Origin of the sequence: Prosthecochloris sp. (assembly GCA_015482705.2) — a bacterium.
Classification (GTDB): domain Bacteria; phylum Bacteroidota; class Chlorobiia; order Chlorobiales; family Chlorobiaceae; genus Prosthecochloris.
Genome location: JADMLA020000046.1, coordinates 1 through 45557 on the forward strand (window position 1 = coordinate 1; position 45557 = coordinate 45557).

Genomic DNA, 45557 nt, shown 5'->3' on the forward strand with positions numbered 1-45557 from the left:
AGTCAAGAAAGAAGAAGCGCCGCCGGAACAGACGCTCGCGACGCAGAAGGAGATCAGGAAGGCCATTCATCAGCCGCAGGGGGTCGAGGGCGGTATCGGTGACTCCCAGATATTTACGAATGTTGATACGATGCCGTCATTTATCCGTCAGAGGAAGCCGCGTTATCCTGCGTCAGCCCGTCGTGCAGGCATCGAGGGGAAGGTGTTTGTCAGTGTCCTGGTTTCAGAGAAGGGGAAACCGATAAAGGCGAAGATTATGAAACGTGAGCCGTCCGATCAAAAGGTTTTTGACAAGTCGGCGATCGAGGCTGTTATGAAATCAAAATATTCGCCTGGTATTCAGCACGGGAAGCCGGTCAAGGTGTGGCTAATGATTCCGATTCGTTTCATGTTGCGGTAAACAGTGAGGCAATTAAGGCTTATAGCGACGTATAGATAGATTTTATCTGCCGTTTTTGCAAAGCCATTGTCTTTTTATGACGGGGATGCAGTGAGAGTACCGATGGCAGGTTGTGGTGTAACGCATTACAGTTGGGAAAAAGGTTTCGATACCCATATAACAGACGGCTTTTCCCATACTCGGCCGGATAGCTTCGAGCACTGCTGGTATTCTCCGAAAAGTATCGGTCGGGGGATGATCCGCAGGATAATAATTCGGGATGGGTTTGAGCTTTGGGTTACTGATTTTCTGTTTGGACGGGATACCTGCTTTTCATTTCAAGGTTGTCCTTCTTTTCTTCTTTTTGGTTTTTATCTATCGGGGCACTATGAAGCGGTTGTAGGAAAGCCGGAGAGGGAATTGGAATTCTGCAGTGAACATCAGTATCTCCTCTATATGAAAAAGCTGGACGGATTCGGCGAGGTTAAGGCGGGAACTCAGTTGAGAAGTGTATCTATCGCCATCAGACCCGAGATGTTTTTTTCCTACTTCGAGGATGATATCGGTCATTTGCCATCGGTTTTTCAGAGGATTTTCGAAGAACAGGACGGCAGTATTTTTCGAAGGATAAGGGGGATTACGCCTTCTATGCATATTGCCTTGCGTCAGATTGTTGACTGTCCTTATCGTGGTATTGCACGAAAGCTTTTTTTGGAGAGCCGTTCCCTCGAGCTGATGGCATATCGGTTGAAGCACTTATCTGTTTCTGAAACAACGCATCAGATAAGAGAGCATGTTATGCATCCTGGGGATAGAGATCGAACGGAGTTTGCAAAAAACCTGCTGTTGAGTAATCTCGAAGCTCCCCCGCATCTCGATGAGCTCGCTGCAGTGACGGGTATGTCACATCCCAAACTCAATCGTTGTTTTCGGCAGATGTTCGGCAAAACGGTTTTCCAGTATCTGAAAGATGAGCGGCTGAGGCAGGCTCGGGTCATGATTGAAAATCAGGGATTGACCGTAACCGAAACCGCTTATTCTGTCGGGTATTCAAGCCTCAGTCATTTCGCCAAAGCATACAAGCATCATTTCGGCGTATCGCCCGGTGCCGATTGTCGCAGAAAAAAAGGTTGCTGAACCGATGTCTTTTCATGGATAGAAGGTGCAGCTCCCACATTGTTATTTACTCCGTGTTTTCAGCACGGGGAGAAGGCAGTTTTCCGCTGTTGTTAACCTTTTGGAAACCTTTCAATTCAAGCAAACTTTCGCCGATCGTCATACTCTGTTCGCCATCCGTTAGCGTAGAATTTATTCCGGTACTACTTTTTTTCAAAACTTTTAAACGGGAGTTACCAATGGTGAAAAAAACTCTTTTTGCACTGATGTGTTCAGCTTTGCTGTTTCCTTCAGACCGGAATATCGTCTTTGCTGAAACAGTTGGGGTGACAGGGTATGATGTGATGGTGATGGAGGATGAGCGACCAGATGGTGATGATCGGACATCGGTCTTGAAAATGACTCTGGTAAACAAGCGTGGAAGCAAACGGATTCGTGAGGTTTCTTCATACTCGAAGGACTATGGAAAAGATAAAAAATCGGTCATGGTTTTCGATCGACCGGCAGACGTCAAAGGGACTGCTTTTCTGTCCTGGGAATATGATGATCCATCGAGGGAGGATGACAAGTGGCTGTATATGCCGGCCATGAAGAAGGTTCGGCGTATCAGCGGAGCTTCGAAAAACGAATACTTTATGGGCAGTGATTTCACGTATGACGACATGGGAGATCGTCATGTGGACGAGGATACTCATACGTTGCAGGGTGAAGAGGCCGTCGGAGAACAGATGTGCTGGAAAATCGAATCGATCCCGGTCGACCCGGGTGATATGTATACCCGTAAGGTTTTATGGGTGAGCAAAGAGGAGAATATGATACTGAAGGCCGAATACTATGATAAAGATGGCCTCCTCAAGGTGTACAGGGTGGTTGATTTCGGTAAAGAGGGAGGCTTCTGGACAGTCAGGCATTCGGAGATGGAGAATATTGTCAGGAATCACAAGACAGTGATGGAGTTCAGTGCCATGCGGTATGACACTGGACTCGGTGACAAGCTGTTCAGGGTGTCATCCATTCAACGGGGCCGCATTCATTGAATTGGCAAAAGAAGTTGCTGCAGGCTCTTGTCGTGGCTGTGGGGTATTTACCGTTTACTGGTTCCGCATCGGCTGCGGATGAGAGCTCGTGGATGGAATGGGTGGAAGTCGACGGATGGGTCGAAGGTGCCCGGTCCGTGCGAAATCGTTCTCCTCACGATGCTTTGGTGTCGAGGGTTTGGGGACGTCTCAAGTTATCGTCCGAGGTTGACGATGTGTATGCACACCTTTCCGTCGATGCCCAGAAAAACTGGAGGGTTGAGGATGAAACAGGGATCGATCTGCACGAAATCTGGGCGGAATACACTGCTGAAGGATGGGATGTGCGTGTCGGCCGCCAGGTGATCATCTGGGGTAAAGCCGATGGCGTACAGATCACTGATATTGTTTCGCCACCGGATTACACCGAATTTATCACTCGGGATCTCGAGGAAATTCGACTCCCCGTAGATGCCGTCATGTTCAGGTTACTGGGTGACGAGGTCGATGTGGAGTTGATCTGGATTCCCGTTTTCAGGGCGGCTGTTCAGCCTTCTGCAGATAATCCCTGGGCCCTGGAACAGGATATTCCGGATGATGTGCGGGTAATGGTTTCTCCGGTAGATGAACCGGAAACGTCACTGGAAAACAGTGAAATTGCGCTGAAGGTCTCTGCATTCTGGTCTGGTCTCGATGTTGCGGTTTCGGTATTCCACACCTGGGACGACAATCCTGTCATGTACCGGACAATCACTGGCAGTGATGAGGGAGAGGTCGAGATTCATTTTTCGCCTGAGCATCGCCGTATGACGGTTTTCGGTTTGGAGTTTTCCCGCCCCTTGTCGGACTTCGTTTTCAGAGGAGAGGCTGCCTACTATCTGGGGCGTTTTTTCGAGCCACGGAGCATTACCGGGAATCCACTGGAGAAAAACGCATTGCAGTGGCTCGGTGGAGTCGACTGGACTCCGGGAAATGACTGGTCGGTGATTACACAGTTGACGGGTACGGCCGTTATGAATCATGAGTCTGAAATGGCGGCTGAAAAGCATGCCATGTCTGCGACGTTGCATGTTTCCAAAAAGCTGATGCGGCAGACTCTGACGCTTTCGAACATGCTTTATTACGATATCGGGGAGCAGGATTTTTTCGATCAAATCAAAGCGGAGTATGCGGTCAGAGATGATCTGCATCTTTTTACCGGAGTCGATGTGTTTGGCGGTGGCGGGAATTCTTTCGGACGGTACCGTGATAATTCGCAGATATGGGTCAAGGCGAAGTACAGTTTTTAAGGCATCTCGATTTTTTTATTCCGCGATTCAATCGCTTCGTTGAGCGGTTAGAAAGGGGTTTCTGTACTCCGTTCGTCATGCGCTTGAACGGCTCTCGACAATAAATAGAGGTTCCCTTAATACAAACCAATTATCTCATGTTGAACATAGAATCGATAAACAAACGTTTTCGTGTATTCGGAGAGTGGATTCTGAAGTACCGCTGGTTGAACATTATTTTGTTTCTTCTAATTCTCGGCGGTTCGTTTTCAGGGCTCAGGCAGCTTCAGACCGATGTGGACATGGATAACTGGTTTCTGGAGGATGACGAATTGCTTGTCACTAAAGAGCGATTCGAGGAAATCTTCGGTAGTGATCAGTATTGCGCTGTTCTGGTTCAAGCCGACGATGTTTTTGCTGTCGATGCGCTGTCAAAGATCCGGGAGATGAGCAACGAGCTTCTCGACCGGGTGCCATATGCCGACGATGTGATTTCATTGACCGATTTCGAGTTCAGTCGGGGTACGGAAGATGGGCTGGAAATCGGTGAGTTGATTCCTGAGGAGATCCCTGAAGATCCTCAGGAGCTCGATAAGATTCGCCAGCAAGCACTTGCAAAACCCCTCATGAAGAACCGTATTTTTTCGGATGATTCCCGCCTGGCATGGGTAATGCTGAGAATGAAACCGATTCCGGATGACTGGAAGGATCATTATGCTGAAAATCCCGAGGTGATTGTCGGCCGCATGGTCAACGAGATCGCAGGGCAGGAGAAGTATCGCTCGCTCAATCCGTTGACAAGCGGTCTCCCGGTAATCAATGTCGACAAGCAGAGTTTCCTGAGTGGAGAAATCGTGCGTTTGTTCGGATTGTGTCTGTTATTTACGGTATTGATTCTCGGTTTTTCCCTGCGAAGTTTCTGCGGGGTGGTGTTTCCTTTGTTAAGTGCCCTTTCAGGTATTGTGATCGTGCTTGGTTTACAGGGACATCTGGGGGTGGTTTTCGACCCTTCCATGATATTTATGCCGGTGTTTCTGGGACTTGCGGTTTCCGTGGGGTATGCCATCCATCTTTTCAATCACTTCAAACGATCGTTTTTCAGCACAGGCAACCGTCGAAATGCAGTGCTCTATGCGGTTGAGGAGACAGGCTGGCCATTGCTTTTCAGTGCCCTGACCACAATGGTTGCATTGATATCTTTTCTTTTCATTCCGTTACATCCCATCCGATTTGTCGGTATGACATCAGCGGCATTGGTCGGTGTGACCTACGTGCTGGCGATCGTTTTGCTTCCAACACTTCTAAGCTTCGGAAAAGACCGTCGGCCTGTGGTTGTCGAGAGTGGAAAGAATGATGGGGTTCTTGGGCGTCTCATGGTATGGCTGGGTGATCATGTGTTTGCACGGCCAGCACTGACAATGAGTGTTTTCGGGATTCTTGTCGTCATCTGTACTGCAGGGATCTCCCGCTTCGAGGTGTCGTTCGACGTTCGGCGTACTTTCGGGCTCAAGGTTCCCTATGTCAATAGGGTATACGAAGTCGGACAGAGTAAGGTCGGTTCATTGTACTCCTATGATGCGGCAATCGAGTTCGATAATCCGGGCGATGTGCTCGAGCCGGAAAATTTGAGGAAGATCGATGGCCTTGTTGAAGAGGTCAAGGCGTTTTCGCTGACAAAAAAAGTGACCTCCATCGTCGATATCATCAAAGATATGAATCAGTCGCTCAATGCGGGTCTGCCGGAATATCACCGTATTCCCGACAGTAGGGAGATGGTTGCGCAGCTTCTCTTGCTTTACGAAAATGCAGGAGGACTCGAGGTGGAGAAATGGGCGGATTATGATTACCAACGTGTGCGTTTGATGGTCGAACTGGGTGACTACAATTCAGGGGAAGCGATGAGAGAGCTTCAGGTGATACAGGATAGGGGCAAGGAGCTGTTTCCCAGCGCTAAAGTGCTGCTTGTTGGTGCTGTTTCGCAGTTTACGGTTATGCAGGATTATATGACCTGGGGTCAGATTACATCGTTTTTTCTTGCTATGGGGGCGATTGCCGTGCTGATGGCGCTGGTTTTCGGTAGCTTGAAAACCGGTTTGATTGCCATGATTCCCAATGTTTCTCCAGCTCTTGTCGTCGGCGGAATCATGGGTTATGCCAATATTCCGCTCGATATGATGACCGTAACGATCATGCCGATGCTGCTCGGACTCGCAGTTGACGATACCATTCATTTTATCAATCATGCGCAGCTCGAGTTTGTTCGGACAGGTAGCTACAGGGAAAGTTGCAAGAGGGTGTTCACTGCTGTCGGTTCAGCTCTATTCCTGACTTCTCTGGTGCTCATTCTCGGGTTTTCAGCGTATCTCGTGTCGGTTACACATGTGTTTTTCAACATGGGGTTACTGATAGGTAGCGGTATTTTGACGGCGCTGGTTGTCGATTATTTCGTTACACCTATCCTTTTGGCATGGTTCAAACCGTTCGGTAGTGAAACTGTTTCCTATAAACAGAAGGTTGCGGAATCATGCCGTGAAAAAGAGCCTGAAAGCGTACTGTAAAAAGAATAAAATATGTGAATTGTGGTTCTGGTTGTTATTTTATTTAGACTTTTTATAATTAACTGATGCGTGAATAATAATATCAGGATGGTTTATGAAATTACCGGTTTTAAACTCTCCATACAGCCAGATTAACAATCTGTTGTATAAAAGTTACCTGCCTCAAATAATAAACAGTGCGGTTGAAACTGGATTATTTGATGCGCTCTCGGGTAAGTCGCTTTCCTTGAGAGATCTTGCACAAGAACTGAATACCGACGAGCGTATTACAGGCGCTCTGCTCCGAATTTTAGTGGCCATTGATTTTATGAAAGAGCAGGATGGCTATTACAGTCTTACGGTTCTTTCTGAAGAATATCTGGTGAGTAATTCTCTTGTTAACCAGTTGGAGGCGGTGAGAATGTTTGCCGAAGGTACCAGTCCGTTCGACGGTTTGAAGCAGGCCTTGAAGGGAGAGACCAAAAGGTTCAATAGCGGGATGTGGGTATCGGAAAATGCTGTTCTGGCTATGGAGAAAAGTGCTAAAGCAGGGGAGATACAGGCGGCAGTTTCATTTATAAAGAGTATGCCGGATTTTTACGGTGCAATCAAAATGTGTGATTTTGCAGGGGGGACAGGTCACTACTCTTTTGCGTTCTTGCATGAAAACGGCAACCTTCATTCTCATGTCTACGACTTGCCGGAGGTGTGCTCTCTGGCAAAAGAACTGAAGTGTCGGGAAGAGAATTTCGATCGGATAACATATCATGATATCAACGGCTTGGGGGATTGCTCGCTGGGGAATGACTATGGTGTGTTTTTCATTTCCCGCTTTTTGTATGAGTGTAGAGAGGAAGCGGTTTTGCGGGCATTTTTGAAAAAAGTGAACGGTTCCATGAAAAAAGGTGGATTGTTTATTTCAAGTCACATTGCGTCTTGTTCAAAGAAAGAATGCGGCTTGACAATTGCCATGGTCGAGCTGATGACGCAAGCCAGGGGATATCCTGTGTATAAATTATCTGTAAATGCATTGAAAGATGCTCTCGGTGAAACGGGTTTTGGAGAAATCACCATACTACAGCCAGATGAAAGTGTTGCTTTTCCAATCCAGTTGTTGGCTGCCAAAAAAACAAAGGATGCCGAGTAGGTCATAGAGGAGTGATCTGATAGGGGGTCTTCAAGCATGTGTCTCTTTTATCAAGAGCAGGGATATGTTGTTTTGTGAATTTTATATTTATTTAAACTAAGTAAAATTTTGTCACTTTTGACGTGTTGATTATGATCGACATTGCTGGCGGTCACACTGATAAATAAAAAGTTGTACAAAGGCCTTGTTCGGTTCAGGTAGAAATTTATGCACGGGTGTCCAGGTGCTGTGAGTTGAATGAGGATGATATGCTGATGTGTGAGGCTTTGTCGATTTCTGTGGGAGCCTTGGAACGGAAGCGGTTGTACAGATCGGTGTTCGTGACAAGTATGGCGATTACAGCAATCGAGTCGAAGGATTTCAGGGTTGTTTCGGCAAGCGGGATACTTGGCAGAATCCTTGACGAGGTTTGTTTTCGCATGCAATAGTAAACGAAAACAATAAAAAGGAGTTAAAAAATGAGTACTGATTCTTTTTTGCGAGTGCAGATTGCCTGATTGTTCATGCTTCGTGTTGCAGGTATGCTTGCGCATATGTCGTTGCATAACGTTTTCAGCTTTCAGTTGGGGAGAGGGGTTGATCGGCGCAATGCAGCTTGAAGGGGCTACTCTTGCTTCCACTGCAGAAACTGCAATGCTTCCTGCACATGAAGGGATGAGTGGGGCGATGTTCTATGTTGCCCTAGTTTGGCTCGCCTTGTTGATGGGGCCGGTAATTCTGCCGTTGCTTTCGGGCCGAAAAGTATGGCGTGGAGGACGGTGATCGTTGGGGTGGTGATGGCTATGGGAGGCTTGTTGGGCAGTGCCTTTCATCTGACGGTCCACGAAGAAATTCCATTCGGGCTTGCAGGAATCGTTCTCTGTACGGTGCCGGGAATTACAGTTGGTGTCTTTGCCGAAAAATGGGTGAAAAGTGATACATGAGTTTATGTATTCCTCGAAAGGCAGGATTCTGTGTCTTCTGTCAGCCGGGGATTAAATGAAAATCGGATATGGACATGTTGCAGTCCTGGGCGATACAGGGACTGCAATTGTTGTGTTTTGACTGATTGTTTTGCCAGGATTGGTTTTTCTGAATGCAAGCAGGAGGGAGAGGATGATTCCTGTGGCTTTAATTTATTTAATTATAATTAGTCTAATTATATATTAATACATTATATTCTTGTCGAAAATTGGTCATGCGCATGATTGATAATTATTGACTTGTAGTAAATGATCTGGAGTAGGCAAGCGCTATGCTCTTCAATAGCAGTGATTCATCAATAGTAATGGATGAGAGGAGGTATGAAAAAAAAGTCAAATGATTCGATAGATATGCACCGTTATGTCTACAAGCTTTTCACAGGCCGGATGCAAGCTCAGGCGCTGTTGACCGGACTTGAATTACGTGTTTTCGATCATCTTTCGTTTCCTCAGCCTGGTGAAGTGATTGCCGCAACGTTGCGAAGTCATCCGTCAAATACAGCGGTATTGCTCGACAGTCTGACTTCGGTAGGGTTGCTGGAGAAGAAGAATGGACGGTACTGCAATACGCAGCGGGCAGACGAGTTGCTCAACAGTGAAAGCCCGAGTTATATCGGCAAGATACTGCTTTTGATGCATCGCATGTCAGCCGACGTGGTCTCCGATATGACCCGGCTTATTAAGGACGGGCCCTTTGTCGATCATTCCGGTTTCGGTAATGAAGAGATCTGGGTCGACTATGCTCGTACCGTTGGCAATTATCATAAGGGGGGCATGATGCAGGGTATTGCGGGAATCGTTTCCGGTATCGAGGGATTTTCATCCTTTGACAACATGCTCGATCTCGGGGGCGGCCCCGGTTTATACTGTATCGGGATCGTCTCTGAAAGTGAGTCCATGAAAGGAGTTGTGTTCGATCGGCCGGGAGTACTTCGCGTGGCTGAGGAGTTCATAGCCGAATATGGTTTGCGTGATAGAATTTCTGTTAAAAGCGGCGATTACCTGACCGATTCCATCGGTGAAGGATACGATCTGATCTGGGCGAGCTCAACTCTGAATTTCGCCCGTTCGGATCTGGATCGGCTGATGATGAAGATTCATGATGCTCTCGTGCCGGGCGGAGTATTCGTCAGTCTTGCCGAAGGGCTTACGGATGAAGGGACGAAGCCTGATTTCTATGTTCTGGAAAATTTGAGTTATGCGCTTACGGGTTTCAACCAGGTATTCCATAAGGGTGAAATTGCCGGTGCCATACACCGGGCAGGCTTTGCGTCGGTAGACAGCATGACTGTTGAGACGCCGATGATGCCGATGGAGATGGATATTGCAAGAAAGAAAACGTGATAAGAGAGGGCCGGCGCGCTATCTGGTATGCGTGTTGTGACCCGGACACGCTCGTGAATATGAAGTTTCTCGTTAATCAAGCAGTAACCTAGAGCATAAGGAAGCCGCTATAAATTGTCGCGAGTGCCTCGAGCACGAGGCGAACGGTGTCCCGATTGAATCGGGATAAACTTCGAAACCGGAGTCCCGACAGGTCGGGATGAGGATTTTGAGCACTGATCAACGAAGTAATCATGATGCGCAGCAAATTAATAGAGGTGCCCATAAAAGAAGTATTAAAGATGTTTGTAACTGTAGTAAAAAAAGGGCTTGCGTGTTGCCTGATCGCGCAGGTTGCGCTTACCGGGTTGGTTCGGGCGGAAAACGAAATGACGGACTCTGCAGCAGAGGCCGATTCTCTGACCAGTACGGTGGCTGAAACACCTGAAATTATACCGCAGCACCTTATGAAAGGCATCGAGGTGGTCGGCGACAAGGTGGGGCGTGATATTCAGGATCTACCGACAAGTGCCGCGGTTGTCGATGAGAGCAGAATGAAGGACGAGCCTATAGCGACCATCGACGATGTGCTCAACAGGGTTGCCAACGTGAACAGCGAAGGAATGGCGGCTATGGGCGGTTTGTTCAGTATTCGTGGTATCAATCAGGGCAGTATATTTGCATCATTCGATGCGACGAATCAGCTTGCTGCGGTGTATCTCAATCAGGTGGCGTTGGGCGGATTGATGAGCCAGTACATAAAGCCGTCTACCTGGGATGTCCGCTCTGTCGAGGTGCTCCGGGGACCGCAGTCCACCCTGCAGGGAAAGAATTCCCTGGCCGGTGCGGTCTTTTTCAACTACAACCGTCCCGATTTTACTTTTGACGGTGGATTCCGTGCCGAGTATGGTGAGCTCGATACCTGGAACCTCTCGCTCTATCAGAATGTCCCCATCGAAGAGGATGTGCTCGCGGCAAGGATCGCCCTCGAGACACGTAACAGCGATGGAGGCATCGTCAATCCGATAACCGGCGCGGACGACATCGCACCGATTGATGAAAAAACAGCCCGCCTGCAACTGCTCTATCAGCCGTCGGGCAACGAGGATATTTCCTTCAACCTGACAGGCATCTATTTCGATTCGGAAACAAACTCCCAGCCCAGGGCGACGGAATTCGGCATGTACGATCTTGAAGATAGATTGAATGAGGAGACCTGGCCAGGATATGTTCCACAGGAGTCATGGTTTACCGCGCTTGAATCCGATTTCCGTCTCGACGATAACTGGAGGATTGCGGCCGTCACAGGCTATTCCGATCTCAACATCGCCGATTATACATATGATGGCGATCAAATGGCGCTCGATCTGCTCTGGGTCAACGGCGATTTTGATGAAAGTCAATTCAGTCAGGATCTGCGGCTGCATTATGAGGGGGACAGGTTTCGGGGTCTCCTGGGCGGGTATTACTCGAAAGCAGATGTTCGAACAATCTATGGTGCCGACGGTTTGTTTACATCGATATTTGATCTTGGTGAGGAAGTGACCGTCGCGGCGCTCTATGCAAATGCCGACTACGACATTTTGGATAACCTCACGCTGAATGCAGGTTTGCGGTACAACACCGAAAACCGGAAAAACAACAGCAGTTTCTACTATTATGGCCCTCCGCCGTTCTCTACGGATCCGTTTGCCCCTTATGAGGAAAGGGAGGGTTCTGTGGACGTCGAAGCCGATTACGATCAGCTTCTTCCTTCGGCAAGTCTTACGTATAGTTTTACCGATGACGTCAGCGCGGGTTTGAAATACGCCAAGGGATACCGGTCGGGCGGCATTTCCGTGGCGTCGATTTTACAGAATGTCGAGGAATACGAAGAAGAGATCGCCAACACCTATGAGCTGTTTTTCCGTTCCGTTCTTCTGAATGACCGGCTGACGCTCAACGGCAATATCTTTTTCATCGACTGGCAGGATATGCAGGTGCCCTATCTTCCGGCGGGCGGTTTCCCCGGTTTCGACGAACTGATCTCCAATGCCGGTAAGACCGAGATCAAGGGATTCGAAGTTGAAGCGAGAGCCACAGTGACCGATGCCCTCGAAACCTTTCTCGCCCTCGGTCATACCAGTTCCGAATTCAAGGAATTCGAGCTTTACGGTGAAGACCTCGCCGGCAGGTCTCTGCCGAACTCTCCGGAGTGGACCGTTGCCGTCGGAGCGAACTACAATCACAGCAGCGGGTTTTTCGCCGGAGGCACGTTCAGGTGGGTTGACGAGAGCTATAGCGTGCTCAATGACGAGGAAGTCACCAGGCTTTCCAAAAGACACGTTCTCGATGCGAAGGCCGGATACCGTAAAGATAACTGGTCCGTTTATGTCTGGGGCACCAATCTGCTCGACGATTTTTATGAACTGAATATGACGAATATAGCAGGTTACATCGGTATGCCCGGACGGGCTGGGAGCGTCAGTACGCCTCGCCGTCTGGGTATAGGCGTGGAAGCTGCCTGGTAAGATCCGCCTGTGTGCGGCGGGGAGAACGGTTTTTTTATGAATTACAAACAGTGAAACGATGAAACTGGAGATAAAAAATCTTTCGAAAACCTATCCGAACGGTGTCAAGGCGATGCAAAACGTAAGTCTCGTGATCGGTAAGGGTATGTTCGGTCTTCTTGGCGAAAACGGCGCGGGTAAGTCCACCTTGATGCGAACGATCGCAACCCTGCAGGACGCCGACGAAGGTTCGGTCGTGTTCGACGGTATCGACGTCGCCCGCGATCCTGTGTCTTTGAGGAAAGTGCTGGGTTATCTGCCGCAGGAGTTCGGCGTCTATCCTTCCCTGACGGCCGAGGAGTTTCTGCTGCATCTTGCCGATCTGAAAGGCATCGCCAAGGCGTCTGAACGGAAAGCGCAGGTCGATGCGCTCTTGAAGAAAGTGAATCTGTGGGAGGACCGTAAAAAAAAGCTCGGTGGATATTCCGGGGGCATGAAACAGCGATTCGGCATAGCGCAGGCTCTTCTTGGCGAACCCCGCCTCATCATCGTCGACGAACCGACAGCCGGTCTCGATCCGCGTGAGCGTAACCGTTTCTACAATTTGCTGTCGGAACTCGGTGAAAACACGGTCGTGATTCTTTCGACCCATATCGTCGAAGACGTCAGCACGCTCTGCAGTGACATGGCGATCATGGGTAACGGCCGGGTGCTGCTCGAAGGCGCGCCGTCGGAAATGGAGCGTCATCTGAAAGACAGGTTGTGGATAAAAGAGATCGCCAAAAGAGATCTGGAGAAGTACGACAGGAAGTATACGGTTATCGCAAGTCATTTCCATCTCGGCAAGTTGCAGGTAACGGTCGATGCGGAAGGGTGTCCCGGAGACGGATTCGAGTCGAAAGCGCCGTCGTTGGAGGACGTGTACTTCCAGATTCTTTCGCGCAACGAAAAGCCTCAAAAAGCCGCTATGGCCGCAACAGCGTAACAGGAGTAGCAGACATGGTAAGTAAAATATTTCCTTTCGAGCTTCGTACTCGCTTCGCGAGTCCGCTGACCTGGCTCATTCTTCTGATGATGTGTTTTCAGGGTGTCTGGTACGCTCTTGCGGTGTACGATTTCTATGTGCACGATCAGGCCATGATCAACGGGGCCGGAATCTTCTACGTCTGTCTGTCGGGTGGCGGAATGATTCTCATGATCATCATCGCCATGATAACCGGCATGTCGCTCTATCGTGATATCGAAGAGCGGACGGCGCTGTTTCTCTATACGTTTCCGATAGGTGAGAAACGATTTTTCCTGGGCAGGTTTTTCGCGGCTTACGCAATTAACCTCCTGCTGGTTGCCGCTTATGTTGTGGGCATGATCATCATGCCGTATCTCGGTATCGGACCGGCCGACAAGTTCGGGCCGGTACCCTGGCTTCAGCTCTTGCACGGTTACGTGCTTTTCGGAGTGCTCAATATTTTCCTGCTGACGGCGGTCAGTTTCTTCTGCATCGTCCGGTTCCGTAACATGGCGGCCTCCTACATCGGAATTTTCTTGCTCGTGCTGGTCTTTCTTGTCGCCGAGGCGGTAAGCGGCAACTCGCCCTACATCACCGCGATCATGATTTTCGATCCTTTCGGTTTTGTCTATACCAAGGAAATTGTCGACGGTATGTCGGTGGCAGAGAAGAACAGTGGTTTTCTTCTCATTGATGAGCGACTGCTTCTCAACCGTCTGCTGTGGCTGGGTATAGGACTTCTTGCGCTTACGTACAGCTATTTCCGGTTCAGCTTCCGCAACTTTATCCAGGCTGCATTCGGCTCGGCCCGGAAAACGCTGCAGGAGAATGTCGTTGCCTCGCATGACGCATCGTTTACCCATGTTGCGGTGCCACATGTAAAAAGAGTCTTTTCCATCGGGGAGTATTTCCGGAAGCTGGGACGTTTCACGCTGGTCGAGTTTCTCAATGTCGTGCGTCCTGTGTCGTTCAAGGTTGTGCTCATGGTGATTGCCGTCATGTTTTTCCTTTACATGGTTCTATGGAATCCGGTCTATTATGTGGGTGCCCAGGTACCGTTGACGTCCGGTATGACTACGACCCGCATACATACCGGTTTTCTGATGATCATTCTGCTCATGATCTGGTCGGGCGAGCTTTTCTTCAAGGACAGGACAACAGGATTGTGGCAGGTTGCCGACGCTCTGCCAATGCCCTCATGGGTAACGCTTCTTTCGAGATTTGTCGCCATGTGTGGTGTCGCCTTGATTATTTCGCTGACGATGTTTGCTTCCGGGGTCGGCGCACAGGTCGGTCAGGGCTTTTTCGCAATCGACTGGCAAGTCTACGTCAACGATCTTCTGGGATTCAGGTTCGGCTGGCTGACGTATGTGCTGTACATCGGGCTGGTATTTTTTGTCGCTGGATTGACGGGTAACCGCTTTCTGACACACGTCGTATGCGTCGGATACTTCATCTTCATCGCGATTTCATTCGATACCGGCATTATCGAACAGATTCGTTACGGTTATGCGCTGGTGCCGGGATTTGACGATTTTTCGGAGTTGAATCGTTACGGAATCTTTTTGAAGGCTTCTTTCTGGTATTTCCTTCTCTGGCTTTCACTTGCCATATCATTTCTTCTGGCAGGTATTCGTTTCTGGAACCGGGGTTCGGAGAAAGGAGTGCTCAAAAGGGTGTTTTCGCTTCATGGTGAGCTCGGCTGGGGCGGGGTCGTGATCTCTCTCACAAGTCTTGCAGTGTTCTTTTTTCTCCAGTCGTTTCTCATTGCCGAGGTCAATACGACACGTAACTATGTTCCCAGCGGCCAGGAGGATACTGAAGCTGCAGAATATGAAAAACGGTTCGGTGAGGTGCAATTCTTCGCTTCTCCCCGTATAACGGCCGTGGATCTCTGGCTTGACCTCTATCCTTACGAGCAGGCGGCGAAATACAGGGCCGAGCTTACGCTCGACAACCCTTCTAACGAACCGGTCGAAAAGCTCTATGTCAATACCGATTATTTCACGAAAATCAGCTCGTTGAGGATGAACGGCAGGGAGCTCGAAAGGCTGGAAGCCGACAAGGTGCTCGGCATGGAGGTCTATGCTTTTCACGAGGTGATGGCGCCCGGTGACGTTCGTACGCTCGTTATCGATTCCGAAAGGTCCTACCCCGGATTAACCCAGGGAGAGCCGCGCCCGGATCTTGCTTACAACGGCCTGTTCATGGAGCGTCCTTTGCCGGTGATCGGGTACGATTCGGGCAAAGAGCTTCAGGAAAATAACGAGCGCAAGGCCAATGGGCTCGACATGCTCGATTCACGTATGGAATCCGTCGACGATCCGGTTTCGCTCATTGAACATTATCTGGCGACGGATGCTGATCGGGTGAACGGGACGATAACAGTCAGCACGCCGAAAAACCAAACGGCATTCGCTCCGGGTGCACTGGTGAAGCGATGGGAGGAGAACGGCCGCAACTATTTCCGTTACAAGCTTGAAAAACCCTCGCCGCTTCACTGGTACATCGGTTCGGCCGACTATGCCGAAGAGGCTCTGACGGTCGGTGATACGGAGGTCACGCTGCTCTACAAGGAGGGCCATGACTACAATCTCGATCTCTATCGCGAGGCTCTCGAAGAAGGAATGAGCTATCTGGAAAGCTATCTTGGCGCCTATCCTTATTCAGAGCTACGTGTAGCGGAGGTTCCGTTCTATCAGGATCCTTTTTACGCTTTTGCCAATACAATTGCCATCTCGGAGAAAGAGGGGTGGTACGGAGACCGAAACAACGCCGATGTCGTCAGTTTCATCCGTACTTCCGTCGCGAGGGAACTATTCCGCCAGTGGGTGCTGGAAAACGGTCTCTTGGCAGATGTTCAGGGGGCTGAAATGCTCTGGACAGCGCTCCCCGAAGCCCTGGCGCTCGGTTTTCTCGAACAGAGGGATGACGAGGAACACGTTGCTGTTATTCTCGATAAAAAGAGGCGCAAGTACGGTAAGGACAGGGGGGCGGAGCCGAACACGGAGCCGCCGCTTCTCTATGCCGATGGTATAGGCTATCTGGAAGAAAACAAAGGAGCTATCGCTCTTTATCACGTGTCGGAAACTATCGGGCACATGAGGATGCTCCACTTCGTTCGGGAGTGGTTTGCAATGCAGGAAGGCAAGCCGCTCGTATTCAAGGATTTTTACGAGTATCTGAAGAGCGAAGTTACACTCGACGAGAAAATGAAGATGATGTTTGAGACCGTTGAAAAATAAGATGGAGTATAGCTATGGAGACAAACGTACGGACAGGAAAAGAAAGCGTGAGTCTGAACGGGGTGCCCGAAACCCTGCTATGGCCGCTCTGGAACCGGGCTGCCGAACAGAAACGGAAGGATCGTCTGATCGACGATCCCATGTCCGCCGATCTGGTCGAGCGTATCGACTATGATTTCGAGGGGAGCTTCGGCAAGCCCAATGCAGGTCATGCGATTCGGGCTCGTGTTATCGATGATGCATTGAAGCTATGGCTCCAGAAGAAGCCTGCAGGAACGGTTGTTTCCCTTGGTGAAGGATTGGATACCCAGTTCTGGCGTGTCGATAACGGCAAGCTGTGCTGGATTTCCGTAGACCTTCCCGAGAGCATCGAGGTGCGCAAGCGGTTTCTGCCTGCGGAAGAGAGGATAGAGATGATAACCTGTTCGGCGCTCGATGATCTATGGATAAAAAAGATGCCACAAGGATCGGAAGTGTTCATCGTCATGGCGGGACTTCTGATGTACTTTGAAGAAGGTGAAGTCAGGGATCTGTTGTATCGCCTTGCCGAACACTTTGGGGAAAGTCAGATTATGTTCGACGTCATTCCTGTCTGGCTTTCCAGGAAAAGCCTCAAGGGGATGAAGGTGACCACAACATACACTGTTCCGCTCATGCCGTGGGCACTGAACTATGGAGACTATACATGGTTTAACGATATTCACCCTCATGTACGGATCAAGCGGCAAATGACTTATGCCGATCCTTTTCCCGAGCGAATGCGTCCCTATTCCTATCTTCTGGCTTTTCAGTGGTTGACAAACAGGCTTGCTTCCGGAATAGTGCAGCTTGAGATCTCTTCTCAGAAGCCCTGACCTTTAGTGACGTGTCATGGATCGATGGCAGGGGGTTTTTATGGGGAGGGTTTTTGCGGTAATAACGGCTAGAATAATGACGAAGTATTCTAGAGGTCGAATCACAGGAATCACAGTTTAATAACAATTGTTAGTGAATCCATGCGTGATGTTTCCAGGCAACTGATTATTATATAATTGTTTAACGCAGATTTTTTTTTTTCGGAAAAAACCTTAAAAATTCTATAATGAAATATTATGGTGGGTTTGTTTAACCATTAATCTTTACACATCATGGCTAGGATTCTTCATCAGTCGCCTGACGTCAAAGTCCAGTGTCAGCAATCCGAAGGAACACAGTCCGGGCAGATCAGTGCCGAAACCTTCGCTGACAATTTCGCAGAACTTTCGGGTCAGGGCTTCATCATCATCGTCGATGGTACGCGCTTGACTCCATCGAATGCACACATCGAAATTCGTGATGGCCGTTTGGTTGTGGAGTACCAGGGCAGGGTTGTACTTGATATCGCGCTGGATGCTACCGTCACGGGGGAAGTTTCTTTGGAAAACGGTTGGTATACCGTGGAAGAGGATGATGACCCTTCGGGTCTGCTTTTGCTTGGAGGTGTATTAGGCGCCGGTGGTATTGCGCTTGCCGTGGACGGTGATGATGATTCGGGGTCGTCGTCAAAGCCGGAGTCACCGGCCGATTACGCCGATAATGTCGGCCCGGTGCAGAGCGAGACGAGTACTGCGCCTGTGACCGACGACACGACGCCGGGTATCAACATCGGTCCGGGCCTGAGCGACAATCCGACGCTGTATGTGGATGGAGTGGAAGTCCCGGCGACGTACGATCCCGTCACGGGTACGCTGACGCCCGATACACCGCTGGGCGACGGTACGTACGATTTCACCTACACGCTGACCGACGAAGCGGGCAACGAGGGACCCGCAAGTGATCCGCTTACGATCGAAATCGATACGACTGCGCCAACGGTGACGATAACTGGAGACGGCGGTACGGGAACGATTACGTTCACATTCAGCGAAGAACCTGTGGGTTTTGAGCTGTCCGATATCACGATTACGAACGGAGCTGCAGCCGGCCCGTTAATACAGGTGGACGCGTTTACGTATACACTGGCGGTAACACCCATGGCGGGTGTGGCGACGCCTTTCACCAATATCGCGGTCGATGTGAATACGGGAACATTTACTGACGATGCGGGGAACACGAATCCAGCCGTAAAAAATGGAACGACACTGAATAATCTGTTCGTGGATCCGTCATACAATGCCAACGACATTACAGGCATGGACACCTCGCATGTAATCAGTGCATCCAATACATTCAGGGGAAACAGTACGTTCAACCAGGATATCGGCGGTTGGGATATGAGTAGTGTGACGACCATGAATGGTATGTTCTATGGTGCTGCAGCGTTCGACCAGGATATCGGCGGTTGGGATACGAGCAGTGTATCGGCTATGAGTTATATGTTTTTTGATGCAACAGCGTTCAATCAGGACATCGGCGGTTGGAATACGAGTGGTGTGACGAATTTATCGTCGATGTTCAGGAGTGCAACAGCATTCAATCAGGATATTGGCGGTTGGGATACGAGCAGTGTAACGACCATGAATGGTATGTTTTTTGACGCAACAGCGTTCAACCAGGACATCGGTGGTTGGAATACGAGTAGTGTGACGAACATGTCGTCCATGTTCACGCGTGCCGAAGCGTTCGACCAGGATATCGGCGGTTGGGATACGAGCAGCGTGACGAACATGTTCGGTATGTTCTACTATGCCGAATCGTTCAATCAGGACATCGGTAGCTGGGACACGGGCAGCGTGATCAATATGTCGTATATGTTCGGCAGTGCTGCAGTGTTCAACCAGGATATCGGTAGCTGGGACACGGGCAGCGTGACGAATATGTCATCCATGTTCAGCGGTGCCGCAGCGTTCAATCAGGATATCGGCGGTTGGGACACGAGCAGCGTGATCAATATATCGTCCATGTTCAGAAATGCCGCATCGTTCAACCAGGACATCGGTATCTGGGACACGGGCAGCGTGACGAATATGTCATCCATGTTCAGCGGTGCCGCAGCGTTCAATCAGGATATCGGCGGTTGGGACACGAGCAGCGTGACGAGCATGAGTAATATGTTTGGTAGTGCTGCATCGTTCAATCAGGATATCGGTGGTTGGGACACGAGCAGTGTGACGGATATGAGTCATATGTTCAGAAACGCTGTATCGTTCAACCAGGATATAGGCGGTTGGGATGTCAGTGCGCTGACTAATGCCACAGGCATGCTCGATAATAGCGGCATGTCGGCCTCCAATTACGATCTTCTGCTTGCCGGCTGGTCCGACGTCAATGGTTCAGCGGGGGAAACCGGCCTCCAAGCCGGGGTGACTCTTGACGCCTCAGGAGTTATGTATACCGATGCGACATCGCATCAGTACCTCACCGATATGGGCTGGAACGTCGGCGGTACTCTCGATGCAGGGGTGACGGTCGGTGACAACAGTCTGGACGATACGCTGTCGGGATCAGTCGTCCACGGTCTTGGCGGTAATGACTCTCTCACAGGCACTGGGTCTAATGATCTGCTGGTCGGCGGTGCGGGCGACGATACTCTTACCGGTAATGCAGGGGTCGATACGTTCCGCTACCACTTCACCAACGCAGGCAACGACACGATCACCGATTTCAGCAACGGAACGGGCGGAGACGTGCTGGATCTGCACTATCTGCTGGACGGAGCGAGTTCGGCTACGATCGGGAATTTCGTGACGATGTCCAATGGTGGTGGAGACACGCTCATGCTGAATATAGACGCCAATGGCGATGGATCAGGCACGGATGTTACGATTACGATGCAGGGATTGAGTTACAGTGCGGCATCGGGAGATCCGGACGCATTTCTGGCTGCAATGCTCGCCAACGGAAACATGGTCATCTGAAGAGGCGAGGTGAGTCGGGATACGGTGCATATCCCGGCTCATCATCGTGGTATCGTAAACCAAACAACAGTATTACCTATAGCGCAGCATATATAAGCAGTATTCATGGCTAAGCGTTTGTTTTCTTTATTTTTTCCATATGTATTCATTCTGCCGAGCGGTGGTGCGTCGATGAACGAAGCCATCGTGAGTTTGCCGCTTTTTTGTGCTCGAGCGGTTCATGCTGTCTATCACTGTTTTTGGTCTCCTTTACTGCTGCTGCTGCCTTTGCTGTTGTATGGTTGTGCTTTCACGAGTACTGGCAGGAGCCCGGAAAGAGACTTTGCTGTGCTTGATGCCGTTGTTCCGGATGAGAGCGCGGCATTGTTGTCAGATATCACCGAGCCGTGGACGCTGGATAGGCTGATCGGCGCATCGATCACGACGAACCCCCGGGTTCTGGGAAGCCTTGCAGGCTACCGGGCCGCTGAATCGAGAGCAGATGCGGCATGGGCGGAGTACTTGCCGGTGCCCTATGTTGATATGCGGTATGACGCTCGCGATGGTGATCGAGTTGGTGTTTTCGGGGTTCGCCAGCCTCTTTGGAGCGGTGGTAAGCTCTCCAGCGGATTACGGGCGGCACGCTCGATCGCATGGTCAAGCAAGTTGTCGATAAGCGAGACGCAGCTATCAACAGCTCTCGATGTGGTCAACCGCTATCAAGCCATCCTTTGCCACCGCGTACGAATCGAAGCGCATACCAAAGGAGTGTCGTTATTGGAGCGCTATGCGTCGATGATGGAACGCCGGAAGGCTTCGGGGATATCGTCATCGATGGAGGTTTCGTTGGTGGCGTCTCGTCTGCTGCAGGAGCGTAGCGACCTGTCGATGGCCAGAGCCGGTTTGCATACTGAACTGGACCATCTTTCGCTCCTTGTCGGTCAGCGACTCTCCGGGAAAGACCTTTCTTTTGCCGACGATCAGGGAATGGTGGCCCCACCGACTCTCGATACACTTCGTGACCATGCGATGCATCGCAACCCAATGTTGGCGCGTGCATCGGTAACGATCGATGTTGCCCGCCATCAGCGCTCGAAGGAGCTCGCCAACCTGTTACCAACGGTAGTGCTGAAGGCGGAACACCAGAGTGATTTCTCGGGAACGGATGTCGAGAATGCTGTCTATATGACGATGGAATACGAGTTCGGCGGTGGTTTTGCGGCTCTTGGCGCGATCCGTTCGGCGCGATCCGGCATTGAAAAAGCACGGCAGAATGAGGAGAGCGTGCGACGCGATCTTGAAGCTGTGCTCCATGAAGAGCACGAGTCTTGCCAAGTAGCACTGGCGCGCTATACATTGAGCCGAGACAAGACGCGTTATTCGCAAGCGGTACTCGATTCGTACACGCGATTGTTTGTCGCCGGCAAAGTCAGTTGGCTCGATCTGCTCAACTCGGCACGTGAACTGATTCAGAACGAAGTTGCAACCGGTGATCTTCTGGCATCGTACTGGGGCTCCCTGTATCGGCTACGCCTGTATTCGGCAGATCCGGAGCTGCTTGGCTGCCTGATCAATGATCGGGCGTCAGCTCCTGCTGATTTACCGGTAGAGGATGTCGATACAGATGAGAGCTGACAGGTTGTATTTTAGTTGTACAAAGACTTTTTATTATGTCCCATCATGCATCGTTTACTTCCCAAATGAATATCGACTGGCTTGCGGAGCGTTGCTGTGCCCTTGAAGGTAGAACGATGGGGGTGCCGTCGGTACGGTTGGAAGCGCTGCAGCATCATCTCGATGATCGTGCTTCTGCCAACTCGCCAGTCCCTCCAGGAGAGGCGCTCGACACCCTCTTGACCCTGCTGGGGATGGCCGACAGGGAGCATACTGACGAACCGGTGTCCAACATGCTGCCGATGGTCTGTGCGATACCGGGTATTGACAGCGGAATCATTTACGGACGGACCGAACGGGGAGGCTGGATGCTCGAGGGCCCGAACGGGGTACTGCAGGTATCGGTGATCCCTCCGGGTTCCAGTTTTGTCTCCTTACGCCACCAGCATGACGAGGCGTTCAAGGTGCCGAGCTTTTTCGACATATTCCGCCAGTCTGTTCGCGATAAGATTCCGGTGTTTGTCAAAGCAGGAGTTGCATCGGTGCTGATCAATGTATTCGCGTTGTTTGTCTCGTTCTACTCCCTGCAGGTTTATGACCGGGTGATTCCGACGGGCGGCATGCAGACGCTGACAGTGCTGACGGTAGGGGTGCTGATGATCATGACGCTGGACCTGATGGTCCGACTGTCGCGAAGCTTCATTATGGAGCGTTTTGTTCGCGGGATGGATCAGGAGTTGTCGCACCGGATTTTTCACCGGCTGTTACAGATTCGGATGGACCAGTTTCCCTCGAGCGTGGGTTCACTGGCGGCTCAAGTTAGGGGGTATGAAGCGATTCGCACCTTTGCCTCTACGGCGACGATGTATACGCTGATCGACCTGCCGTTCGGAGTTGTATTCCTGCTGGTTATCATGGCGATCGCCGGACCGCTGGTTGCGCTGGTTGCATTCTGTTTTTTCTGTCTGTCGATCCTTGTCGGCCTGTTGTTTCGCCGGCGGATCGAAGACCATACCAGAGAGAGTGCAGGGATATCGAACCGCAAGCTCGGGATGCTCGTCGACGCGCTCGACGGGGCCGAAACCATAAAGTCGAGCGGTGGCGTCTGGCAGGTCATCAGCACCTGGGACCAACTGAATCGCAAGGTTATCGACGATGAAGCACTGACTCGACGCTTCAGTGAAGCATCGATGCACTTGACTGCGTTTATGCAGCAGATAAGTTATATTCTGCTGGTTGCGACAGGTGCATGGCTTGCTTCGACATCGAGCCTGACGACAGGCGGCATTATCGCCTGTGCGATTTTGTCGGGCAGGGTGCTGGCACCGATAGGAATGCTGCCGGGACTTATCGTCCAGTGGGGGCATGCAAGAATCGCATATGAAAACATTGAACGGTTTTTCGCTCTGGAACAGGATAACCATGGCGTTGATCGCCCCTTGGCTCCTAACAATCTCGAGGGAGATTTTGTGCTTCAGAATGTTCGTTTCGCTTATGGAAAGGACAAGCCGGTGCTGTCCATCGATAGGCTTCACCTCAGAGCCGGTGAGAAAGTCGCCGTACTCGGTATGGTGGGATCGGGAAAAAGCACTCTACTAAAAATTCTTGCCGGCCTATACAAGCCCACATCGGGTACGGTGCTCATTGACGGTCTCGATCTACACCAGGTGTCGCGTCATGTACTGACAGCACATGCTGGCTATCTTCCCCAACAGGTTCATCTTTTTGGGGGTTCACTGCGCGACAACCTCCTGTTCGGGCTGAAACGCCTGACGGACTCGGCTGTGATGGAGGCCTGTCGGAAGACAGGCCTGAGTGACCTGATAACACAGCATCCCAAAGGGCTCGATCTGCTGATCTCTGAAGGTGGTGCGGGTGTTTCGGACGGTCAGCGGCAGCTGATCGGCTTGACACGGCTCATGCTCTCCTCTCCACGGATCTGGCTTTTGGATGAACCGACCTCTTCCATGGATGACCGATTCGAGCAGCGAGTCATGAACGCGCTTGCTGAACAGATCGGTGATGAAGATTCCATGGTGCTCATAACACATAAACCGGCACTGCTGCGCCTGGTTGACCGGATTGTGGTGCTGGGGCCAGGCGGCGTTGCCCTTGACGGAGCACGTGATAAGGTGCTCAACAGTCTGCGCACCCCCGGAGCCGCACAATCTCGCCCACCTGCCCCAACTAGATCATCATGAGTCGACAAGAACGCTTTGGCAGCCCGAATCAGACGGATTGGGCCAGTAAACTGGTGATAATTGCAACAGTGATAACCGTGGTTTTTTTTCTGTGGGCCTCCATCGCAAAGATGGAAGAGGTTACCCATGCTCGGGGCATGGTCATTGCCAAAACACGAAATCAGGTGATCCAGTCGGCCATTGACGGGATCATTCAGGAGGTGATTGTCGAGGAAGGCCAGTCGGTCAAAAAAGGCCAGGCACTCGCTCATATGGAACGAACAAAGGCCGAAGTGGCGCAGAATGACAGTTTTGGCAAGGTGGCTGCGCTTGAAGCTGCTCTGGTGCGGCTTCGGGCCGAAGTGCTCGGTACACCCATGAGGTTTCCTCCCACGCTTGGCGACTTCCCGGAATTTGTTGCCAACCAGGAGCACCTCTACTTTCGACGTAAGGAGGCGCTCGAAACCGATTTACGGACTCTGAATGAACTGCTTGTTCTGGCAAAAAAAGAACTTGCCATGACCAAGCCCCTTTTGCAGAGTGGAGATGTTGGCCGTATCGAGGTATTGCGCCTGGAGCGTCAGATAGTCGAGATCACCGGCCAGCTTCAAAAACGGCAAAACCAGTTTTTCGAGGATGCCCAGAAAGAGATGACTAAAATGGAGGAGGACCTGCGTGCTCAGCAACAGATTCTTGCCGAACGGTCCTTTACAGTGGAGCAACTCGATATCCGGTCACCTGTCGACGGGATGGTCAAGAAAATCAACCTCACCACACAAGGGGCGCGGGTACGGCCGGGTGAGGTCGTCATGGAGATTCTTCCCACTACAAGCCGGCTCATCGTCGAAGGAAAACTCCGGCCTGCCGATATCGGTTTTGTCCATGTCGGCATGCCAGCAAGTGTCAAGCTCGATGCTTATGACTACTCGATCTATGGCATGCTGAAAGGATCGGTAGTTTATATAAGCCCGGATGCCATTGCCGAGATGGCTCCGCAGGGAGAACTTCTCTATTATCGTGTACACATCGGTCTCGATGAGGACGAGGCGTTACTTCGCCGTGGCAAGGAGATAGAAATCCTGCCAGGCATGACGACCAATATCGATATTCGTACCGGTGAAAAAACAGTGTTGAGCTATCTGACCAAACCGATCATCAAGGTTTTTCATGAGTCTATGAGTGAACGGTGAGGGTGTTGAACCTTGAGATAGAGGCTACCATAACCTATCGCCTTTGACAAGTCGCGTGATATGGTTATGAGCGACTTTCTCCATCGTCATGAACCCAGCTTTGAACGTAAAGCGAATGAAGTCCCTGCAGGTTTGGACCAGTAAGGAGGTTGTGTTGTGAAATGTATAGAGCCGTTCTTATGAACGGTGTCGATTCCGGTGATTCCGTTTTCTTCGAACGTGCTGTTTCGGGTCTCCTGAGATAGTCCCCTCGTTGTTTTCCTTCTAAAGAACGTTGCCTTAGTGTACTGGTTGAAAGATTGTCTTTCGGCAGTTTACCATGAAAAAATCATGTGTTATGGGTTTTATTTATATTTAGACTTTGTATATTTAGTGCGTCTCTACGATTCGGGAGCGGGGTGGGGAAACAGAGCGAAATTATACCTGAATTGATCGGCATTTCCCGACAGGCCAGGATTTCGACAAATGCGGCTCTTTATCAGTTTTCTCTTCCTCCCGACAGATGGGGGGGAAATCATATCATAAGTGCAATATAAATGACAGAATCAGATATGAACCAAAAGATCACGATTAACAAAGGCACTGTTCAGGAAACCCTGTTACTGCCGTTGTGGGGCAGAGCCTATGAAACACAAAAGAGCAACCCGCGGTTGATCGACGAACGTGCGGTGGAGATTATTCAACGAATTGACTACGATTTTTCGGATATCGAAAAAACCCAGGCCATGTCTCAGCATGGCTGGGTCGCACGAAGTCTGCATACAGACAGAGTGGCTCGCGAGTTCATAAAAAAACATCCCGAAGCGACCATAGTCAATATCGGCTGCGGGATGGACACCACCTTCAGCCGTATCGAAAACGGAACGATCATGTTTTATGAACTGGACCTGCCGGATGTGATCGAGCTGAGAAAGAACTTCTATGAAGACAGCGACAGGCACAAAAGTATTGCTTCTTCATTCCTGGATACACAATGGTTTGAAAAAATAGAGGTTCGGGACGGTTTGCTGTTCCTGGCCGGGGGAGTGTTCATGTATTTCAATGAAGAACAGATCAAAACGTTTTTCAAAAAAGCGGCAGATCATTTCAACGAATGTGAGTTTTTCTTCGATGCACTCTCGCCTATGGGAATGAAGATCGCGAAAAAGCAGGTGTTGAAAAAAGGCGGCATGGGGATGTCCATGGAAGGCGGATGGGGACTGAAGCCTGTATCGTCGCTCGAAAAGTGGGATAAGAGGATCAGGGTAATACGTTCATTCCCCATGTCAAAGGGGATGAAAAAAGGGATTGCGCTGCAATTTAAAATCATGGGAGCCATGACGGATATGCTGGGTGTGTGCTCTATGGTGCATATGAGAATCGGATCTTCCCGTTAGTTGCGAGTCGATAGTGATTTTCATTATGGAGTATTGTAAAAATGCAATCTGTTCGCCGATCACCTATGATATTGTCGCCCGGGCGCCAGCCATCGGTCCCATACAAGCATACATAATAACAACCATTTGCGAGGGTTAAACAGATTTTGTGACTCTCATGTTCCCCTTGCATGCTGGTAAGATGAGCGTGAAAAAAATGCAATTGCCCCGCATGGCAGGGAATAGGGCAAGTTATTTTTAGTCCTTTTTTTTGGCAATCTATACTTGAACTAAATAAATAAGCCGGTAGTGATGAAACCCAAACCCTACACAATAATCAGGATATGTGCAGTGGCGTTTGCTTTCAACGCATTGAGAACGTTGCCTGCCATTGCCGAAACGACGCTCTTCCAATCAGCCGAAGTAGTCGTAACTGCCAATAAACTGGAGGAGGACATCAAGGATGTGCCGCAGAGCATAACAGTGATTGATGAGACCTTGATCGAAGAAAAGGGAATGAAGGGTGTTGGGGATATTATCACGAACACTCCCGGCATGAATCTGGAAACGTATGGCAGCCCTGCCAGAGTACAGGTCAATATTCGTGGTCTGAATACCTCCGTTTTTACCAACAACAATCCGGTTGTTATTTATGTTGACGGGCTTCCTTACAGTAATTCAAATGGTTTTGATATATCTCTTGTCAATATCGAGCGCATTGAAGTCCTACGGGGCCCGCAGGGGACGCTTTACGGCAAAGATGCCATTGGGGGCGTGATCAACGTCGTGACGAAGGAGCCCACGAACGAGTGGTCGGGCAAAGCCGGCGCCGAATATGGTAGCTTTAACCACAGGGAGTTCAAGTTCAATACGAACGGTGCGCTTAAGAATGATGTGCTTTATTTCGGTTTGAATGGGCAATACCGTGCGGATGATGGCTGGCAAACCAATAGTTTTCCCGGAAATGAAAAGGATGCCGACAAGCTTGAAGATGGACGTTGGAGTACCTATCTGCTTTTTAAGCCAACAGAAGAATTCAGTGCCAAATTCACCTATTCCAAAGACTATATCGATGCCTACGGACAGAATGGTTACGGGATCATCGGAGGTTCCTTTTCGGACTTCAACGCCGACGATGCTGAAGATGTGATCACAGAATTTGAAACCAGGGAGGAGCTGAAAGTCAATTCACAAGCCCTGCAACTGGCATACGATTTCGGGGATTTCACGGTCACTTCAGTGACGACTCGCAGGTATCAGGAGCTGGAAGGTATCTATGATGGTGAAGGGGGCAACGATCCGATTGCAGTCGATGCTTATCAGTTCGACAATTCTGAAAGCGAAGCCTGGACACAGGAGCTTACGCTTAAGAGTAATATCAGCGACGGATTGAGGTATGTTGCCGGGATATACCTGGACATGAGTGAATTCAAACGAGGCCCATACGGTCAGGATTTTCCTTTTTTAAGCGTATTTGGCTTTGCCGAGAGAGGAAATTCGGTGTCCGAGACCGATGAAGAAACAGCCGCTATTTTCGGGCAGATTATCTATCCGGTGACAGGCCGATTGGACGTGACCCTGGGTGGACGTTACCAGTGTATCAAAAAGGATATTGATCTGGAATTCTTCGAAGATTATGTTCTCGATAATACGATTGATGGAGGAAAAGAGTGGTCAGAGTTTTTGCCAAGGGTGGCTCTCAATTATACGCTCAACGACAACTGGAGCACCTATTTCAGCTATTCCAAGGGCTACATGCCGGGTGGTTTCAATTTCTATGCCGACGAGGGCGACCTCGATGACAATGCTTTCGAGCCTCAGATATCCACCAACTACGAGATTGGACTCAAGGCGCAGACCGGGAAGATGACACTCGGGGCAGCCTTTTTCTACATGGATATCAAAGACATCCATGTTTTCAAAGCGAATGAAAGCTTTCAATTCTTTGCTGACAATGCCGAGAAAGCCCATTCCATGGGAGTTGAACTCGAAGCGGCTTACCGGTTGACCGACGCGTTTCAGTTGGATGCATCAGTCGGTTTTGTTGAGGCGGAATACGATGACTATGATGCAGGCGGTGGAGTTAAGTATGATGGGGAGAGAATTCAACAAACTCCCGAATATACCCTGAATCTCGGAGCGGCCTACTACCATCCCAATGGCTTTTACGGTCGTGCTGATGTGAATATGACAGGTGAGACCGCGTTCTTTAGCAGTAACGAGGGCTTTGTTAGGCGTGATGCCTATACCACGGTTGACGCACGCATCGGTTACATGCAAGATCGCTGGGAAGTCTATGCGTATGGAAAAAACCTTTCCGATGAAAGATACATTACTGGATATCGGGCTGGTGGTCCTCTTGCCGTCGCGTCGTTCAACGATCCGAGAACATTCGGGATCGGTGCTCGTTATAGTTTCTAATAATCGTGCTCGGCTCAGTTTGACGGGTTTGCTTTGCGGGCGCCTTGCACCCGCAAAGCAAACCACAACCGTTGGGAGAGTAGTGGATGAGGGCAAGACGGAAAGTATGAGCATTGATTGGGTGCCTTTACCGGAGTGTTCATAGGCTACCGAGATGTTCTCGGAAGCAAGTTTGTTAACTCCTGAATTGAGCGATTGTCGAGCATACTACAGATGCAAGGCACAGGGAATGCCGCTGTATCCCGGCAAGTCGGGACGCTCAGTTTAGGTGCAAATATCTTTCAAACAACAGGGTAGTTGATATGCCCATAAATTAACTGGAGGAAAAGAAAGTGCGTTTTGGAAAAATAATTGTGTTTGCCTTTTGTATAGGCTCTGTCTATTCCTTTGTGCCGACTATGTCATGGTGCAGTGAGGAAGAGTCAGGTGACACGATGGAAATGCCGGAAATGATCGTGACCGCCAATAAAATCGAGGAGGATGTTCAGGACGTTCCCCAAAGTATCACGGTCATCGACGATGAAGTCCTTAAGGAAAAGGAGATCAAAGATGTTGCCGGCATCATCAGTGAGATCCCCAATATGAATTATACTTCTAGCTATGCCGGTCAAGTGAACTTCAGGGGCTTGAGCACCTCGTTGTTAACCAGCAACAACCCTGTGGTCATTTATATTGACGGGGTACCCTCTACCAATCAGTACGGTTATGACGCTTCGCTGGTCAATGCCGAACGGGTCGAGGTTCTGCGTGGCCCTCAGGGTACGCTTTACGGAAAGGATGCCATCGGCGGGGTTATCAAGGTGGTTACCAAAGAGCCGGAAAACGAATGGTATGGAAGTATCGGCGCCGGATACGGCAGCTACAACGACATGGAGGGCTCTCTTAATGTCAGTGGCTCCCTTATTGAGGACAAGCTCTATCTCGGGCTGAACGGTCGCTATCAGCAAGATGACGGCTGGATCACAAACGACTACACAGGTGACGATGAATTCAACAAGAGCAGCCTCTACAATCTGGGGAGCTACCTGCTGTATACGCCGACCGACAGGTTCACCGCCAAGCTCACCCTGTCAAACGATTACTCCGAAATATATGGGATCACAGGCTACGGTCTGCCTAGCGGAACAAGAGCCAGTGAGTTCGACCGGGACGATGCCGAGCACAGTTCTTTCGATGAAGACTTTGTTGAAGAGACCGAAGCGATGGCGCAGAGTCTTCATCTGAAGTATGAGTTCGATTCGGTGACCCTGACTTCAACGACCACCCATAGAGATGTTGAAACTGACGGTATCAACGATCGCGATGCCCAGGCAAATACCAGTTATGACGGGCTTATCGGCTTTAGCGCAACCGACTCTGAAACCTGGACCGAGGAACTGAGGTTATCGAGCAATAATACGGAGGGCGTACGTTGGGTTACCGGTGCATATTTTGATATCGAGGATATAAAGAAAGGCCCCGATGGAATACAGATGTCTTTCTCCGGAAATGACTACGAAATGAGTTATCGATCCAAAACTGAAAGTGAGACCCAGGCCTTGTTCGGGCAGATAATGATTCCCTTTCTCGACAGCTTTGAATTGACTCTCGGGGCACGTTATCAGCGGATCGACAAAGAAATGGACCTGGATACCTACTATGGACTGGTCGGGGCCGGCAGTGATCTCATCTACTCCATCCAGCCCGATGAGACCTGGGACGTCTTCTTGCCCAAGGTTGCGCTCTCATACAAACTGAATGACACCTGGATCACTTACGCTTCCGTGGCGAAGGGTTATATGCCCGGCGGTTTCAACTTTTATGCCTCCTCTGGTTCAGAGGAAGACATCAGCTTTGGACCGGAGCAGTCGATCAACTACGAAATTGGGGCCAAGGCGGAGTTTGCCCGTGCACGTCTTGCCGCCGCTGTCTTTTATATGGATATCGATGGTATCCAAATCAGTAAATACGACAATGAGATTGATATGTGGGTGACAGATAACGCCGGCGGCGCTTACTCTCTGGGCGCGGAGCTGGAGTTGACCTATTTTCTGACCGATTCCATCGAATTGACCGCAGCACTCGGCATCATCGAGGCAGAATACGACGACTACGATACCGGTACTGTTGATTACGACGGTGAATCGATCTCTGGAACTCCATCGCATACGGCGCGGATCGGTCTCGCCTACTACCACCCCAATGGGATTTACGCCCGTGGGGATGTCAGGAGTCAGGGTGAGGTTCCCTATTATGACAGTTCCAACAATGAGTTCGACGAGCTGGATAGCTACATCACCGCTGATGTCAAGGTCGGTTATCGCTTCAATGGGTATGATATTTACGCCTACTGTAACAACCTGACCGATGAAGAATATATCACATCATTCCAAACGGCCAGTATGAAGGCGGTCGTATCCTACGGCGATCCGCGAGCTTTCGGTATTGGGGCCTGTTATAACTTCTGATCTTACTAACCAGCACGACTGAACCAGGTTTACCACCACAACGAAACATGAAAGGTATTTACTCCAGGAAACAAGAACAAAATTATGATAACGAGAACTCCCATGACTGAAGGCTTAAAAGTAACCGGTCTGAACAAGACCTATTCAAACGGTGTGCGTGCATTAGATGGTGTTGATCTTGAGGTGCAGCCAGGGCTTTATGGCTTACTCGGCCCAAACGGCGCAGGCAAAAGTACCCTGATGAGAACCCTTGCCACATTACAGCAACCCGATAGCGGCAACATTACACTTGACGGCATCGATGTGTTGGCTGAAGCGGATCGGCTGCGCAGTCAACTTGGCTATCTGCCACAGCAGATTGGTGCCTACCCCGGTGTTTCCGGGCGAAGCCTGATGGAGCGATTTGCCTGGTTAAAAGGCTATACTGATCGGAAAAAGCGTGCAAATGAGGTGGCGTGTTTACTCGAACGCGTCAATCTAAGCGATGCTTCTCAAAGGGCAGTGGCAGAGTATTCCGGAGGTATGTTACGCCGTTTTGGTATTGCTCTGGCATTGATCGGTTCTCCACGCTTGTTGATCGTCGATGAGCCCACTGCAGGATTGGATCCAACGGAGCGAAATCGCTTTCATCGTGTGTTAGCGGATGTTGCACATGAAGCTGTTGTTCTGCTCTCAACCCATATTGTCGAGGATGTGGAAAACCTGTGTGGTCGACTTTCTATTTTGACAGATGGAAAAATCGTCGCTACAGGCTCACCGGAGGAGCTCATCGAGCCCTTGCAGGATCGTCTGTGGTCTAGTGTCATTGCCAGAGATCAGGAACCGCCCGGTGATGCACTGCGTATTTTGGCACACCCAAACGGTCTGCGCGTTATTATGCAAAGTGATCAGGCACCGCAAGGGGATTATGTGGCCCATCAGCCCAGCCTTGAAGATGCCTACCATATAGCGCTAAAAACATCTGGAAAGGAGATTGACGTATGAACCATGCTGTTTACTGGGCGGAATTTCGCCATGAAATTCGTGCGGGTTTACGAGGTCCTTTGCTCCCTATCGCTGCAGTCGTCTTTACGCTGTATGTCATAGTCGTACTGACCAATGGCAATATGCTGCGCGGTTTTGGTGCTACGCGTAATTCGGCGGCAATAATGTATCAATTTGCCACATTTTTGTCCGTATATCTGTTTTTTGTTTGGGCGTGGATTTATGCTCAGGTAGTGGTACGCGACCGCAATGTACGTCTGGATGAAAATGTGCTGAGTTCGCCTATCAGTTTACCTAAGCTACTGTTTGCACGCTATCTCGGTGCTTCCGTTGTGGCGTTCTTACTTGGTGCAGTTGTGCCGCTCAGCTTTTTTCTGATGCCAATACCTGCCTGGCTGGGACTGTTTCCTCCAACAGCTATCGGTGATGCACCAGTATTGCCGGTGCTATTAATTCTCCTGCTATTCCTGCTGCCAGCTGTTCTGGGTATAGGTGCCTTGTTTGTCAGTAGTGCGCTGTGGACGCGTTCGACGGCAGGCCCTTTTGTGGTTGCCGCATTCCTGATGCTGATCTGGATGGTTGGTCTTCTCGTCTTTCGCATAAGTGATATCAGCGATACCCTTGCATCTGTGCTTGATCCAACGATGTTTAATGAGGTTGACCGCCAGATCAGTGGTTTGACCCCGAATGAAAAGAACGATTTCCTCCTGGATGTGACATCGCTCTATCTGCTGAACCGCCTGTTGTGGTTTGTGTTGCCAGTGGGGCTGTTACTGTTTGTATTACGCCGCTTAAACCGTGATGACTTGCTCCTTGACAACAGTAAAAAAACGGTTCGTGATACTACTGCTAGACAGGCCTTGTCAGCCGTACAAACAACTGCACCTGTGACTATCAACGGCAAACCGTCGTGGCTGCGTGCACTGTTTAGCGAAGCACTCTGGCATTTACGGCTCTCTTTGCAAAACAGGGGTCAGCTATTGGCATTGGGAGTAATATTACTCATGGGAGTGTTTAGCTCAGTTATGAAGGTACTGTATAACGGTCAAGGACCCATGGTACCGTATGTAGAGCATTTACTATCGATCAGAGGCTTTTTCTATCTGTTTACCCTGCTTGCCGTGGCGGGGTTTGTCGGTGCCTCGATGCGCCGTGATCAGCGTAGTGGCTTTGAAGAGATGTTTGATGCTACACCCGCACCGCTTGGTACGCGTGTGCTGGCACGGATCTTGAACGCTTTTTTATTGACGATGGCTATCGGCTTGTTTCCAACACTCACGGTATGGATTGTCATGGCTATCGGCGGGATGTCTATTGCCTGGTGGGAGCCGCTGGCATTCCAAATGCTCGTGTTTACACCCGCTTTGCTGGAGATAGCAGCACTGGCTGTATTGAGCCACAGCCTGATCCGCAACCCGGGGGCCGCGTACGGGGTCTCAATGATGCTTGCCTTCATCGCGTTTATGAATCAGGAGCTGCTTCTGGTCTCTTATCCACCAGCCCAGATCGGTAAAGCTGTATCCTTGTCGTTTTCATCCCTCAGTGGTTGGCACCCCTGGCTCGCCAGCGTGATCAGTACCGATCTATTGAAGCTTGGTATCGCTTTGGTCATTGTGGCTTTGGCTTGGCTTGTCTGGCTTCGTGGGGTGGATTTTGGTTTTGCAATGCGCTGGCGTATTGCGCGTTCTCGTATCCCTAGTGTTGCTCCTTTGGCTATTGCCGGTTTATTGTTGATTACACTACCTGGTGTAGTGCTGTATCAAAAACTGGTGGTTCACGGTGAGTATCAGTCATTAAAAGAGGAGATAGCTAAAGCTGCTGCTTGGGAAAAGCAGTGGTGGAATAAAGGCGGTGCCTATTCACTGGATGGTGGCGAAGTCCATGTTCAACTCAATCCATCCATGCGAACGCTGGAAGCGCAGTGGACATTAAATAATGTCCAAAGTGCCAATAATCTTTTACACGGCAGTCTGCCGCATGGTGTTCGCATTAGTTCTGCCATGGTTGAAGATGAGAACGTAGTCCCTGATACGGCGTATGATCATTTCATCTTACCGCTGGAGGGCTGCCCGGTTGAAGGATGCGATGTGCAATTGACCTTGACGGCCAAGCTGCAGGATTGGTCGGCGGATGATGTGCAGTCTTGGCTGCTCCCCTCAGGTGTCTGGCTACGCGCCGCTGATGTTTTACCGACATTGGGGCTCGATCCGGATTGCCGCCTGCATATACCTGCCGAGAGAGCGCAGTTTGGTCTACCTAAGCTGGAGGGCAACCTGCCGCGCCATGCCATGCAAGCCGCCGAGGCCGTCGCGCCGGCGGGATCCTGGCATTGGCGTGTAGAGATCGAGGGTGGTGGAGCTTCTACACAGACCTCCGGCGCACTGAACGGTCCGTTGGATTTTGCCATGGTCTGGTTGCCTGACGCACCGGAACAGACGACGCAAAATGGCATTCAGGCCTGGCATGGGCACGAATACCGGCAAGCCGCTGAAGATATCCTTGAAGACCTGAAGCTCATGACGCAACACGTCGGCGATCTGCTGGGGCAGGTGCCTGATGTGCGTTATGTTGTCCAGGCGCCGCGCGAACTAGGGGAAATAGCACAGTTTGGTGAGCTGCTCTGGTTGCCCGAAAACCTTGGTTGGGATCTTGCCAGCGAAGGTCCTGGACGCAAACGTCGGCGTGCGGCTATAGCTTCGGCTCTTAGTCGGCATCTACTGCTTCAGGCTACTGATCTGCGTACCGAAAAGGGTGCGCAGTGGTTGCTCTCCGGGGTATCGGGTTGGGTCGGTATGGAATGCCTTAGACACAGTGATGGGAAGAAGGCCTGGATCGCTGAGCTAAACTGGCAGGCGCAAGACCTCTCCAAAGCAATGGGTGAAAGGCGGGAAGTACCGGTTGGTCAGGTAGCTGATGCTGGCGAAGCCGACTGGGTCAAGCTTTATACAACACTAAGTACACTGAATTGGGCAGCAAGTCAAGGTACTGAACAAACTGTTGTTGTAATCAAAGCACTGCTAAATCGACTTCAAAATAACGAACCTTTGCCTGAGGCGTTGGCAGCACTGGCGGGACAACAAACTGCCGAGCGTTTATTAGGTATGCCTATGGTCTCAGATATTGCAGTACACGTAGATGATAAACAGCAAGTGCAGATAAAAGCCAAACGTTGGCAATGGAATGACAATGGTTGGGAATTGATAGAAGAACCAAAAGAAGTTTTACAGATAGTAGGAGAGCAGACACAGATACTTGATCTGCAAGAGTCCTTGGAGATAAATACTATGCAGGATTTTATCGTACTCGATCGCTGGCCAAGCGTCGAGCGAACACCCAAAGATAATGTTTGGAGACATACGGCTAAACCATAGTGGAGTCTGTACGATAAAATGTGTAAACGGACCTTCGGGATCGGCACTCGCTACAACTTTTAATATCGTCAGCTTAGTTTGATGGGTTTGCTGTGCGGGCGCCTTGCGCCCGCACAGCAAACCACAACCGTTGGGACAGTAGTGAACGAGGGCAAAACGGAAAGTATGAGCATTGATTGGGCACCTTTACCGGAGTGTTCATAGGCAACGAGATGTTCTCGGGAGCAAGTTTGCCAACTCCTCAATTGAGCGATTGTCGAGCATGCCACAGATGCAAAGCACAGGGAAAGCCGCTGTTTTCTACATCGATTACGAAGACCAGCAGGTTTTACAGCTTATAGGTGCCGGTCAGACCATTACCAAAAATGCTGCGAAGTCAACTTCCAAAGGCTTTGAGATAGAGCTGGCAGCGAAACCGGTCCAGGGGCTCGAGCTGATAGCCAACTAAGGTTATACGGGCGCTGCTTTCGACGAATATCGCGATCCGGCAGCCGGCACGGTCTATGAGGATAATAAGGTTTTGATGGTTCCCGAGCATGATTATCTGCTCGCAGCTCGATACAGGTATGTACTGAATCCGTCCCTGACGCTTTTCAGTCGTGTCGAGTTGCACGGCGTAGGGGAGATATACTGGGATTATGCGAACAGTGAGAAGCAGGGCTCCTATGAGTTGGTCAACGCACGTGTCGTGCCGAGTTCGAACATTTCGATGTGTATTTCTGGGTGAAGAACCTGTTCGAGCAGGAGTACGAAGCGATAGCGTTTGAATTTCCGGTGTTGGGCTGGGTAGCTCAGCCCGGTGATCCCAGAACGATGGGTTTCACCTTGAACGGCAGGTTCTGACGGGCTCTTCTATTCTATTAATTATCGTGAGCGCCTTGAGTACGAGGCGGACGGAGTGCAGATGCCTGGCGCACATCGAGTACATGAGGATTTCGAGCCCCGACCAACGAAGTTTCAAGGCGAGTAACAAATCAATTGAGGTGACCTGAAAAAGTCGGGGGTGAAACAATGTCGTGCTCATCTGGTCTCGAAGACGTCATACATGGGATCGGGGTTTGTGTTTGCCTCCGAGACTCTCGTCATCATTGCCGTCCGTGACGGTGCTCGCGATGGATGAGAAGCGAATGTGAAGGATCGGATTTGTCTGTACGCCTCCGGAGCTGTTCTGTGACAACGGTACCGGCAAGTATGAGGATACCAAGTGTTGTATAGAGCGTGACGAATCCCCATCGGTCGCCGACAGCGCCGAACACCGGAGAAAATGTCAATGGAATAATTATGAACAAGCTGCTGAGGGCGGCAAAACCGGTGCCTGCCTGTTTTCCAGCGCTTACGCTCATTATTTGAGTGTAAGCCCAGACATGGATGCTGCCCGTCAAGATATTATCCAGAGAAAGAATGACTGCCGCTTGTTCGAGCCCGATCTTCTTTTCGACGGCGCACAGCAGGGTATATGCTGTAAGCATCAGGGCAGTGATGCTGAAGAGACGCAGGAAACTTTTTTCCCCGATCCTCTGGAGCAGCCACCCGCTGAAAATGGTTCCGGCAAGGCCTGCCGGGTATGCCCACTGCATCATGATGGCTCCCAGAACCCGTGAGTCGAGGCCGAGATCGGTAAAAAGGGGCATGCGCATTTGAAAACTGTTAAAAACAAAAGCTGTCGGAAGGATGAGTATCGGCAGCAATCTCAGGACCGACGGGGTTTTCAGAAAGGAAAAGGTGCCCATGGTTTCATCGTTCCTGATAGTTGCATCCTCAGTTACGGGCGGCAGCTCCCGATGAAGTACGGCCGGGAGACTCAATAACAACACGGTGCAGGATAGAATGAAGCAGACATTCTGCCAGCCGAGCGAGGTGTGCAGAAAAAGCATGAGCCCGCCACCGAGCATCATACCGGCGAAACGGGCGCCTGACTGGATCGTGTTGCCCCACGCTCGTTCATGGGGATACAGGATATCGGTGGCGTAGCCGTCAACGGCAATATCGTTGGTTGCCATAACGATATGGAGCAGCAAAACCAGCAGGTACATCATGTTGAAATGTGTCTCGGGAGGTGTTTGAGAAAGACACAAAAGAATCACTGCGGCCAACCACTGCAAGGGAACTATCCAGGACCGTCGCCGGCCGATGGAGAGGATGTACAAACGGTCGATCCAGGATGCGTACAGGAATTTGAAGGCCCAGGGAAGATGCAGGAGAAAGAGTGCGCCGATGCTTTTGAGCGACATGTTTTGCTGGCGCATTATGACCGGCAGACTGCCGAATACATAGCCCAGTGACAGTGTCTGACACATATACATGGAGATGAGGAGCCCTGCCTTGGCTGCTGTTGGGTGGCGTAGCGGTTGAGACATGGAAAAAAAATTCATGGTCACGTTAATGGGTTACTTCATTCTAAGCAGAACAGTGGTTCGGAACGTTCAGAGGCGGTAGTTCAGCGATATTCCGGCAGTAAGCGGTTCGCCGTCTTCGGCAATACCCTTCGCTACATTTTCGAAGAGCACGTAATGCCGGTCCAGAAGGTTTTTTGCCCATACATAAAAGTCCAGGTGATCGCTTTCCATGCCGAGTTTGAGGTTGAGCAGTTCATAGGAGGAATCTTTGACGGTGTTGGCGTCGTCGAAATAGCGGGTTCCCACGCCGGAGAGTTCTATGCGGCTGAACAGATCCCATTGTGCACAAAGCGGTCTTCGGTACTGCAAAGCTACGTGGAACGTATGGTCGGGTACACCGAAGACGTTGTTTCCTTCATAATCACAGCCGGTAACCGGATCGCTGTAGCTGTCGTATTCGGCTTCGATCCAACTGAACGAAGTGCTCATGTCCAGCCCCGGCAAGAGAACGGCTTGTGCTTCGATTTCAAAACCAAGCCGATGGGAAGCGCCGGCATTGCTTATATACGGCTGATTCGTGTCGGCGTCGAACTGGGCGATCTGTTCATCTTCTATATCGGTATAGAATCCGGCGAGATTAAGGATAAGGCGTCTGTTAAAAAACCTGGTTTTAGCACCGATTTCGTAAAGCCAGCTCTGCTCTTCGTCATAGGTTCCCCTGTCTCCAAAAACATTGAATCCACCACTTCGATAACCTCCGGCAAAGGTGGCATAGAGCATGCGCTCATCGTTACAATGCCACGCAAGGCTGGTTTTGGGAGACAGAGCACTGAAGTCGTTATCCAGTGTTGGTGCGATGGTTGTCGTAGTGATCCCTCCCTCCGGCGTGTCGAGGAGGGTAGCGTCCATTTCCGCACGTTCATATTCGTAGCGGAGTCCAACGGTAAGGTCGAGCTTTTCAAGAAGTGGATATGTTGCCTGGCCGAATACCGCCATCCCCTCGTTGCTGCTTTTTGTGGCTTTTAACCGTGAACCTGTACCCGGCTGAAATGGATTGGCCGGGTTTTGGGCCATTGCCGGGCGGTAGCAGGTGGTTGCCTTGTTTTCGCTGTCGGCATGAAAATAGGATAGTCCCGTAAGCCATTGTAATGAATGATCCTGCTTCGGTGAAGCAAGCCGTACTTCTTGCGAAAAGGTTTTTTCGCCCATGACGTATCTCATTCGTGTCATGTCCAGCGGACTGAAATCGGTATCGATCATCTCGTCATTGTCGTAATCACGGTATCCAGTAATGGAGGTAAGACGTCCGAATTCCATATCATGAGTCACGTTCAGTGAAGATCCCCAGTAACTGTTTTCCGATCTTCCTTCGAAATCGTGGGAGTAATGGTACTTCCTGTCCGCAGCGAACATGCCTTTTTTGACGAAAGCGTTTCTTTCCGTTCTGCGAAATACAAAAACGCCATCATCGTGCTGCTGACCGTCAATACCGAGCGTGATATCCCATTTGGTGTTCGGCAGGTATCGCAGTTGCAGCCTGCCGGATTGTCCATCCGTATACCGTCCGTCCTTGCCTGTGCCGTAATCGTTTTCAATGTAGCCGTCACTGGCCGAGACGAGTCCGGCTATACCGAGGAATAACGTGTTCGCGATAAGAGGTGTACGCAGGTATCCCTTTATTTCCCGAGTATCATAGTCTTCGAGCGAGCCGGCGAGGCATACAGCTGTTTCGTTATCGGGCTTTCTTGTATAAATATTGATGACACCACCCATGGTGTTTCGCCCGTAAAGGGTTCCCTGGGGGCCGCGCAGGATTTCGATGCGTTCCACATCGAAGAGTGGAAAATCAAACATATAGGATTTGGAATAGTTGACCCCGTCGACGTAGTAACCGATAGCAGGTTCAGCATTGTGAAGGCTTTTGATGCCCCGCATGAAGGTCAGGCTGTGCCGGCGGCTGCCGAAATTGTAAAATTCAAGGTTCGGTACGTTATCAGAGAGACTTTCCATATCGGTGATGCGCGCATCTTCAATAGCTATATCGTCCAGCACGGTGATGCTATTGGGTATATCCTGTACATCCTGTGACTGCTTTTGAGCGGTTACCGTGATTGGGCCAAGCTGGTGCAGGATCGATGCTTCTGGATTGTCTGTTGCTCGAGATACATGGTACGGCGACAAACCGATAGTGATGACGAGGCAAATCATGAGGGTTCTTTTCAGAACCTTATCATTGTTTTTTCTGCAGAAAACATTCATTGGGAACTACCTCCATACGCTTGTGGCACTCAATGCCTTGACCGGCTTTGAGTCGTGCCTGTTTTATGGTATTTATTTTTAATTAATCTTGTTAATCATAAGCTGTCTCGACTCAAATCTTTGCTCCTGGAAGCCCGTTTTTTGCTCCCGCTCGCCTGAAATTCGCAAGCAGCATCTTTTAGGACCCGTTTTTGAAAGTTTTCGCAATGAAGGAGCAGGATTGTTTTTTCTTGTTCAGCTGATACGGTAATACGTAGGACTGTGCCGGAATGGTATTGTTGCCGAGAAGTCAATCTGAAAGGGCGCAATGATTGTTTGCTTTTTCCTGAAGGAGAGGAGGGAGAAAAGGATGAGGAAGAGGTTGTCTCATTAGTCCTACAATGAATCTTTCTGTAGTCATCCTCGGGGTTGACCCGGGGGTTCATCTTCCAAAGAAAGTCAGTATGGATGCCGCATCAAGTGCGGCACGACTCTCTATCGGAAACGTATGCATGGTGATCGATAGTCGTGAAGCAGTTCTTTTGAGACAGCCTCGAGTTATTTGTTCAGGGACAGTTGCCGGTGGTGTCTCGGGAGGATGCCGAACCTCTTTTTAAAAGCTTTGGTGAACTGACTGACATTTTCATAACCGACTGACCAGGCAACCTGACTGACGTTCATGTCGGCTTTTCCCAAAAGAAAAAGAGCTTTTTGCATCTTGTGCTCACGCAGATGGCCGAAGACGCTGTTTCCAAAAAGATCGTGGAATCCGGCTTGCAGTTTGTTTCGGTTCAGGCAGAACCGGTTTTCGAGATCACGGAGGGAGGGGGGAGCTGATAGATCCCGTATGAGCCATTCCCTTGCGGCCCGGATACGTTCTTTTTCGTTAAGGCTCAGACCGTTCCTGGAATGGCATTTCTCATTTTCAGTCATCAGGTGACCCAACCGCAGGGTGAGCAGTTCCAGGGCCTTGCATTCCAGAAAAAGCTTTTTCGGCAGTCCCTGAAATCCGTCATTGAAAATGTCCAGCGCGATAGACCAAGTCAAAGGAGCTATAACGCCTTTCGACAGATAACAGTCATCGGAATGTTCGGTTAGAACATTCCGGAACGTTGGGGGCATGGCGTCGAGATCGTCACAAACCATTTCGTACAGCCGTTTTGGCGAGATGTGAATATGCATGACTTGTATCGGCTGGCTTCCCGAGATTTCTACAATGCCTTTCCTGTCCGGAAAAAAACCGATACCGGAAAGACCGCTGCTTCCTTCGATGCGCTCTGTGCCGTTACCGTGTAACCTGTGTTTGAGGCAGCCGCTTAGAATAAAGCCGAAGTCGATGAGGGATGGTTTTTTATGGTAGCTGATCGTCATGTTGCGATCGGGAGGACCTGTCAGGAGGCTGATCCAAAAATCGGAATGCAGTTCTATCTGTTGTAAATCCCAGTCCGTATAATGCTTGGTGTGGGTTCTTTTTCGGTAAAATGTCTCCCTGAGATAAAGCTGTTTGTTTTCCTTATGGGTAGTGTTCGATATATGAGGCTTTCCGTTACCTTGATGCTTGTTTGCATGCTTGGTTCGTTGGATACGCTGTCTTTTGTACTCCGGCATAATTATTTGGTAAAGAAGATGTTCTTCTTGTATGGTTATATCTTATATATACAAAGTATGCATTACGGACAGGTTATTGAAAAGCAAGACGATTTTTAGTGTAGTGAGATGCCTGCTTGCATGACGCTTCCAAGTCCATGGGATTGTCTGTCGGTCTGGAGATACTATGTTAAAAAAAAGAGTAATGTCTTTCTATCGGCTATCTTGGATGAATGATCGTTGATATTTCTGAAGATTGTCAGACATGGCGAAGATGATAATAACCGGGTGTTGGAGGTTCGGAAAAAATCGGACTGGTGATAGCTTTTGAGAATTTTATTTATTTTTATTTTGTCTAAATAAAAATGTTGTTATATTTGAATCAACACTGGTTGTGTTACTACCATTGTTGATTCTCCTTGCTAAAGCCTCTCTGTATGTGCCGCAGAGAGGCTTTTTTATAAGCTCTTCAGACTTCGAATGTTTTTTGTTTGTCGGTTGCATGTTGAAACAGAGGTGATTGTCGATAGTTGGTTGTGTGAGATATGAAAACGTTTTATGGAAATAGTATATGAAGGTTGTTTTTCAGCTTGCCGAGAGTAAACGAACGCAGATCATCGTATCGGTTGTACTCGCTGCACTCAGTTCGATCCTTTTGATCGTTCCCTATGCGTTGATATACTACATCGTGCAGTACTATCTGCAAGAGGGAGAGGGAGCCGTCGCAGAGCCTGTTGCGGGTATTGTCGGATGGGCGCTCTTTGCCATACTGCTCCACTATGTGTTGCGTGTCTCGGCGTTCGTCTTCAGCCATATCGCGGCCTTCGATCTTTTGTATCATATTCGCTCCCGCCTGGCCGGACATCTCGGTAAACTGCCTATGGGGTACTGGAACAGGAAAAATTCAGGAGCGGTTCGCAAGGTGATTCAGGAAGATGTCGAGGCGATAGAAAATTTTATCGCACATCATGTGCCTGATTTCGTATCCGGTCTTGTGCTGCCGGCGGTAACCCTGGTATTTCTCTACGTGGTTGACTGGCGGCTGGCTCTTGCCGCAACCGTACCGCTACCTTTCGGGCTGGTTCTGGTTTATACCTCCATGGGTGGTTTCGGTCTGATCGGAAAAAGGTCGGAGATCATGGAGCGCTATCATACGGCTCTGGAAGAAATGCATTCACGCACGGTCGAGTACGTTCAGGGGATGCCGGTGATCAAGGTTTTCAATCTGACGGTCGATTCGTTCAATCGCCTCAGAGATTCGGTGACCCTTTACGGTATGCTGGTGACCAGATGGTCGAAGATCATGACGCCCTTCTGGGCTGGTTTCACCTCGATCGTTCTCGGTGGCGGCGTGTTCATCCTTCCGGTTGCTATTGTACTGTTACAGCAGGGGGAGGTGGATATTCCCACGATCATCCTTTTTCTGCTTCTGGGTACCGGCTGCCTGGTCGGCCTGGTGAATTTCGTCACCATGGCTTCCAAAGTGATGATGATTACCGAAGGGGCAAAGAGAATTCAGGCAATGCTTCAGGAGGAACCGCTTGTTGAACCCGATACTCCTGCCCGACCGTCGGGCCATGATATCGTGGTGGATAACATCACGTTTCGATACTCTCCCGATGCAGAGCCGGCGCTGAGTGATATCAGTCTCGACATTGAAGAGGGGAAGTTCGTGGCGCTGGTCGGTCCGAGCGGTGCCGGCAAGACTACACTGGTGCATCTTCTTGCGCGGATGTGGGAGGTGTCGGACGGCGAAATACGTATAGGCGGCAAGTCCCTTGCCGAACTTGGGTCACGGGGTGTGAACGATGCTGTTGGCATGGTGTTTCAGGATGTTCAGATGCTGACTGCGACCGTGAGGGAGAATATCTGCATGGGTCGGCAGGATGTTTCGCAAGAAGCGCTCGAGAAGGCGGCAAGAGCCGGTGCATGCCACGATTTCATCGAAGCGCTTCCCCGTGGATATGACACGGTTATCGGTGAGGGTGGAGAGGTTCATCTCTCGGGAGGGGAAAAGCAGCGTATCGCTCTGGCGAGGGTTATTCTGAAAAACCCGCCGATCGTGCTGCTCGACGAGGCGACGTCATATGCCGATGCGGAAAACGAGAGCCGTATGCAGCATGCATTTTCTTCTCTGATGCAGGGGCGTACCGTTGTCGTCATCGCACATCGCTTGTCGACGATCATGCATGCCGATGAGATCGTTGTTGTAGATAAGGGGCGCATTGTTCAGCGGGGAACGCACGATCAGCTAATCGGTGATGATCGCGGGGTCTACTGCCGGATGTGGAACGCTCGCCGTAAAGCTCATGACTGGCGGTTTCAGGAAATGGAAAAAGAGACGAAAGGAGTGTGACGGATGAACACGGAGCAGGTAAAAAAATGGAGTTTGTTCAGGGAACAGCCTCGTGCGCTCCTCAGCATTTTTGTAGGGAATTTTATCAGCAACCTTCCCCGCGGCATGTTTACCGGCGGTCTCTATGTGATCATTATGTACCTGTCGGTACCGCTACTAATGAACGTCAATATCGATTTTCGGAGCCTGTGGTATTTTTCGGGCTTATACGCTATTGTTTTTCTAATATATTTTCTGCTTTCGTTGTGGGGGCAGACGAACAGTTTCGTGCAGTCATATAAAATCTCGACGGCGTTGCGCCTCAAGCTGGGTGAGAAACTGCGGAAGTTGCCTTTGGGATTTTTCAAGGCGAAGGACCCGGGCGATGTCACGTCACGTATTCTTCATGATGTCACCAAGGCTGAAAACACCCTTTCCCATCAGATCCCCGATATCGTTTCCGCGATGGTCGTACCGTTTCTGCTTGGCGGGTTCCTGTTTTTTATCGATGCTTCTCTTTTCGGGGTCATCTTCGGAACCATAGCCGTGGCATCGGTGTTTCTCCTGATTGCCTCACGAATCGTGTCGCGTCTGGGTGAGCAGCATGTCGCCTCGATTACGTCCACGTCTTCCCGGTTGCTTGAATATGCCCGTACACTCAGGCTGCTCAAGGCGTACGATATGACAGGCGAGCACTTCGATTCCCTGAAGCTGTCGATGCTCGAGTTGAAGAAGCAGAGCTTTCGCGTAGAAGTGTTTACAGGAATCCCCGTACAGGTTTTTCTCATGATCCTCGATCTGGGATATCTCCTGATGCTTTTAGTGGGAGCCTGGATGATTCCCAACGGTGGACTTGGTGTCGTAAACTACCTTACCTTTGCCATCCTCGGGTACTATTTTTTCGCTCCTGTCAAGAATTTGGGGATCATGCTTGTGGAACTCCGCTATGCTATGGTTTCGACGGCTCGTATAGAAGAGGTTTTTTCCACTGAGGAGCTTCCGGAAGAGGCGGGTAGAATGCCTTTGCAGGCCGGTGATATCGAGTTCAGAAACGTTCATTTTCGTTATCTCGATACTCCCGTTCTGCAAGGAGTCAGTTGTGTGATTCCCACCAGGAAAATGACCGCACTCGTGGGGCCTTCCGGATCAGGAAAAACCACGATGGTGAATCTTATTTCCCGTTTCTGGGATGTTGACGAAGGAGAGATTCTTTTCGG

30 protein-coding genes are annotated in these 45557 nt (G+C 50.2%); 27 read left to right on the forward strand and 3 right to left on the reverse strand.

Annotated features, from left to right (window positions below; genetic code table 11):
• The 25 genes from QZ209_RS12430 to QZ209_RS12550 all read left to right on the forward strand — a co-directional run.
• A partial coding sequence (locus QZ209_RS12430; RefSeq protein ID WP_294348558.1) for an energy transducer TonB occupies positions 1-400 on the forward strand: 400 nt, incomplete at its 5' end.
• 102 nt (positions 401-502) lie between these two features.
• Complete coding sequence (locus QZ209_RS12435; protein WP_294348561.1) at positions 503-1516, forward strand: AraC family transcriptional regulator; 1014 nt, start codon at positions 503-505, stop codon at positions 1514-1516.
• Between the two features lie 218 nt (positions 1517-1734).
• Entirely contained in the window at positions 1735-2532 is a 798-nt protein-coding gene (locus QZ209_RS12440; protein WP_294348563.1) for an outer membrane lipoprotein-sorting protein, read from the forward strand.
• Positions 2529-3800 carry a DUF1302 family protein gene (locus tag QZ209_RS12445; RefSeq protein ID WP_294348565.1) on the forward strand — a complete coding sequence of 424 codons (1272 nt, stop codon included), beginning with the start codon at positions 2529-2531 and terminating at the stop codon, positions 3798-3800. The genes QZ209_RS12440 and QZ209_RS12445 overlap by 4 nt, the downstream gene beginning before the upstream one ends.
• A gap of 137 nt (positions 3801-3937) precedes the next feature.
• On the forward strand, positions 3938-6337 hold the full coding sequence (locus tag QZ209_RS12450; protein WP_294348568.1) for an MMPL family transporter: 2400 nt from the start codon (positions 3938-3940) through the stop codon (positions 6335-6337).
• Positions 6338-6431: 94 nt separating this feature from the next.
• Positions 6432-7463 (forward strand): methyltransferase dimerization domain-containing protein, encoded by a 1032-nt coding sequence (locus QZ209_RS12455; RefSeq protein ID WP_294348570.1) that lies wholly within the window; start codon positions 6432-6434, stop codon positions 7461-7463.
• A gap of 248 nt (positions 7464-7711) precedes the next feature.
• The gene (locus tag QZ209_RS12460; RefSeq protein WP_294348573.1) at positions 7712-7891 is read left to right on the forward strand and encodes a hypothetical protein; all 180 of its coding nucleotides are present in this window, start codon (positions 7712-7714) and stop codon (positions 7889-7891) included.
• 97 nt (positions 7892-7988) lie between these two features.
• Positions 7989-8225, forward strand: coding sequence for a hypothetical protein (locus tag QZ209_RS12465; protein ID WP_294348576.1), 237 nt, complete (start codon positions 7989-7991; stop codon positions 8223-8225).
• Complete coding sequence (locus QZ209_RS12470; protein ID WP_294348577.1) at positions 8207-8386, forward strand: hypothetical protein; 180 nt, start codon at positions 8207-8209, stop codon at positions 8384-8386. Before QZ209_RS12465 ends, QZ209_RS12470 begins: the two co-directional genes overlap by 19 nt.
• A gap of 360 nt (positions 8387-8746) precedes the next feature.
• The gene (locus QZ209_RS12475; RefSeq protein WP_294348579.1) at positions 8747-9769 is read left to right on the forward strand and encodes a methyltransferase dimerization domain-containing protein; all 1023 of its coding nucleotides are present in this window, start codon (positions 8747-8749) and stop codon (positions 9767-9769) included.
• Between the two features lie 281 nt (positions 9770-10050).
• Positions 10051-12258, forward strand: a complete 2208-nt coding sequence (locus QZ209_RS12480) for a TonB-dependent receptor (protein ID WP_294348582.1) — start codon at positions 10051-10053, stop codon at positions 12256-12258.
• A 58-nt stretch (positions 12259-12316) separates the two neighbouring features.
• Positions 12317-13222, forward strand: a complete 906-nt coding sequence (locus tag QZ209_RS12485; RefSeq protein WP_294348584.1) for an ABC transporter ATP-binding protein — start codon at positions 12317-12319, stop codon at positions 13220-13222.
• 14 nt (positions 13223-13236) lie between these two features.
• A complete protein-coding gene (locus tag QZ209_RS12490; protein ID WP_294348585.1) occupies positions 13237-16488 on the forward strand; it encodes a hypothetical protein in 3252 nt (1083 codons plus the stop codon).
• A gap of 14 nt (positions 16489-16502) precedes the next feature.
• Positions 16503-17342 (forward strand): class I SAM-dependent methyltransferase, encoded by an 840-nt coding sequence (locus QZ209_RS12495; protein WP_294348587.1) that lies wholly within the window; start codon positions 16503-16505, stop codon positions 17340-17342.
• 273 nt (positions 17343-17615) lie between these two features.
• Complete coding sequence (locus QZ209_RS12500; protein WP_294348588.1) at positions 17616-20303, forward strand: BspA family leucine-rich repeat surface protein; 2688 nt, start codon at positions 17616-17618, stop codon at positions 20301-20303.
• A gap of 105 nt (positions 20304-20408) precedes the next feature.
• A complete protein-coding gene (locus QZ209_RS12505) occupies positions 20409-21917 on the forward strand; it encodes a TolC family protein (RefSeq protein ID WP_294348591.1) in 1509 nt (502 codons plus the stop codon).
• A 35-nt stretch (positions 21918-21952) separates the two neighbouring features.
• On the forward strand, positions 21953-24097 hold the full coding sequence (locus tag QZ209_RS12510; RefSeq protein WP_294348593.1) for an ATP-binding cassette domain-containing protein: 2145 nt from the start codon (positions 21953-21955) through the stop codon (positions 24095-24097).
• On the forward strand, positions 24094-25266 hold the full coding sequence (locus tag QZ209_RS12515; protein ID WP_294348596.1) for an HlyD family efflux transporter periplasmic adaptor subunit: 1173 nt from the start codon (positions 24094-24096) through the stop codon (positions 25264-25266). Before QZ209_RS12510 ends, QZ209_RS12515 begins: the two co-directional genes overlap by 4 nt.
• A gap of 551 nt (positions 25267-25817) precedes the next feature.
• Positions 25818-26642 carry a class I SAM-dependent methyltransferase gene (locus tag QZ209_RS12520; RefSeq protein WP_294348598.1) on the forward strand — a complete coding sequence of 275 codons (825 nt, stop codon included), beginning with the start codon at positions 25818-25820 and terminating at the stop codon, positions 26640-26642.
• A 291-nt stretch (positions 26643-26933) separates the two neighbouring features.
• Positions 26934-29042 (forward strand): TonB-dependent receptor, encoded by a 2109-nt coding sequence (locus QZ209_RS12525; RefSeq protein ID WP_294348601.1) that lies wholly within the window; start codon positions 26934-26936, stop codon positions 29040-29042.
• A gap of 398 nt (positions 29043-29440) precedes the next feature.
• Positions 29441-31489: a TonB-dependent receptor gene (locus QZ209_RS12530; RefSeq protein WP_294348603.1), complete on the forward strand. Its 2049-nt coding sequence runs from the start codon at positions 29441-29443 to the stop codon at positions 31487-31489.
• Positions 31490-31591: 102 nt separating this feature from the next.
• A complete protein-coding gene (locus QZ209_RS12535; protein ID WP_294348606.1) occupies positions 31592-32473 on the forward strand; it encodes an ATP-binding cassette domain-containing protein in 882 nt (293 codons plus the stop codon).
• On the forward strand, positions 32470-35844 hold the full coding sequence (locus tag QZ209_RS12540; protein WP_294348608.1) for a hypothetical protein: 3375 nt from the start codon (positions 32470-32472) through the stop codon (positions 35842-35844). The genes QZ209_RS12535 and QZ209_RS12540 overlap by 4 nt, the downstream gene beginning before the upstream one ends.
• 262 nt (positions 35845-36106) lie before the next feature.
• The gene (locus tag QZ209_RS12545; RefSeq protein ID WP_294348610.1) at positions 36107-36292 is read left to right on the forward strand and encodes a TonB-dependent receptor; all 186 of its coding nucleotides are present in this window, start codon (positions 36107-36109) and stop codon (positions 36290-36292) included.
• Between the two features lie 75 nt (positions 36293-36367).
• The gene (locus QZ209_RS12550) at positions 36368-36571 is read left to right on the forward strand and encodes a hypothetical protein (RefSeq protein ID WP_294348613.1); all 204 of its coding nucleotides are present in this window, start codon (positions 36368-36370) and stop codon (positions 36569-36571) included.
• A gap of 358 nt (positions 36572-36929) precedes the next feature.
• Here QZ209_RS12550 and QZ209_RS12555 read toward each other — a convergent pair whose 3' ends face one another.
• The 3 genes from QZ209_RS12555 to QZ209_RS12565 all read right to left on the reverse strand — a co-directional run bounded on the left by QZ209_RS12555 (position 36930) and on the right by QZ209_RS12565 (position 42026).
• Positions 36930-38216: an MFS transporter gene (locus QZ209_RS12555; RefSeq protein WP_294348616.1), complete on the reverse strand. Its 1287-nt coding sequence runs from the start codon at positions 38214-38216 to the stop codon at positions 36930-36932.
• 51 nt (positions 38217-38267) lie between these two features.
• Positions 38268-40439, reverse strand: coding sequence for a TonB-dependent receptor (locus tag QZ209_RS12560; RefSeq protein ID WP_294348619.1), 2172 nt, complete (start codon positions 40437-40439; stop codon positions 38268-38270).
• A gap of 537 nt (positions 40440-40976) precedes the next feature.
• Positions 40977-42026, reverse strand: a complete 1050-nt coding sequence (locus QZ209_RS12565; RefSeq protein ID WP_294348621.1) for an AraC family transcriptional regulator — start codon at positions 42024-42026, stop codon at positions 40977-40979.
• Positions 42027-42576: 550 nt separating this feature from the next.
• Between QZ209_RS12565 and QZ209_RS12570 the strand changes: the two genes are divergently transcribed.
• Positions 42577-44361 (forward strand): ABC transporter ATP-binding protein, encoded by a 1785-nt coding sequence (locus QZ209_RS12570; RefSeq protein WP_294348624.1) that lies wholly within the window; start codon positions 42577-42579, stop codon positions 44359-44361.
• Between the two features lie 3 nt (positions 44362-44364).
• A partial coding sequence (locus QZ209_RS12575) for an ABC transporter ATP-binding protein (protein ID WP_294348628.1) occupies positions 44365-45557 on the forward strand: 1193 nt, incomplete at its 3' end.

Excerpts from the sequence above, each read along its gene's own strand:
- QZ209_RS12440 (WP_294348563.1), top strand. The coding sequence starts at position 1,735 with ATGGTGAAAAAAACTCTTTTTGCACTGATGTGTTCAGCTTTGCTGTTT.
- QZ209_RS12570 (WP_294348624.1), top strand. The coding sequence starts at position 42,577 with ATGAAGGTTGTTTTTCAGCTTGCCGAGAGTAAACGAACGCAGATCATC.
- QZ209_RS12470 (WP_294348577.1), top strand. The coding sequence starts at position 8,207 with ATGGCGTGGAGGACGGTGATCGTTGGGGTGGTGATGGCTATGGGAGGC.
- QZ209_RS12485 (WP_294348584.1), top strand. The coding sequence starts at position 12,317 with ATGAAACTGGAGATAAAAAATCTTTCGAAAACCTATCCGAACGGTGTC.
- QZ209_RS12450 (WP_294348568.1), top strand. The coding sequence starts at position 3,938 with ATGTTGAACATAGAATCGATAAACAAACGTTTTCGTGTATTCGGAGAG.
- QZ209_RS12500 (WP_294348588.1), top strand. The coding sequence starts at position 17,616 with ATGGCTAGGATTCTTCATCAGTCGCCTGACGTCAAAGTCCAGTGTCAG.
- QZ209_RS12490 (WP_294348585.1), top strand. The coding sequence starts at position 13,237 with ATGGTAAGTAAAATATTTCCTTTCGAGCTTCGTACTCGCTTCGCGAGT.
- QZ209_RS12475 (WP_294348579.1), top strand. The coding sequence starts at position 8,747 with ATGAAAAAAAAGTCAAATGATTCGATAGATATGCACCGTTATGTCTAC.
- QZ209_RS12535 (WP_294348606.1), top strand. The coding sequence starts at position 31,592 with ATGACTGAAGGCTTAAAAGTAACCGGTCTGAACAAGACCTATTCAAAC.
- QZ209_RS12455 (WP_294348570.1), top strand. The coding sequence starts at position 6,432 with ATGAAATTACCGGTTTTAAACTCTCCATACAGCCAGATTAACAATCTG.
- QZ209_RS12505 (WP_294348591.1), top strand. The coding sequence starts at position 20,409 with ATGGCTAAGCGTTTGTTTTCTTTATTTTTTCCATATGTATTCATTCTG.
- QZ209_RS12480 (WP_294348582.1), top strand. The coding sequence starts at position 10,051 with ATGTTTGTAACTGTAGTAAAAAAAGGGCTTGCGTGTTGCCTGATCGCG.
- QZ209_RS12525 (WP_294348601.1), top strand. The coding sequence starts at position 26,934 with ATGAAACCCAAACCCTACACAATAATCAGGATATGTGCAGTGGCGTTT.
- QZ209_RS12560 (WP_294348619.1), bottom strand. The coding sequence starts at position 40,439 with ATGAATGTTTTCTGCAGAAAAAACAATGATAAGGTTCTGAAAAGAACC.
- QZ209_RS12510 (WP_294348593.1), top strand. The coding sequence starts at position 21,953 with ATGTCCCATCATGCATCGTTTACTTCCCAAATGAATATCGACTGGCTT.
- QZ209_RS12435 (WP_294348561.1), top strand. The coding sequence starts at position 503 with ATGGCAGGTTGTGGTGTAACGCATTACAGTTGGGAAAAAGGTTTCGAT.
- QZ209_RS12515 (WP_294348596.1), top strand. The coding sequence starts at position 24,094 with ATGAGTCGACAAGAACGCTTTGGCAGCCCGAATCAGACGGATTGGGCC.
- QZ209_RS12550 (WP_294348613.1), top strand. The coding sequence starts at position 36,368 with ATGGTTCCCGAGCATGATTATCTGCTCGCAGCTCGATACAGGTATGTA.
- QZ209_RS12565 (WP_294348621.1), bottom strand. The coding sequence starts at position 42,026 with ATGCCGGAGTACAAAAGACAGCGTATCCAACGAACCAAGCATGCAAAC.
- QZ209_RS12530 (WP_294348603.1), top strand. The coding sequence starts at position 29,441 with ATGTCATGGTGCAGTGAGGAAGAGTCAGGTGACACGATGGAAATGCCG.
- QZ209_RS12540 (WP_294348608.1), top strand. The coding sequence starts at position 32,470 with ATGAACCATGCTGTTTACTGGGCGGAATTTCGCCATGAAATTCGTGCG.
- QZ209_RS12520 (WP_294348598.1), top strand. The coding sequence starts at position 25,818 with ATGAACCAAAAGATCACGATTAACAAAGGCACTGTTCAGGAAACCCTG.
- QZ209_RS12460 (WP_294348573.1), top strand. The coding sequence starts at position 7,712 with ATGCTGATGTGTGAGGCTTTGTCGATTTCTGTGGGAGCCTTGGAACGG.
- QZ209_RS12555 (WP_294348616.1), bottom strand. The coding sequence starts at position 38,216 with ATGAATTTTTTTTCCATGTCTCAACCGCTACGCCACCCAACAGCAGCC.
- QZ209_RS12495 (WP_294348587.1), top strand. The coding sequence starts at position 16,503 with ATGGAGACAAACGTACGGACAGGAAAAGAAAGCGTGAGTCTGAACGGG.
- QZ209_RS12545 (WP_294348610.1), top strand. The coding sequence starts at position 36,107 with ATGCCACAGATGCAAAGCACAGGGAAAGCCGCTGTTTTCTACATCGAT.